Annotated in this window: 47 protein-coding genes and 1 other RNA gene (1 of these 48 running past the window's edge); 32 read left to right on the top strand and 16 right to left on the bottom strand. The window is 48.0% G+C overall.

Annotated elements, in window-relative coordinates:
* The 8 genes from D515_RS19430 to ffs form a co-directional block, all read left to right on the top strand.
* On the top strand, positions 1-806 hold the 3' portion of the coding sequence (locus D515_RS19430) for a TniB family NTP-binding protein (RefSeq protein WP_002540936.1). The gene continues 205 nt to the left of window position 1, outside the view; the window shows 806 of its 1,011 coding nt (coding positions 206-1,011); its start codon lies off the left edge, out of view; the stop codon is at positions 804-806.
* Between the two features lie 92 nt (positions 807-898).
* The gene (locus D515_RS19425; protein ID WP_002540935.1) at positions 899-1,201 is read left to right on the top strand and encodes a helix-turn-helix domain-containing protein; all 303 of its coding nucleotides are present in this window, start codon (positions 899-901) and stop codon (positions 1,199-1,201) included.
* Positions 1,202-1,317: 116 nt separating this feature from the next.
* Entirely contained in the window at positions 1,318-2,883 is a 1,566-nt protein-coding gene (locus tag D515_RS19420) for a patatin-like phospholipase family protein (protein ID WP_002540933.1), read from the top strand.
* Positions 2,884-3,428: 545 nt separating this feature from the next.
* Positions 3,429-4,661: a TniQ family protein gene (locus tag D515_RS19415; RefSeq protein ID WP_002540932.1), complete on the top strand. Its 1,233-nt coding sequence runs from the start codon at positions 3,429-3,431 to the stop codon at positions 4,659-4,661.
* 191 nt (positions 4,662-4,852) lie between these two features.
* Positions 4,853-6,727: a type I-F CRISPR-associated protein Csy2 gene (locus D515_RS19410; RefSeq protein WP_160167793.1), complete on the top strand. Its 1,875-nt coding sequence runs from the start codon at positions 4,853-4,855 to the stop codon at positions 6,725-6,727.
* A 9-nt stretch (positions 6,728-6,736) separates the two neighbouring features.
* Positions 6,737-7,774: a type I-F CRISPR-associated protein Csy3 gene (csy3, locus tag D515_RS19405; protein ID WP_002540929.1), complete on the top strand. Its 1,038-nt coding sequence runs from the start codon at positions 6,737-6,739 to the stop codon at positions 7,772-7,774.
* Positions 7,771-8,373 carry a type I-F CRISPR-associated endoribonuclease Cas6/Csy4 gene (gene cas6f, locus D515_RS19400; protein ID WP_039850343.1) on the top strand — a complete coding sequence of 201 codons (603 nt, stop codon included), beginning with the start codon at positions 7,771-7,773 and terminating at the stop codon, positions 8,371-8,373. Before csy3 ends, cas6f begins: the two co-directional genes overlap by 4 nt.
* A gap of 323 nt (positions 8,374-8,696) precedes the next feature.
* Positions 8,697-8,793: signal recognition particle sRNA small type (gene ffs / locus D515_RS25415), an RNA gene on the top strand.
* Positions 8,794-8,887: 94 nt separating this feature from the next.
* Here the strand turns inward: ffs and D515_RS26375 are convergent.
* The 3 genes from D515_RS26375 to D515_RS19390 all read right to left on the bottom strand — a co-directional run bounded on the left by D515_RS26375 (position 8,888) and on the right by D515_RS19390 (position 10,479).
* Positions 8,888-9,016, bottom strand: coding sequence for a hypothetical protein (locus tag D515_RS26375; protein WP_002540926.1), 129 nt, complete (start codon positions 9,014-9,016; stop codon positions 8,888-8,890).
* A 111-nt stretch (positions 9,017-9,127) separates the two neighbouring features.
* Entirely contained in the window at positions 9,128-9,556 is a 429-nt protein-coding gene (locus D515_RS19395; RefSeq protein WP_002540925.1) for a hypothetical protein, read from the bottom strand.
* A complete protein-coding gene (locus D515_RS19390) occupies positions 9,553-10,479 on the bottom strand; it encodes a zinc dependent phospholipase C family protein (protein WP_002540923.1) in 927 nt (308 codons plus the stop codon). Before D515_RS19390 ends, D515_RS19395 begins: the two co-directional genes overlap by 4 nt.
* 379 nt (positions 10,480-10,858) lie before the next feature.
* On the opposite strand from D515_RS19390, the gene D515_RS19385 reads away from it, so the two are divergent.
* From D515_RS19385 to D515_RS19365, 4 genes are all read left to right on the top strand, one after another.
* The gene (locus D515_RS19385) at positions 10,859-12,136 is read left to right on the top strand and encodes a nucleotide-binding domain-containing protein (protein WP_039850359.1); all 1,278 of its coding nucleotides are present in this window, start codon (positions 10,859-10,861) and stop codon (positions 12,134-12,136) included.
* Between the two features lie 8 nt (positions 12,137-12,144).
* Complete coding sequence (locus tag D515_RS19380) at positions 12,145-12,774, top strand: SLATT domain-containing protein (protein WP_051997536.1); 630 nt, start codon at positions 12,145-12,147, stop codon at positions 12,772-12,774.
* A gap of 693 nt (positions 12,775-13,467) precedes the next feature.
* A complete protein-coding gene (locus D515_RS19370; protein ID WP_002540920.1) occupies positions 13,468-15,048 on the top strand; it encodes an SEL1-like repeat protein in 1,581 nt (526 codons plus the stop codon).
* A gap of 332 nt (positions 15,049-15,380) precedes the next feature.
* The gene (locus tag D515_RS19365) at positions 15,381-16,595 is read left to right on the top strand and encodes a leucine-rich repeat domain-containing protein (RefSeq protein WP_152442402.1); all 1,215 of its coding nucleotides are present in this window, start codon (positions 15,381-15,383) and stop codon (positions 16,593-16,595) included.
* 102 nt (positions 16,596-16,697) lie between these two features.
* Here D515_RS19365 and D515_RS19360 read toward each other — a convergent pair whose 3' ends face one another.
* Positions 16,698-18,428: a hypothetical protein gene (locus tag D515_RS19360; RefSeq protein WP_002540917.1), complete on the bottom strand. Its 1,731-nt coding sequence runs from the start codon at positions 18,426-18,428 to the stop codon at positions 16,698-16,700.
* 247 nt (positions 18,429-18,675) lie between these two features.
* Complete coding sequence (gene trhO, locus D515_RS19355) at positions 18,676-19,656, bottom strand: oxygen-dependent tRNA uridine(34) hydroxylase TrhO (RefSeq protein ID WP_002540915.1); 981 nt, start codon at positions 19,654-19,656, stop codon at positions 18,676-18,678.
* A gap of 514 nt (positions 19,657-20,170) precedes the next feature.
* Here trhO and D515_RS19350 point away from each other — a divergent pair.
* From D515_RS19350 to D515_RS19340, 3 genes are all read left to right on the top strand, one after another.
* On the top strand, positions 20,171-20,770 hold the full coding sequence (locus D515_RS19350) for a hypothetical protein (protein ID WP_002540913.1): 600 nt from the start codon (positions 20,171-20,173) through the stop codon (positions 20,768-20,770).
* Between the two features lie 174 nt (positions 20,771-20,944).
* Positions 20,945-22,921 carry a RecQ family ATP-dependent DNA helicase gene (locus tag D515_RS19345; protein WP_002540912.1) on the top strand — a complete coding sequence of 659 codons (1,977 nt, stop codon included), beginning with the start codon at positions 20,945-20,947 and terminating at the stop codon, positions 22,919-22,921.
* Between the two features lie 84 nt (positions 22,922-23,005).
* Positions 23,006-23,527, top strand: a complete 522-nt coding sequence (locus tag D515_RS19340) for a DUF2058 domain-containing protein (protein ID WP_002540911.1) — start codon at positions 23,006-23,008, stop codon at positions 23,525-23,527.
* Positions 23,528-23,627: 100 nt separating this feature from the next.
* Here D515_RS19340 and D515_RS19335 read toward each other — a convergent pair whose 3' ends face one another.
* The 5 genes from D515_RS19335 to D515_RS19315 are packed head-to-tail and all read right to left on the bottom strand — an operon-like array spanning position 23,628 to position 29,244.
* Positions 23,628-24,455, bottom strand: coding sequence for an ABC transporter ATP-binding protein (locus D515_RS19335; protein WP_002540910.1), 828 nt, complete (start codon positions 24,453-24,455; stop codon positions 23,628-23,630).
* Positions 24,456-24,457: 2 nt separating this feature from the next.
* The gene (locus D515_RS19330; protein ID WP_002540908.1) at positions 24,458-25,321 is read right to left on the bottom strand and encodes an ABC transporter ATP-binding protein; all 864 of its coding nucleotides are present in this window, start codon (positions 25,319-25,321) and stop codon (positions 24,458-24,460) included.
* Positions 25,322-25,332: 11 nt separating this feature from the next.
* Complete coding sequence (locus D515_RS19325) at positions 25,333-27,159, bottom strand: extracellular solute-binding protein (protein WP_002540906.1); 1,827 nt, start codon at positions 27,157-27,159, stop codon at positions 25,333-25,335.
* A 13-nt stretch (positions 27,160-27,172) separates the two neighbouring features.
* On the bottom strand, positions 27,173-28,219 hold the full coding sequence (locus D515_RS19320) for an ABC transporter permease (RefSeq protein WP_039850352.1): 1,047 nt from the start codon (positions 28,217-28,219) through the stop codon (positions 27,173-27,175).
* Positions 28,219-29,244: an ABC transporter permease subunit gene (locus tag D515_RS19315; protein ID WP_002540904.1), complete on the bottom strand. Its 1,026-nt coding sequence runs from the start codon at positions 29,242-29,244 to the stop codon at positions 28,219-28,221. The genes D515_RS19320 and D515_RS19315 overlap by 1 nt, the downstream gene beginning before the upstream one ends.
* A gap of 371 nt (positions 29,245-29,615) precedes the next feature.
* Between D515_RS19315 and focA the strand changes: the two genes are divergently transcribed.
* Complete coding sequence (gene focA / locus D515_RS19310) at positions 29,616-30,458, top strand: formate transporter FocA (protein ID WP_002540903.1); 843 nt, start codon at positions 29,616-29,618, stop codon at positions 30,456-30,458.
* Between the two features lie 157 nt (positions 30,459-30,615).
* Here the strand turns inward: focA and D515_RS26030 are convergent, their stop codons facing one another.
* The 4 genes from D515_RS26030 to D515_RS26370 all read right to left on the bottom strand — a co-directional run bounded on the left by D515_RS26030 (position 30,616) and on the right by D515_RS26370 (position 33,625).
* A complete protein-coding gene (locus tag D515_RS26030; protein ID WP_002540901.1) occupies positions 30,616-30,756 on the bottom strand; it encodes a hypothetical protein in 141 nt (46 codons plus the stop codon).
* A 252-nt stretch (positions 30,757-31,008) separates the two neighbouring features.
* The gene (locus D515_RS19305; RefSeq protein WP_002540900.1) at positions 31,009-32,124 is read right to left on the bottom strand and encodes an FAD-binding oxidoreductase; all 1,116 of its coding nucleotides are present in this window, start codon (positions 32,122-32,124) and stop codon (positions 31,009-31,011) included.
* 132 nt (positions 32,125-32,256) lie between these two features.
* Positions 32,257-33,510, bottom strand: a complete 1,254-nt coding sequence (locus D515_RS19300) for an aromatic ring-hydroxylating oxygenase subunit alpha (protein ID WP_002540899.1) — start codon at positions 33,508-33,510, stop codon at positions 32,257-32,259.
* Positions 33,503-33,625, bottom strand: coding sequence for a hypothetical protein (locus D515_RS26370; protein WP_002540898.1), 123 nt, complete (start codon positions 33,623-33,625; stop codon positions 33,503-33,505). The genes D515_RS19300 and D515_RS26370 overlap by 8 nt, the downstream gene beginning before the upstream one ends.
* 446 nt (positions 33,626-34,071) lie before the next feature.
* Between D515_RS26370 and D515_RS19295 the strand changes: the two genes are divergently transcribed.
* The 4 genes from D515_RS19295 (at position 34,072) to D515_RS19280 (ending at position 39,100) form a co-directional block, all read left to right on the top strand.
* Positions 34,072-35,121: a lipase family protein gene (locus tag D515_RS19295; RefSeq protein ID WP_002540897.1), complete on the top strand. Its 1,050-nt coding sequence runs from the start codon at positions 34,072-34,074 to the stop codon at positions 35,119-35,121.
* A gap of 72 nt (positions 35,122-35,193) precedes the next feature.
* Positions 35,194-36,264, top strand: a complete 1,071-nt coding sequence (locus tag D515_RS19290; RefSeq protein ID WP_002540896.1) for a hypothetical protein — start codon at positions 35,194-35,196, stop codon at positions 36,262-36,264.
* 276 nt (positions 36,265-36,540) lie between these two features.
* The gene (locus D515_RS19285; protein ID WP_002540894.1) at positions 36,541-38,013 is read left to right on the top strand and encodes an EAL domain-containing protein; all 1,473 of its coding nucleotides are present in this window, start codon (positions 36,541-36,543) and stop codon (positions 38,011-38,013) included.
* 112 nt (positions 38,014-38,125) lie between these two features.
* Positions 38,126-39,100 (top strand): hypothetical protein, encoded by a 975-nt coding sequence (locus D515_RS19280; RefSeq protein WP_002540893.1) that lies wholly within the window; start codon positions 38,126-38,128, stop codon positions 39,098-39,100.
* 27 nt (positions 39,101-39,127) lie between these two features.
* Here D515_RS19280 and D515_RS19275 read toward each other — a convergent pair whose 3' ends face one another.
* A complete protein-coding gene (locus tag D515_RS19275; protein ID WP_002540892.1) occupies positions 39,128-40,333 on the bottom strand; it encodes a pyridoxal-phosphate-dependent aminotransferase family protein in 1,206 nt (401 codons plus the stop codon).
* A 105-nt stretch (positions 40,334-40,438) separates the two neighbouring features.
* On the opposite strand from D515_RS19275, the gene D515_RS26365 reads away from it, so the two are divergent.
* The 12 genes from D515_RS26365 to D515_RS19220 all read left to right on the top strand — a co-directional run bounded on the left by D515_RS26365 (position 40,439) and on the right by D515_RS19220 (position 56,046).
* Positions 40,439-40,573: a hypothetical protein gene (locus D515_RS26365; protein WP_002540891.1), complete on the top strand. Its 135-nt coding sequence runs from the start codon at positions 40,439-40,441 to the stop codon at positions 40,571-40,573.
* 107 nt (positions 40,574-40,680) lie between these two features.
* Positions 40,681-41,007 (top strand): hypothetical protein, encoded by a 327-nt coding sequence (locus D515_RS19270; RefSeq protein WP_002540890.1) that lies wholly within the window; start codon positions 40,681-40,683, stop codon positions 41,005-41,007.
* Between the two features lie 120 nt (positions 41,008-41,127).
* Entirely contained in the window at positions 41,128-41,976 is an 849-nt protein-coding gene (gene hdfR, locus D515_RS19265) for an HTH-type transcriptional regulator HdfR (protein WP_002540889.1), read from the top strand.
* Positions 41,977-42,265: 289 nt separating this feature from the next.
* Positions 42,266-43,891, top strand: coding sequence for a methyl-accepting chemotaxis protein (locus tag D515_RS19260; protein ID WP_002540888.1), 1,626 nt, complete (start codon positions 42,266-42,268; stop codon positions 43,889-43,891).
* 263 nt (positions 43,892-44,154) lie between these two features.
* Complete coding sequence (locus tag D515_RS19255; protein WP_002540887.1) at positions 44,155-45,345, top strand: putative manganese transporter; 1,191 nt, start codon at positions 44,155-44,157, stop codon at positions 45,343-45,345.
* A gap of 390 nt (positions 45,346-45,735) precedes the next feature.
* Complete coding sequence (locus D515_RS19250) at positions 45,736-47,043, top strand: dicarboxylate/amino acid:cation symporter (protein ID WP_002540886.1); 1,308 nt, start codon at positions 45,736-45,738, stop codon at positions 47,041-47,043.
* A 110-nt stretch (positions 47,044-47,153) separates the two neighbouring features.
* Complete coding sequence (locus D515_RS19245; RefSeq protein WP_002540885.1) at positions 47,154-48,707, top strand: cryptochrome/photolyase family protein; 1,554 nt, start codon at positions 47,154-47,156, stop codon at positions 48,705-48,707.
* A 207-nt stretch (positions 48,708-48,914) separates the two neighbouring features.
* Positions 48,915-50,546, top strand: a complete 1,632-nt coding sequence (locus D515_RS19240) for a BCCT family transporter (RefSeq protein WP_002540884.1) — start codon at positions 48,915-48,917, stop codon at positions 50,544-50,546.
* Positions 50,547-51,013: 467 nt separating this feature from the next.
* On the top strand, positions 51,014-52,621 hold the full coding sequence (locus D515_RS19235; protein WP_369700107.1) for a BCCT family transporter: 1,608 nt from the start codon (positions 51,014-51,016) through the stop codon (positions 52,619-52,621).
* A gap of 116 nt (positions 52,622-52,737) precedes the next feature.
* On the top strand, positions 52,738-54,621 hold the full coding sequence (locus D515_RS19230) for a DUF294 nucleotidyltransferase-like domain-containing protein (protein WP_002540882.1): 1,884 nt from the start codon (positions 52,738-52,740) through the stop codon (positions 54,619-54,621).
* 9 nt (positions 54,622-54,630) lie between these two features.
* A complete protein-coding gene (locus tag D515_RS19225) occupies positions 54,631-55,368 on the top strand; it encodes a 3'-5' exonuclease (RefSeq protein ID WP_002540881.1) in 738 nt (245 codons plus the stop codon).
* A gap of 219 nt (positions 55,369-55,587) precedes the next feature.
* Entirely contained in the window at positions 55,588-56,046 is a 459-nt protein-coding gene (locus tag D515_RS19220; protein ID WP_002540880.1) for an FKBP-type peptidyl-prolyl cis-trans isomerase, read from the top strand.
* Positions 56,047-56,095: 49 nt separating this feature from the next.
* Here D515_RS19220 and D515_RS19215 read toward each other — a convergent pair whose 3' ends face one another.
* Positions 56,096-57,511, bottom strand: coding sequence for a hypothetical protein (locus D515_RS19215; protein WP_039850341.1), 1,416 nt, complete (start codon positions 57,509-57,511; stop codon positions 56,096-56,098).
* Positions 57,512-57,671 lie beyond the last annotated feature (160 nt).

Here is a 57,671-nt window from a genome sequence, read left to right as displayed (position 1 = left end):
AACCAAAAGACAGGTTTGATTTCTCGCCTATTCTTGTCAGCCGGATTCCAAGTAAGCTAACCCTTGAAGAAACGGTTCTACAGCTCTTAAAAGACCTCGGCCAATTCGGTACAACGACCCGAGGTAGGTCGAGAATTACGACAGACTCTAGTCTCACACATTCGCTCGTTGACCTACTTCGAAAAAAGCAGGTTGAGCTCATTATCATCAATGAGTTTCAGGAGCTTATTGAGTTCAAATCTGCGGAGAAAAGACAGGCTATTGCAAATCGTTTGAAGTACATATCGGAAGAAGCTGGCGTTCCTATTGTTCTTGTCGGTATGCCCTGGGCTGAGATGATTGCAGAAGAACCCCAATGGTCCTCAAGATTGGTCACCCGCCGCTCTATCCCATACTTCAAACTCTCGAAAGACCCCGTCCACTTTGTTCAATTCTTAAAAGGCTTGGCTAAAAAAATGCCTTTTGATAGGCCGCCAAAACTTGAAGCTAAGAAAACATCAATTAGCCTCTTTGCAGCAAGCAGAGGCGAGCTGAGAGCTCTGAGGCATTTGATTAATGATGCTGTGAAAGATGCCGTGCTGGAAGACGAGCGAGAGTTTGATGTGCAAAGGCTCCACCATTCGTTCACCAAGTTGAATCCTCAAGTGCGGAACCCTTTTGAACTCCCACTCAATGAGATGAAGCTGTCTGAAATAGAACACTACTCAGGCTACAACCCCAGAGCCATGAGTAATGATGAAGCACTAACCAATCGCGTGTTCAGCGAAAACATCCCACTAAAAGAGCTTTTGAAGAAAAAGGGTTAGCGGAAGACTTTAAAAGCTAAGTATTCCTTAGTACATTTGTGTGCGTGATACTAAGAAAATCTTAGTTACTTATCCTAAGTAGCTGAAGATTTATGGAATCACCTTTCCCAACTAGACTGCGTGCTGCGCGTAAGGCCGCAGGTATGACTCAACAACAGTTAGGCATAAATCTCGGTATGGACTCAAACACAGCCAGTGCGCGCCTCAATCAGTATGAAAAAGGTAAGCACGCACCAGATTACCAAACAGCCAAGAGACTTGCTGATGAGCTTGGTGTGCCAGTGGCATATTTTTACTGTGATGACGAGTTGTTGGCTTCAGTAATTCTGGAGTTTTCTAAGTTAAGTTTAAATAAAAAGGAATGTTTTCTCTCTGAAATTAAGAACTTAATTTAATACGATTTGGATCGAAAACTTTTAATGTGAGAGCTTATTGAGCAGCGGCGAAGCTTAAAAGTTATTTACAATATTCCTATTTTTTATATACACAACGTTCTATTGGAGTTTTAGTTTTGATTGAGTCTTATGCAGTTTTTGAAGGTGGAGGGGTTAAAGGTGCTGCATTTGCAGGAGCATTGAAAGCAGCTGAAGAAAGTAGAATTAAGTTTGTGGGTTATGGCGGAGCTTCAGCCGGGGCAATTGTCGCTTTTTTGGCAGCGTTGGGGTTTAACAGTGACGAAATCAAAGAGCGAATGTCAAATCTGGACTTTATTAAGCTGCTTGATAGTCCTATTGATGGAGAAGCCAATAGAATCAAAGAAACTATAGCTTCATTAAAATCAGAATCAAAACTAATTCTTATATTAAAGGTTATTAATGCACTGCGACGCAATAGGAGTTTCATCTCTAGAATAATTAAGAATAATGGTGCTTTTAGAAAGAGAAATATTATTTCTCTTCTCGCTGTGTATGCTTATGAAAAATACCCAAAAGAGTTGTCTGTTAACGAGGCTGAGGATGAGCTTACTATATCCTTTGAAAAATTCCATGAATTAACAGGGGTGGATTTTCGCGTTGTTGCAACCGATGTGATATCTGGAGAGGCGAAAGAATTTTCTAGTACAGAAACCGCAGGGGATTGTGTTTTTGAAGCTATTGCAGCCTCTGCTGCTTATCCGATAGTTTTTGAACCGACAAATAACAAAAATACATGCCTTGTGGATGGTGGGCTCTCATGTAATTTGCCTACCTATTTATTTCACAGAGAAATTCATAAGAAAATACCAATTTATGCATTTGACTTAATTTCTGAAAATGTTCGAAGTGAATGCGATCGAAGTTTCGGTTCTCACTTAAAGGGTTTACTAAACTCTGCTTTGGATGCTACGACTAATATACTTTCCCAAATTGTCGGCGGTATTGCTGTACCTGTTATTGTCCCTTCAGATATCGGAACCCTTGACTTTGACCTTTCAAAGAGTGATATAGATCGAATGTACTACTCTGGTTATGCAAGCGCGAAAGCATTTTTCCAGAATCATCGTTTGACTCGACTCGGAAACAAAGTTTCGTCTGCTAGCGATGTAGCTACGTTGTTATATGGTAATAACTTTAACTTTATCTTAAATTTGCTAATTGACTCTTTGCCAAGTCTTGGAAAGGATGTGAAGGCTTGGCTTTATACATGCCCAAGTGCATCAGAGAATAGGTTGATTTCCTTCGCTAAAGAGTCAAACTCGAACATTGCTCCAAATGACCACGAATTTGAGTTTTCGGAAGTTGATAAAGATTGCGTTGCCTCATGGGTACAAGGTAGTGTTGTCTGGAGCTACGATTTTAACAATGGTAAAACTCGCATATGTTTCCCGATAACTACAATAGATTTACTTTCTATTGATGACGATTTAGAAAGCATTGTCGGTAGTGAACTATTGGCGTTGTTGTGCATATCAATGGACGTGCATTACACGGATTGTCCGTGGTTGGAAAGGCGTAACTATGTGGTTGCTGATGAACGAGCTTATGATATAGCTGGCGACATAGATACAATTTTGCACCATTTTTGCTACACTATAAGAAACTCTATGCTAGGACACCAAACTTCATTCCACCAGTTTAAGGGGATTAGCGATGCTTGATAAACAAGATAAAGTTACTATTGTCGTTAGTAAAACATCTAGCATTGTTAAGAGATTGGATAGCAATGACTATTTTTCTGAGCGTGAAAAAAACTCTTTCAAAACTGCAAAGAACAATGCTCGATGTCGAGGTCAGTGGACACTAACATCCATATACTATAGTGGAGAGGTGTCAAATACAGTATCTCGGTCTGATTCGCACGACTACAAACAAGCCCATAGTACGGTAGATGCTGAGTGATAAATAAACGGCTAGTGTGCGACGCTAGCCGGTTCCCTTTCAGAATTTGTTTATACACTCTCGACTGCTGTCGCAACCCCTGATCTAATTCCCCGCTGAGTACATTTGGCTTTACTGCCGAACTGTTGCAAGCTCTCTCGCTTCGATATATCTAGACTAGTGTTAGGCACAATACAGCTACGAGTATATGTCCTTTTGTTTGGCATCGTCTAAACAGTGATATCCAGATGATCTCAATTGTGATATCACTGCATCTCATGAAAAGCATCATCCTTTACTAAGTATTCCTTAGTGTGCGCCAAGAATGTCTCAATTCTCCCTAAGAGTGGAGCATCAATCAGATGAATCCCTTGAAAGCTACCTCCTTCGTCTAAGTCAGGCTAACTACTTTGAGTCTTATCAATTGCTTAGTAGAGCTGTTAAAGACTGGCTCTATGAGCATGACCAAGAGGCTTTCGGGGCTTTTCCACTCCAGTTGAAGATGGTGAACGTATACCATGCAGCTCAGAGTAGCGGGTTTCGGGTTCGTGCTCTGCGCTTACTCGATCGACTTGCCGATACAGAACTACCCCTGTTGCAGTTTGCCTTGTTGGGTTCCTCGACTCGCTTTTGCTTCTCTCATTCCGCAGTGTATAGGCAAGGAACACATATCCCTTTGTGTTTCGTTCGGAAGGCTGGCGTGCCTATATGTCCTGAGTGCTTAAAAGAATCAGAACATATTCCCCAGGTTTGGCATTTCTTCCCTTATATAGCTTGCCATAAGCACCATTTGGATTTGATGGATACATGCCCTAGTTGTGGGGCTGTGTTCGACTACTTAACGAGTGAAAACATTACAGAATGCGAGTGCGGTTTTGACCTAAAGAATGCGCCGACTCAAAAGGCTGACCCTATACGAATTCTGCTAAGTTGCTTAACCGTTGGCGATACGGTTGATTTTGATACAACAGCACTCGGGAAGTGCAATCAATCAACGCGATTTGGTGCGCTTCTGTGGTATCACTTGGAGTTTGTAGGAAACCTTGAGGGTGACGGAATCAATGTAGAAGGCCTGAGCGGTGCTATCGGGTTCTTCAAGAAATGGCCTGAATCTTTTCATACAGCGATGAATAGAAGGCTGGCGACTTGGGAAGCGTCACGTTACATAGAATACAACCACACGCCGTTTAGAAAGATCTTTGGTGATGTGTTGCTTCACTCGTCCAGGTTGCCTTCAAAAGATTTGTCTCAGAACTTCGTATTGCGTGAGTTGCTGGCTTATTTGTCTCATCTGATTCTTCGCCACCCAAAATCAAAAATGGCGAATGTTGGAGATGTTCTACTAACTCTGTCTGAAACGGCGTCGATGCTTTCAACGAGCTATGAGCAGGTTGAAAGGCTCTATCAAGAAGGTTTTTTAAAACTGACTTACCGACCTCATCAGCAAACGACTATTCCACCTCACAAGCCTGCATTTCGACTTCGCAATGTCATTGAGTTGGGAATAGCTCGAATGCAGACCGACGTTTCTAGCGATATTTATCTTCCTGCGTGGTGATGATGAAAACGCTGAGAGATCTACTGGAACATGAAGAACCCGACATTGCGCTTCGCAAAGCGTTTGCCGCTTACTCTGAATTGGTTGATGTAACTGGTGAAGAGACTCAAACGCTAATTGTACTGCTTAACCTAACGTTGAAACGGGATGAAGTTGAATCGCTAACCTCGCGAAAATCAGCAAGAGCAGTTTTGAAAGATGAAGCCCACATAGATTCTTGTCTTGAAGAAGTATGGTGGCTGCATACGCACAATCTAAAATACCCAGATACACGGGTGCAGGCGCAAAGGATTCTGTGTGGTGATTTACTCTTGATTACGGGGGCGTTGGGTTCAGCAAACTGCGAGTGCAGACTAGGGTGGTCTCATAATTCCTCTCAGGTGAACAAGGCTAAGCTGTTTTGTTCAGGATTTATCTGGGAGGAAAGTTCGACGTGTTTGGCTGAATGCGTTATTAAAAACAGTGATGCTTGGTGCAGAGCTTTTCGTGAGCTTGGCCTGACTAAAACTAAGTTTGGTGAATGGCGGCTAAAGCTAGAACAAGCCAGGAATACTGATCATTTCCCTTCGGCTGTGAGCGATTACTCCAAGCAAGTCCGTTTTCCTTGGCTGAACGACTATTTGGCTATAACCCCCGTTGTTTCCAGTGCAGTTCAGGCCAAAATCCAGCAGCTTCATACGCAAAGGCTTGGGCGCTTCCGAACGATAGGCCACAGCCATCCAGCCAGTGTCGGCGACTTGGCGTCATCGAAAGGCGGAAGCGTATCTGTTCTGAACTATCCGTTGAACATAGCCTGGCGAAACAAAGTAAGCCTGAACAAAAGCAGGATCCGCCAAGTTGAATCTAATAAATCCGTTTTCAACCAAGGGGCAGTGCTAAACAAACGCTTCATCGGTCTATTGGACAGCCTCATCCATCTTGACGAAGAGCCTTTGCTTCGCCGACGGCGTAGACGTCGCATCTCACTGGTTCGTCAGCTAAGGAGAGCTTTAGCAGAGTGGTTGCTGCCGATAATGGAATGGAGGGATAGTCTTCGAGACGGAGCTGATACTCTAGCTGCTATTAGAGAGACTGAGCGTTCGCTTCTCACTGAACCCTTGTCAGATAATTCAACGCTCTTAAAGCTTGTTAATCAGCGTTTTCATACAACATTGCAAGACGCTGGTTATCGGAAAACTGAATATGCTTACCACCCCAAATTGTTAGAACCGGTAAGGAATCAACTGCGATGGATACTGGACACGCTTGGCAATGATCAGTGCGGCCAACGAGATACCCAGTTCGAGGTTATCCATTTAGAGAACCTTCGAGTGTTTGATGCGCTTTCTTTAGCGAACCCCTATTTAGTCGGTATTCCATCCTTAACGGCTCTATGGGGTTTTATTCATGCTTTTGATAGAAAGCTGAAAACTCTGTTGGGCTGTGAGTTCACGTTCGAGAGTGTGGCATGGCATGTTCGGGAATCTTCGTCCGTATCTGGCTTGAAACTGCCAAGCCCCACATTAGAGAGAAAGCGAAGTGATCATTTGAAACGACCAGGTATCGTTGAGTCCATACATTGCGATTTGGTCATGGACTTGGCTATTCGTGTACATTCGACAGAGTCGTTTCTTCAAACCCGAGATGAACTGATTGATTTGATAAAAGCGGCTCTGCCGTCGCGCTTTGCAGGCGGTGTTATTCATCCGCCATCGCTGTACGAGTCAAAAGACTGGTGTTCACTGCGAACAACTCGATCCCTACATGAGCATGTTTCACAGTTACCCGCGACAGGTAGATGGATAGTACCTGCTAAAACTGCGCCAAAGTCTTTCGAAAACCTTTGCGAACTCACTGAACTGAACATGGACTTAAAGCCAGTGATGGTGGGATATCAGTTGCTGGAAGAACCCACCGAAAGACCAAACAGTGTTTCTCCTGTCCACGCCTACGCAGAGCCATTGATAGGGCTTTGCGATTGTAAATCCCCCATAGATATCCGCCTTAAAGGTGAGAAATATTTCAATGCGACCTGTTTTTGGAAAATGGATGTCGTTGGCGGTTCTATCCTAATGCGAAGAGCATAGGGGGTGGTGATGGAGCTTTGCACTCAGCTTTCTTATCAAGGGTCTCTTAGGCCAAGTAAGGGCGTGTTTTTCTACGAAGAAGCAGATGGCACGATGAAGCCTTTGCCGATTGACCAGGATGCGATTGTCGGTCAGAAATGCAGTTATTCTGAAGCGTATCAACCCAGCGGTTCACCCAAAAATCTGCAACCTCAAGATTTAGCCTTCGGGAATCCCGTTCGCAGAGAATCGTGTTACGTCCCCCCGACGGTAGACAAAATCGTTTGCCGTTTCTCTTTGCGCGTTGAAGCAAACTCTTTGAGCCCTTTCGTTTGTAACAGTCAAAGTGTGGGTGAAGCCCTTTGTAGTTTGGCTGCTGCTTATCAAAGAGCGGGCGGGTATGACGAGCTAGCGCGGAGGTATTGTAAAAACCTGCTGCTAGGTCAATGGCTTTGGCGAAATCAACGAAGCATGGGTCTCGCGATAACTGTAGCCACCTCTGCGGGTAACGAATACCGAATCGAGAATGCTCTTCATCTTGATTGGCATGAGCCTTGGCAGGATGACTCCCAAAAGGTATTGAACGGTTTGACCGGAGAACTGGCGTCGGCCCTGTCTGGTGAAGAGCCATTTTGGTTTGCCGATATTAAAGCGAACATTTCAGCCTCATTCATGCAAGAAATCTTCCCGAGCCAATTGTTCAGCGACTCTAAAGACGGTTCCAACCTTGGCCGTGAATACGCAAAGGTAAGAAGTGGCGATGGTCAGATTTGGCCAAGCCTGAATGCTGAGAAAATAGGAGCCGCAATTCAGCTTATAGATGATTGGTGGGCTGATGAAGCAGATAAGCGTTTGCGGGTACATGAATATGGAGGTGATAAAGAATACCTTATTGCTCACCGTATCCCTTCAAGTGGGATTGACGCATACAGTCTACTGAAGAGTGTCGATGAGAAAGCAGCACTGATAGATGGCTTGAAATGTAGCGAAGAGATCCCCTCTGATATCCACTACCTGATGGCCGTTTTGGTTAAAGGTGGTTTGTTCCAGAAGTCGAGGTCTGTGTGAAGCGTTATTACTTCGTGATTACCTATTTGCCAGAACAGGCGAGCCAAGAAATATTAGCGGGGCGATGCATCTCAACCCTGCATGACTTTTTAGTTTTTCACCACATTGGTGGTATCGGGGTGGGATTCCCGCGTTGGACAGAGCAAAGCCTCGGCAATCAAATCATGTTTTGCTCTTCCAACCTGCAGCGGTTGAGTCAGCTTCATCAAACTCAGTATTTCACAATGATGCTTGCTCAAGGGCTGTTTGCGGTCACTAATATAGAGCCAGTTCCAGCAGATACAGCAGAGGTTCGATTTTACCGAAATCAGGGTATTGCCAAGCTGTTTACGGGCGAGAAAAGAAGACGGCTTGAGAGAGCCAAGCGGCGAGCAGCTGAGCGTGGTGAAGAGTTTGACCCTGAAAGGATAGGAAGTAATCAGCCGATTGGAATGTTTCATCGAATACTGATGGATAGCCAGAGTACCCAACAACGATTTGTGTTACATGTTCAAAAGGAAAATGTCGCTGAAGTTTCTGATGCGGAGTTTAATGGCTATGGATTGGCAACCAATCAAACGTATCGTGGAACAGTGCCAGATATTCGTATTCCAGTTTAACCCTTTTTGGGGTGGGGATTTTGCAGCATTAGAAATCAGAAGCTTACAAAGTTGATATAAAAAAGGGTTTTGTTGGCGAAAGTGAGTTAATCGAATGATTTACATAGAAAACCATCCGTTTGACAACGGTGTCCTGCCGCATAGGTAGCTGAGAAATCACAAAGCGGAATTATATCTCGCTGTATGAAGTGTCCTGCCGCATAGGCAGTTGAGATAAGGTCTGGAAGTTAGCAACCCACACTAGGAACCTAAACCTGCCGCAAGGCAGAGATGAAAAAGCAACATCCCAGAAATTTTTGGCTTGTTTGAAACACTGGAAACCCCATAGGTTTCCTCGCAGCGTGACTGTGTGTAGTTGGTCAGAGCCGGAGGGCAGCAGCCAGCATGCAGATAGCGGGTGCCGAGGGTTTGCTTGTGGGGTTTCCACCCGTATTGGATATACGCCTGTTCTATGCTTGCGGGAAATTAGCTAGGTATGAAGCTGCTCGAAAGAGCTGCTTCATACCGCTTAGTATCAATCACCTTTTTCGTGATCGTGTGGCTTTAACTTTGGATGCTTCTTTTGGTTCTCCGGACGAACACGCTGCCTCTTGTCTGGTGTACCGTCTTCGTTTTTGCGCTTAGGCCCTGGTTTAATACCCATTTGAACTCCTTCTTTCCATACGTGTTAAAAGATTTCTAATAGAGAACTAAAATGCCTTGCCGGTAGTTCGATTGAAGTTGGCCAGTCGTGCGGCTTTACCACTTCATACTGCTAGTTGGAGCAAATCGCAGCCGTATCAAGATTGATGCTACAAGTATTTGAACTTGGTGATTTCCAGTAGATCTTGTCAAATTCAGCGTTGCAGCCAGCGTCTTCCATAAGTGCCACGTTACCATCACATATCAGCATGACCGCATTGTCCCCTTGGAATTCCTGTAGTAATCGATAATTAGCCACTTTTCCTTCTTTGGCTAGCACTTCAAGCTCAGGTAGCTGATTGGGATTGGTTGAGGTGGCACTTGATATAATCTCTTCTTGGCTGAGTCCTTCGGTATTCCCCCACTTAAGTTCACCGTCAACAGCTTGGGATACATCTTTCAGAATTGAAGCCATGTCATACATGACTTCATCTGAGTATTTGGCCTGTGTTGAGCAAGACGTTAAAGCCATAAGCAATGCAAGAGTGGTAATTAATCTCATTGGTTCCCCCAAGCTGTTAGCTGTCCGTTTTCACAGCGGCCTGTATCTAAATTCCAATTTTTGAAGAAGTCAGTTTCTGCACTTTCAAACACAGCTGCTGCGGTTTGCTCCCAAAACAGCTGGATAGTCTCAATCGCCTTATCAAAGACTTCGTCATAGTGTTTTGTCCCATCTGGCGTTTCGAGGCTTTCGATAAATGTTGTATCGACTTCATCGTGAAGGGGATAGGTTAAGCCTTGTTTTGACGCAACATGTCTAGCCCACGGAAACAAACGATGTGACTCCTCCGCGTTGTCTACAACTGTTTGGAAACCCTTGTGCCAAGCGTTGATGTTAGGCTGACATTCACTGGCATAGTCTGAGTAGACAGCATTGAGCGCAGTGTGCCAGATGTCGTTGATAATCGGATAAATCGAACTGTCGTCATTAACATCTACACAGCTGCCTATGTTTTCTTTTACACGGTCAGCCATGCCAATATCGCCAAGGTTCAATCGAGAAGACCAGATATAGGTATCCTGATTCATTTCACAAACACGATGGGCTTTAGTGTTTTCAGCGTAAGGGCCAACTTTCATTTCAACCACGGGATGAATGGTAATGTCAGCGGCAACGTGCGCGACGAAGCCACATAGCCACGCAAAGGCTTTTTCTTGGTGTTCGCTATTTACTGATTTCACTTGCTGAACGAGGGTGCTTATTAACTTGCCCACATTGTTGTAATGCATTTCGTCAGCCCATTTGTTTTGTGCTGAATCCATGAGATCCAGATAAGGGTAATCAGGGCTGACGCAACCGAGTTCCAAATACCTTTTGTTTTGAGCCAAAGCCTTTTTGGCTTCTCGGGGCATATTTAGAGTCATCAAAGCGTTGTTCGCAGAAGCCACGTTAACTGCGGTGATATGAGCAAAAGCGCCTGGCATAGTCATCTCCATTCATATTGAGTGATGAGTTTACTACGCTCTTAAAGGGGGATTTGCGAGTTATGCCAATAAAAAACATAAGGTTAAAGATGGTTTGTGCTTTGTGGTGATCCTATGGGAATGCATGTTTTTAGTTGACCACTTACGGTAAGAAACTGTGCTTCTACTTGTTCCAAGCAGATTCGTATTAGTGAGAACCGAATACTGGCTTACTTCAATATCTTGCAATACTCCTGTAAGTCAGCGTATTGGTGAACTCCCACCTAAAATTCTTATATTGAGATTATTTTCTTATACTTTTCATTGAATTAGGCATTGAAAGTCATACATCCTCACCCCATATATGAAAGTGGTTGAATTACTTGCATGTAGGTGTGATGTGTCGGTTTCAGAAGATTTCAAACAGTTTTTGGTAAATATCCGAGTCGACAACTCGGCTAGTATCAGTGAGCGCTATGGTCAAATCACCAAAGCGTTAAACAAGCAGTTTCGTAATACGGACTCTACAACAGCGAACACGCTTCAGGTTGGCTCATATGGACGATTCACTGGTATCAAAGGTATCTCTGACCTAGATATGCTTTACATCATGCCGAGCAGCAAATGGGAAACTTATAAGGACAAGCAAAGTCAACTTCTCAAAGACACCAAGGATGCAATCTTGGCACGTTACCCGACAACAGATGTGACGGTAAGCAGTTTGGTCGTTGTAGTGAAGTATAAGAACTTCATGGTCGAGGTGCAGCCTGTTTTCGAGCAGGAAGATGGCAGTTTCAAATACCCTTATACGCACAAAGGCGGCTCATGGCGTTTCACCAAGCCGAAGGATGAAATGAAAGCCATGAAAGAAGTCAACGATGCGAAAAACAAGAATCTGAGACCGCTTTGTAAGATGGCTCGTGCTTGGAAGAATAAGCATGGTGTAGCAATGGGGGGCCTTCTGATAGATACCCTTGCCCATAATTTCCTAAAAAGTACCACCGACTATGACAATAGAGGGCCTCTTTATTATGACGAGATGTGCCGCGATTTCTTTGAATATCTAAGCAACTTACCGAAACAAGATCGATGGAACGCTCTGGGCAGTAATCAGCATGTAAAAGTGAAGAAAAACTTTCAGCGGGCTGCCAAAAAAGCTTTTGCTCTCTGTGTTGAAGCCATCGATGATGACAACAACAACGAAAGATGGCGAAAAGTATTCGGTCGTGGTTACCCTCAAAGTGCAAAGAACCTTGCGGCAATCGCGGAAAATCGCCAGACCTGGCTCAATACAGAAGAGTTTATTGCTGACAAGTATCCCGTGGACATCCGGTATCATATGGCCATTGACTGCGACGTTTCCCAAAACGGTTATCGTGAATACTCACTCTCTGAGATGTTACGTCTATTCATTCCTTTGAGAGCTCAAAAGTCTCTGTCTTTTAGCGTCAGTGAAATTGAAGTGCCTCAGCCATATTCACTTAAATGGAAGGTGCTTAATAGAGGGCCTGAAGCTGAGCGTAGAGATTGCATCCGAGGTCAAATCTTAGATGATGCAGGTTACGGAAATCGTAGTGAATCAACCACTTTCAATGGAGAGCACTCCGTTGAATGCTACGCCATCAAAGATGGTGTCGTTGTGGCGCGATCGGAAATTACTGTTCCGATCTCCAACTGAGGCTGCCAATGGACAGAGTAATACTCAAAAAAGATATCGCCGAACTGGCTTACAACGTTACATACGGCGCGAATCGTCATTTCGCGACGTTTGACATTGTATCCAGACTTCCCGCTTGGATTGGTTTTGCGTCTCTGGCTTTCGGTATTGTCGGATTAGCCTTCAAGGTTACTACTAACCTAACGTCGGTGGTCTTTATTCTGCTCTCGATAGCCGCCTTGTTCATTACCATGTATGAGCCAAAGAAATTCGACTACGAGAGGCGAGGAGTCCAGCTCACAAAGCTGTCCGGAAATCTCCTTTCACTGTACCGTAAAGCAGAGACTGACGATCAGGACGTTCTACGGGAGGTCAACCAAAAGTTCTTAGAGTTGAAGGATGCCTACTATTCTGATGGCGGTAACATTGGACAACAGATACTCTTTAGTGATGTCTTGGCTCACTACAAAATGTTTGGTGTCAAAAAGCAGCAAAGTCAGTGGTTTGTGGACGAGCTAAATCTAACTTTGTTCCGAGACAAGATTCCGTTCTTTATCCTATTGATAAGTGGTCTGGCGTTATTGGCAGCTGTGATATATGGCTTGTATAAGCTTTTCGCATGTCATTTGATTTCATACATCACTCAGTACTTTTGCTGACATCTAGGAGGCTGGAGGGATAGTATAGCTATCCCTTTCTCGCACAAAACTGCTCTATGTTCCGTCACTATTGTCGAGTAGCCGTCTAGTAGTTAACCACTTAGGCCGTTGGGAAATGAGCCACATCCATAGATGTGATGGAATTTTCTTTCACAACCCAGTTCATGAGACTTCCGTATAGCGCGTTTGCAAACTTATGGTGCCAAACCTTGCAAACTTATGGTGTCATAAGTCTCGTAACCCTTTGATCTCATGTTTTGGCTTTGAAGCTTTATGGTGTTGGCAACAGTTCTGAAAATTTTTCTTTTTTGCATTCCCAGCACTGTTCAGCCACGCAAAAAATTCGATTTACTCATCCGGAAATTCCTTCTTAATTGCCTCAATCTCATCCAACGATTTAGAAAACATACCTTTACTAGAATCAAAGAAGCAGCAATAGTTCTTATTTGTTGGCTTCATATTTTGTTTATTTTCAGCATCGATGTGACTAAAACACTGGTCTGAATGACCATTTTTGGTGTTTAACTAAGAGAAACGATAGGCAAATGTTTTTCGACAAAGCTTAAGACACTTTCATACAGTGATTATAACTAGTCCCGAATATTGAACGGACCTTTGGTATCAAAGGTATGTACTTTCTAAAATGGATTCTGTTTACTTCATTAAGCCTAAATTACAACTCAAGGGTGGTGTATGAAGAAAGTACACTTTTGGATGATATTCCTTTTGGTAGCTGGCTGTACCTCAAGAGAGAGCCACTATACAGACTCCCCACTTTTAGAGGTATTTGAGAGGTCATGGAATGCACCAAATACTGAAAAAACCATTGCTCAGCTAAGATCGGCTTCAAATAAAGGAGATGCTGAAAGCCAATATCTACTTGGATGGTCATACGACGAAGGGCAAGGTGTAAAACAAAGTGCCAGTGAGGCAGTGAAATATTACAAAATGTCAGCAGATCAAGGTTATGCGCCTGCTCAAAATAACCTTGGTTGGATGTACCAGAATGGCTATGGGGTAAAAAAAAATTTTGACGAGGCGGCTAAATATTATCGTTTAGCGGCTTTGCAGGGCTTTGCACTACCTCAATTCAACCTTGGCTGGATGTATGAAAAGGGACAGGGCGTTGAGCAAAGCTATGATAAGGCTTTGACTTACTACCGTCTGTCAGCGAAACAAAACTTTGCTAGAGCGCAATATAGCTTGGCTAATTTGTATAAATCTGGTTCTGGTGTTGAGCAAAGCTACGAGAAAGCGGTGACGTACTATGAATTGGCCGCTGGCCAAGGTTATGTATTTGCTCAAACCCAGCTTGGCTGGATGTATGAAGAGGGGAAAGGTGTTACTCAGAGTAATACAAATGCTTTGGAGTATTATCGCTTAGCTGCGGAACAAGGATACGCTCGTGCGCAAACCAACCTTGGCTGGATGTATGAAGAGGGGAAAGGTGTCACTCAGAGTGATACAAAAGCTTTGGAGTATTATCGCTTAGCTGCGGAACAAGGATACGCTCGTGCGCAAACCAACCTTGGCTGGATGTATGAAGATGGGAAAGGTGTCACTCAGAGTGATACAAAAGCTTTGGAGTATTATCGCTTAGCTGCGGAACAAGGATACGCTCGTGCGCAAACCAACCTTGGCTGGATGTATAAAGAAGGGAAAGGTGTTACTCAGAGTAATGCCAAGGCTTTGGAGTATTATCGTTTAGCTGCGGAACAAGGGTACGCTCGTGCGCAAACCAACCTTGCTTGGCTTTACCGAAATGGATTGGGTGTAACTCAAGATTATGAGAAGGCGATAGAGTATTACAAAATGGCAGCAGACCAAGGTTACAAAAATGCTCAAGCTAACCTTGGGTGGATGTATTCAGAGGGACTAGGCGAACGTCGAAGTTATAAAACGTATCAAAAAGCAATTAAATACTATGAGCTAGCTGCGGAACAAGGAGATAGCTTCTCTCAGGTTAATCTTGGCGTTTTGTACGATATGGGATATGGCACCCCTCAAAATAAAGAGAAGGCTGTAAGATATTATCGCATGTCTGCGGAACGTGGAAATTTGCGTGCACAATCTAAGCTCGGGTGGGCGTATAAAAGAGGCAAAGGAGTAGAGCAGAGCGATCTAAAATCTTACATGTGGTTTTACATTCGTCACTACAACCAATCCCCAGATGAAGAGTTCGAGGCGAATACCCGTTTGAATTCGGTTCAAATAAAAGAGGCTAAATGGATGGCTTTGAAATGCATCAGTTCAAATTATTCTGACTGTGATTAGGATAGGCCTGAGGCAGGTTTGTTGATCCTTACTGTCTTGCAATATTGCACCAAGTTGATTGGGTGAGGTGTAGATATATGGCCTGCCATTTACAACATTCCCTCGCGTTTCCGCTGAGGGAATTTTTTCCGGGGCAATCAAATAGCCTTACTTCGCTTTTCGCTGCTCTACTTTCTACGCCACCAGCACAAATTTCCTCAGATTCTCTGTAAGTGTATTTCTTACTCTTGCAGTGCACCGACTCGGAGTAACGACTAAAAACTGTGTAACCCATTGAACTGAATTGTTTTGCTTGGCTTAGTGTGAGCTCCGCATATCCGGAAGGGAACACAATGTCATCGATTACACAATCATCGCCCCGAGTCTCGCGATGGGTTATCTGGGGGATTTTGCTGCTTGTCGCTGGGTTATTAGTCGAAAGGTATGTCTCGTTATACTTTTTCACTCAAGTACCTGCGCGCGTTGTAGCGTGTGAGGGAAAATGGATTGAAACGTCCCAGAGAACGTTGGGTGGCTATCGAAAAGATGTGGTGTATTACCCGGTTGCCGAAACCGAGAGTGGCATGAAAGCCCAAGGCAAGGTGCTAATGCCTACGCGTAATCTCTGTTCGCAAACCGTTGGCAACCGAATTGAAGTTTTGATTGACCCCAATAACCCTCAAAAAAACCGCATTTACAGCTTCATTCAGTTTTGGGCTATCTCTCTGTTCTTCGCACTGTTTTTTCTTTGGTCTCTGATTGCGATCTTATCTCGCCGTGTCGCACCCGCAGCGGGCATCCTTATGTTGGGCTTTTTTGCCTGGCAAATTGCACAAGAAATGAATTATGTGGGTGGGGCGCCGATTGAACCAAATGCAAAAGAACAGGGCGCAGCTCAGCACCAAGCCGGTATAGATGCGCAATCTGCACGAGCACTTAATCGCTGTGTATGGCAAGCAAAGCGAGAGCAAAAAGTAGAATCGCGTAGCCAAATCACCAAACTGGTATGCCAAGGTCAGAAGATCAAAGAACTCAGTGCCATTGAAGATTTGGTTTCACTGAAAGAGTTGTATCTGCAAGACAATCAGCTGGTTGACTTGCAAGGGCTGGCACCCTTTACCCAGTTGAAGGTACTCAGTGTCGGTGGAAATAAAACGCTTCAGACGACATCAGGTATTGAACTCGCACCCAGCATTGAAGAGTTTTATGCAAACCGGACGGGGTTAAAAGATCTAAAAGGCTTCGACAGTCTGCCTAATCTGCGCATTTTAGGGGCCATCATTAACGATATCCGTGACATTGCGGTACTTGGGAGATCGCATCAGCTGCAAGAGCTCTATCTTTCGTACAATGACATTGCTGATTTAACGCCTTTGGCGAATAAGCCTCTTCTTACAAAACTACAAATAAGCGCAAACCTGTTTAAAGATATTTCGCCACTGTTTGGGAATCTCAATATGGTTCAAGTGCTTGCTAATAGTGAGAAAAATGTGCCTTGCGAGCAATTTCAGATACTTAAATCAAAGTTAAGTCCAAACGCAAAAGTGCATCTACCAGAGGGGTGTTAGGTGAAGCCTCTTGAACCTATACAGAGCTAAAAAATCCCCTCGCGTTTCCGCTTAGGGGATTTTAGTTCTGGCCAATCAAACGTTAGGCATTACCTTGTTCAATTAGGGTTTAGGCCCGGTGACTCGTGCATAATCTACATTCAAGTCGGTGCTTTCAACGCAGCATGATACAGACGTATTTGTGATCTGTATTCGCAGGTAGCTTACGTTAGAAGGTACGGTAAAGTTGAAGTTGATGTTCGTTGAATTACCTTCAGTTAACGAGAAACTTCTGGAATAGATATTGCTGTTGTTACTACCGTTGGAGATTCTTACTTCACCACCGTGTGTGCCACCCGTACCGCTTCTTTGCGCCCAGAACCTGGTTTGAACGGAATATTGTTGACCCGGAACGACATTGAAGTATTGATAGACTGCGGCGCCTTGGCCTTGACCACCCGTGTTGAAATTATATGAGCCGTAACTGTGGTCCAGATTTCTTCCATTCAATCCGTTTTCGATTTCACTCCAAACGCCACGGTAATTCATCTCGGGGTTACCGAGTAACTGGGTAATTTGGTAGTCATCGTTCGTGATTGTCGATGAAGCCGATTTCGCATCGCTCTCATTGTCGCGGAACCATGCTCTGAGTGAGAAATTCTCGTTACTTTCAAACACAGTATCTTCGATGGTGTTGACCTTGACTTTCAGCCAACCGTTGCCGGGCGGCACGCTCACATTTGTAGCACTACTACTCAGGTTTGCACTGACCGAAGAACCATCTTCAAACTCGATAGTCACCGCCCCACTAAAATCACTGTTAATGACAGCGCTGCCGTTATTGAGTGTAAGGTTAATATCTGTCGCTGCAGCCGTATCTTTATCAAAATTGACGGTAAAGGTGGCTGTATTGCCCTCTTCTACCGTGCTACCGAGGACATTATCAACGTCATTTTCACGCTGACTTGGGAATACCGTTGCAGGGTAGCATGTGTAATCTTCTTGCGTATTTGTTGCCATAGCGCTGAGTCTGGCTGGTATAAGTCCGACTTTCACGACTTCGCCTGTCTCGGGGTGTAAACGCCAGAGGAATGTGCTGTTGATATTCCCTGTCACATTCTGATTCTTAGCCGCAATGAGCATTTGGCCATTTTGGTCGAGTGTGGCGCTGGTGATGAAACCAATACTGTGGAACGCTTTTAGCGTCGCAGCGCCTGTAGAAGTGTTGATAGAGAACGTACGTGTGTTGGTGACAAACAGTAATTCGCCTTTGTAAAACACGAAGTCGCCCCAAGAAGTAAAACCACTGCTGCGCAGATTTACATCGAAATCTGCTATCGGCGTTGTGGTGCCATTCGAGGGGTCGATAGAGAAGATCTCATTGTTGTTAGAGGCGAAGATTTGGCCCGATGAACTATCAAAAGCCATGCGGAAAGTGTCTTTGACATTTCCAACGACAGTATGCTGCTTCGTAGAGGGATCATAATAGGCAAGTTGAGTAGATTCTGAGGCAGCCGCGTGGAAACTTATATTTTTCAACTCCTCAGCAGTGACAAGATCTTCCAGTCCCTCTACGAAGTATCTCGTAGGGCGTGGTGCACTGACATAATAAATGCGGTTATTGATGCTGTCATAGGTCATGGCAGAGCTACTGAAAGATGCTCTCGACACTGCAAGCGCTCGGCTGCCGTTATAAGAACCTGTTAGCTTTTCATTCTCTTGGATGTCTACCAAAATACCAACGTCCCCTCTGCCAGCATTAAGGGAGTAAACATTTCCAAGGCAGGCGGCGTGTATTGGTTTGGCAAATAAAGCGGTGATTACGAGTGAGGTGAGAATAGATTTTTTCATCATAGGCATCCTTCTCTTATTGCGTTGTTTACGGCGTCAATCGTTGAGATTGACTTACCAACATCGAGATTGTACGAATACCTCTCCGAGAGGAGCTTTCTCATTCGTGATACTAAGCCATAAATCAACCTAATTAGTGGAATAAGTATGAGGGTGGCATGTTGAAAATCTGAGCAGATGCTGACTTAAACCATCAAAAAATCCCCTCGCGTTTCCGCTGAGGGGATTTTTTCGGGGCATTCAAGCAGCCTTACTTTGCTTTCCGCTGCTCTGCCTTTTTCGCCAGCTTTTCATTTCTGCGCTGGGTAATGATTTGGTCAGCTTCGCCACCAACATGAATTTCGCCGCGCGCCCTTGAGAGCTGCACTTGCTTCTCACGTTCACGGAAACGGGCTTTTTGCTCGTCGGTGTGTTTGTCGATGCACTTAGGGCAGCTGACGCCTTGCTCGAACGCTTCAGACTGCATGTCTTCTTCGGTGATAGGTAAACGGCAGGCGTTACACATGGCATAGCCGCTCTTCTCAAGCTGGTGGTTTACCGCTACACGGCCATCAAACACATAGCAATCGCCTTCCCAAAGGCTTTCTTCCTGAGGTACTTCTTCCAGGTATTTCAGGATGCCGCCTTCCAGGTGGTAAACCTCTTCAAAGCCTTGCTCTTTCATATATGCAGTCGATTTCTCACAGCGAATCCCGCCTGTACAGAACATGGCGACTTTCTTGTGTTTGGCTGGGTCCATATTTTGGGCGACGTATTCCGGAAACTCGCGGAATGTGTCGGTTTTTGGGTTCACCGCATTCTTGAAGGTGCCGATTTCGATTTCGTAATCGTTGCGGGTATCCACCACAAACACTTCGGGGTCGGAAATCAGTTCGTTCCAGTCTTCAGGTTTCACATAGGTGCCGACCACATGACGTGGGTCGATGCCTTCTACACCCAAGGTAACGATCTCTTTCTTGAGTTTTACTTTGGTGCGATTGAATGGCTGGTTTTCGTCGAATGACTCTTTATAGACGGTATCAGCAAGGCGAGGGTCTTTCTTCAGCCATGCCAACAGGGTGTCGATACCTTCGCGCGTGGAGGCGACGGTGCCGTTAATCCCTTCGTTCGCCAGCAGCAAGGTGCCGCGAATGTCATTTTTCTCCATTAACGCCTTCAATGGCTCACGGAGTTCCACATAATCTTCAAGGCGCACAAATTTGTAGAGTGCGCATACAACGTATTGATTCATTTTATCTTCCATTTAGCGAGCTGGAGCGTAAATCCAGAGCTTCCTTAGTTGAGCGGTTGAAGTATAGCGAAGCAAGATAAGGCTAAATACGGATAGAAAGTGTGGTTACAGGTTTACGCCCATTTATGCTCTCTGTGTTGCGGATAGCCACAGAAATTCCTGGTGTGGCATATAGACAAGACAAAATCGGGCGTGGCGCATTGCTATTGTGTTGAGTCTTATACCCAAACAATCTGAAGATGCACGTTGCAGCGAGTTTGACTGGTGTTGTGATCACGGCGTCCCTTTGCAGGTGTAGTCACCTCCATCAAAAAGGGACAACAAAGAGCACGACGCCAGTCAACTCGCCCGAAGGGAGGCCATCAATGCGCCCACTTCTTCGTTAAATTCCACGGAAATAGAATGACTATTCCTCGTAAAATTTGCCTCGAATTGAACACATTGATGACCTCTGAATGCGAGCATCTTCAGGTTGCTTGGGTATTACCTCATCGAATTTTCTGAAGGATAAGAAATGGGCTTTTCACTTTCCTGGGTGGCGGTTAAAACCGAAAACCAAGATGCAGTATTGGAGACGTTGGGATTCACGGCAACGACAGAAACCGACGAGTATTTTGAATCTGCCTTAGCAGGTGTGGCTTTGCGGGATGACTGGTATTTGGTGGTTGGTCAGGGGGCGAACAACCTCATCATTGCCAAAGAGTCGTTGGCAGAACTGTCGCGAATCGGCATGGCGATCGCCTGTTCGGTGGAAGAGCATGTGATGATGTCTTCCGCTGAGTGTTGGTTCGCTGGTGAGAAGCGTTGGCAGGTGGAGCATGATGCGCAGGAAAGCCTCATGAACCTGACAGCAGAAGGGCAATTACCCGCGAGATTTGAGACGTTGAAAGTGCAATATCTGGCCGAACAGGAAGAAGTTGGTGGAGAGTCGGCAGATGTCGACCATGTCTTTGAAGTCCCTCTTGCACTTGCTAGCACGCTGGTGGGTTTCAAGCATGATGAAGATTGCAGTGATGTGTTTGCTAATGGTCTGCCTGTGGTGCTTTCAGGTAGCCATGAGTCAGAAGCGACTTTCACTTTCGAAATCAAAAAGCCATGGTGGAAGTTTTGGTGATAGCTTCCTCAGTCTGGGAATGATTTTTATGCGTTTTTCTGGCAAGTGGATGATGCTGCTTGATTGGTTTTCACCCGAAACCGGAGCGTGCTCGGTCTAAACGGTGTTTGCACTCGAAGCATAGGGTTGCGCAGTGTAGACTGCTCGCAGAACTGACCCAATGACATGAGGCACATGATGCAAGCATCTTCGCAAGCTAAGAATGCGTACTTGAATACACTCCAAACGGTTTTTGGCTTTGAGAGCTTACGCGGTGGTCAGCAGAATGTGGTCGAAAGGGTATTGGCGGGGCATTCCTCAGCGGCCATCTTTCCGACAGGTTCGGGCAAATCTCTCTGCTACCAGCTTCCTGCGCTTCATCTTCCTCACCTGACTTTGGTGATTTCTCCGCTGCTTGCGCTGATGAAAGACCAGCTCGATTTTTTGCGCGGAAAGGGCATTGCTGCCGCCTCGATTGATTCTTCCCTGACTTATGACGAATCGCGCGAAGTGATGCGTTCGGTGAAAGCAGGTGAAACCAAAATCCTGATGATTTCTGTCGAGCGTCTGAAGAACGAGCGTTTCCGTCAGTTTATTTCCTCAGTGCCGATTTCTTTGCTGGTGGTGGACGAGGCGCACTGTATTTCAGAGTGGGGGCATAATTTCCGTCCTGATTACCTGAAGCTGCCGGCTTACCGCACCCAGCTTAATATTCCTCAAGTACTGCTTCTCACCGCGACTGCAACACCGCAGGTTATCGAAGACATGCGCAATAAGTTCGGCATCGCCCCTGAGAATGTCGAGGTGACGGGCTTCTATCGTCAGAACCTGGATCTCAACGTGCTTCCTTGTGCGGAAGAGCAAAAAGACGAGGCATTACTTAGCTTGATGCAGAGCGTGCCGCTTCCTCAGCCCACCATTGTTTATGTCACCTTGCAGCAAACCGCCGAGAGTGTGGCAGGCAAACTCAGAGCCGCTGGCGTTGCCGCGCAGGCTTACCATGCAGGCATGGTGAGTGATGATCGCCAGCGGATTCAAAACGCTTTTATGCGTGGGGAAATCAACTGCATTGTGGCGACCATTGCATTCGGCATGGGCGTTGATAAAGCGGATATACGTGCAGTGATTCACTACGATTTGCCAAAATCGGTGGAGAACTACAGTCAGGAAATCGGACGGGCAGGGCGTGATGGCTTGCCGTCAGTCTGCTCTGTACTGGCTAACCGCGAATCGGTCAGTGTGTTGGAAAACTTTGTGTACGGTGACACGCCGGATTTGATTGCCATTCGCGCCGTGATTGATGAGATTGGTTCGACACCTGCGGGTAGACCATGGGAAGTGATGCTGACCCGCCTTTCCAAAGAATCCAATGTGCGTCAGTTGCCGCTTAAAACCTTGCTGGTTTACCTCGAGCTTGCGGGCATCATCGAACCGCAGTTCAGTTACTTCGCCGATTACCGTTTCAAAATGCTGGTGGAGCCTGAACAGGTATTGAACCAGTTTGAAGGCGAGAGAAGACAATTTGTCGAGGCGATTTTCCAATGCTCACCAAAATCGCGCACCTGGCATAGCGTGGACTTTGATGCGCTTTGGCAAGGCTACAGCGCGGAAAGAAAGCGCGCTGTCACGGCATTGGATTACTTTGCTGACAAAGGCTGGATAGAGCTTGAAAGCAAGCAGATGATGGACGTTTACCGCGTTACTCAGCTTGAGGCGTGTCAGAGTGAGCAAGCAGCGCAACTGAGCGAGCAGATGCATCAACTCTTCCTCACCAAAGAAGCGTCGGAAATCAACCGTGTGGAAGCCATGCTGTCTCTGTTTGAAACCGAGACCTGTTTGAGCCATCGCTTGGCAGCGTATTTCGCTGACCAACACGCACCAGCGCAATGTGGCCATTGCTCGGTGTGTCGTGGCAATGTTGCATTGTTGCCAAAAGCCAGCGCTCAGGCAGAACTGGATGCTGCGGAGTTACAGCGTTTGCTCCAGCCTTTGCTTGATGCCGCCGCGAAAGACGGCACGCAAGTCTCGGCAGAGGCGGCGACAAGGTTCCTGTGTGGTATTGCAACGCCACTGACCGGACGTTTACGCGCCGGGAAAATCGAAGGGTTCGGCAAGCTCGCAGCTTATCCGTTTGCTCAGGTGAAAGCGCAAGTGTCAGCAATGGGTGTTTAACCCGTTTGGAGGTGCGCCGAATCTGGCTTAAATGGTATGATTCGGCCATTAATTCGGGAAAATAGCGCCCGCTACGGAGTCAACATGGCAAAACTATCCCTACAAGAGCAGATGCTTCAAGCTGGTCTTATCGACAAAAAGAAAATGAAGAAGGCCGGTAAGAGCTCGAAGAAATCGCGCACGCTGGCAAAAGAAGCCAAAGCCGCTGTTGAAGAAAAACGCGCCGCGCAGGTCGCGCAAGATCAGGAGTTGAACCGCCAGAAGCAGCAGGAAGCCGAGAAAAAGGCGATTGCCGCGCAGGTGAAGCAATTGGTCGAGATGAACAAGATTGACCGCAAAGACGGCGATATCGGCTACAACTTCACTGACGGCACGCTGGTGAAAAAGATTTATGTTGATAAAGCCACCCAAGACCAACTGGTGAATGGCCGCTTGGCGATTGCCCGTGATGGTGAAGGTTACGCGATCGTTCCTGGTGTGGTGGCGGACAAAATTGTTCAGCGAGATGAAAACACTATCGTGTTGAACAACACGGTGGATGAACAGGCGATGGACGAGGACGATCCATACGCAGACTTCAAGATCCCTGACGATCTGATGTGGTAAGCATAGCCTCTTGATGAACAAGAAAAAGCCCTGTCTCCGGACAGGGCTTTTTGCTTTTATACCAATCACAGTAGGTAGCAGATACTTACTACGATTGGTATTAGCTGGTGGCTTCCGCAGGCCGTTTTTTCTTACGGTTTCTCGGGTGATTCACCGGCACTGCCGACAGCAGTGTTTGGGTGTATTCATGTTGCGGGTCGGCATACAGCGCTTTTGCATTGCCGTATTCCACCATGTTGCCGAAATACATCACCGCGACGTTATCTGATACCTGACGCACCACGGAAAGGTCGTGGGAGATGAATATCATTGCCAGGTTCATTTCCTGTTGCAGCTTTAACAGCAAGTTCAGGATTTGTGCCTGTACTGATACATCCAATGCGGAGACAGATTCGTCACAAATCAGTAGCTTGGGTTTCAGTGCAATCGCCCGTGCAATACCGATACGCTGACGCTGACCGCCGGAGAACTCGTGAGGATAGCGACTGGCCGCTTCTACGGGCAAGCCAACTTTTACTAAGAGTTCCTCTACCCACTGTTTACGCTCTGCGCGGGTGCCGATGTTATGGATCTCGAAAGGCTCTTCCAGAATCATGCCCACGGTGTGGCGCTGATTAAGGGATTCCAGCGGATCCTGAAACACGATTTGAATCTCTTTACGAAGCGGACGCATCGCACGCGGGCTGAGGTCGGTGATGTCTTTGCCTTCAAAGAAAATCTTGCCACCTGTCGGCTCATAAAGCTTGAGGATGGTGCGCCCAAGGGTGCTTTTCCCGCAGCCAGATTCGCCGACCAAGCCTAGGGTTTCGCCACGCTTCACGCTGAAAGAAACGCCATCCACCGCTTTGATGGTGTAGCCCTTTTTGAAAATACCTTTGCCGGAAACGAAGTGTTTGCAAAGGTTATCGATTCTTAGCAACTCTTCCATGGTTAACCTCGAAATTCCGGAAACAGCGCAGGATCGATCTCAGGGATATCAATCAACTGCTTGGGTTCGGTAGTCAGATCCGGCATCAGGCCGAGCAAGCGCTTGGTGTACGGGTGCTGAGGGTGGTCAAACAGATCGAACACGTCGGCATTCTCGACGATTTTTCCGCCATACATTACCGCTACATCATCACAAATCTCCGCGACAACGCCCAAATCATGGGTGATGAATATCATCGCCATGCCCGTTTCTTCCTGCAGGTCATTCATCAGGTCGAGAATCGAGGCCTGAACCGTCACATCCAGCGCGGTGGTGGGCTCGTCACAGATCAGAATGTCGGGTCTGCAGGCCAATGCCATTGCAATCATCACACGTTGTCGCATGCCGCCGGAAAGGTTATGCGGGTATTCATTGAGCCGCTTTTCCGGCATTGGAATTTTGACTTTTTCCAGCATTTCAAGGGCGGCAGCCTGTTGCGCTTTCTTGCTCATCTCCGGATTGTGGAGTGCGAGTACTTCGGTCAGCTGCTTGCCAATGGAATGCACCGGATTCAGTGCGGTCATCGGGTCCTGAAATATCATGGAAATCCGGTTACCGCGCATTTGGTACATCTCTTCCGGCGGCAGGCTGACTAAGTCGATGCCACGATAGAGGATCTCGCCAGACGTGACCTGCCCATAAGGCTTGGGGAGCAAGCCCATGATGGACATGGCAGTGACGCTTTTACCACTGCCTGATTCACCGACCAAACCTAGGGTTCGGCCTGCCATGACATCGAAATTCACGCCGTGGAGGATTTTCACTACACCGTCATCAGTGGTGAATTCTGTTTCTAATCTGCGGACGCTGAGAACCGGTTCCGTCATCTTTCCTGCCTTTATCGCTTGTAGCGATCGTCAATCACTGTCACGGGTTCAAATGCTTTGCCTTCGTCCATGGCTTTGAGCGTTTCTTTTTTCACATCTGAATCAATCCAGAAGGTGCTCAAGCCATAAATGCGGCCAACGGTGAACAGGTAATCCATTCTTTTCTGCATCGGGTTTTCTGGGTACTGCATCCAGCGCCAGTAGCCTTGACGACTCCATGGCAGGATGTAGCTTGGTACGACGACAGACGCATCTTGGATAATGCGTTGGATTTCATGAGCCAGTTGCTGTTTTTTGGTCAGGTCAAACTCAGAGCGGTATTGGGTGATCAATTCATCCAGCTCTGGTGTGCTGAAATTATTGAAGTTATTGGTTTGCGGCTTATTCGCGTTTTCAGAGTGGAAGTACTCCCAATACCCAGGGATCTCTTTTGCACCCATATTGATGAAGGCTAATTGGTGCTTTTTCTCCGACATGTATTTGAAGCCGGTAGCACCATCAATCAATTTGAGTTGGAAATCGAGTCCGGCCAGTTTCGCTTGCTCTTTGAGATAAGCCATGCGTGGTATCCAGGATGGATATGGGTAGACCAACTCGAAAGACAGGCGCTCTCCTTTGTCGTTGACGCGCACACCGTCGCCACCGACGCTGTCAAAGCCAGCTTTCGTGAAATGGGAAATCGCTAACTCTGCATCGAAGGCTGGTGGCGTTGCTCCTTCCCAAGAGTATTTTCCGTTACCTGATCCTGTCGCGTGTGGCTTACGGGAATAGTCTCCGCGTATCAGCTTTGCAATCAAACCGTCCATGTCCGTAGCATGCATGATGCCGCGGCGGATATTGATATCACCTAATAGCGGCTGAGCGGTGTTGAGCCACAGTCCCCCGGCACCCTGAGGCACTTCGTTGAAGCCCCAGAAACGATGAACATAGCCTTTTTGGTAGACTTCGCCATCTGTCTTTTCATGCCATACTTCTGGCAGGGTCAGCTCAAAGACATCCAGCTTGCCTTTTTCAAAGTGCTGGCGGGCAAGATCCTGGTCTCTGATCACTGTGAAGCGTATTTTGTCGACGTTATAGCGGTTCTGATAGTATTTGTTTTCGTAACCCCACCAGTCGTCACCGACGTGTTTCAACGTCAGGCTCTTACCCTTTTTAATCTTGTCGACAAAGTATGGGCTTGCTGTCGGCTCTGCTTTGAAGTTGTATTTACGGACATAGTCGTCGTCCATGCCATCGCCGTTTTTGTCTTTCCCTCGGCTGAAAAAGTGCGCTGGCTTGGGGTTCAGGCCACCGACTGTCAGCATTAACTCTTCCTGGTTTTTCTCTTCCACAGTACTAACGGCAAGCGTGTGGTCGTCGATTTTCACCACATCGGCAATGGTGTTGGTGTAGTAGTCGTTGTAGTAGGGTGCAACAATGTCTTTGGAGCGGTAAAACGTGAGCATGAATTCGAAATCGCTTGCCGTGATGGCTTTACCGTCGTTCCACTTTGCGTCTGGATTGAGTTTGAAATAGACCGTTTTGTTGTCGCCAGCAAATGCCCATTCGGTGGCAATGTCAGGTATCCAGTTCAAGGTATCAGGGTGGCGCGTGACGAGTCCCGGCACTTCATCGAGGAAGTAAGTGCGTAAGCCTGAGTTTGAGTCTGGCCCCACGGTGCGAAGCGTGAGTGGGAAACTGGCGAGGTGAGTGCGCAATGTTCCGCCACGTTTGGCTTTGTCAGACGCAAATACCGGATCGTCCCAGTTTGTCTGCCAGTTAAGGTTGGCAGGAAGTTCGGCGGCTTGCGCGGTGAAAGCGAGTGCGCTTAAAGCGGCGAGTGTGGTCAATTTAAACATGGTCACTTCCTTGTCAGACATAACGGGTGAATTTTTTCGGGTCGAATGCAGCGCGAACCGCATCGCCAATAAAGGTCACCATGGTGAGCACCAGCACAGTGGCGGTGACTACTGAGGTGACAATCCATGGGCTGTCGAGGTTTGACTTACCTTGCTGCAGTAACTCTCCCCAGCTCGGTGTTGGTGGCGCAAGACCAAGGCCTAGATAATCTAGCGCGGTCAATGCGGTTATGTTAGCCACAATGGTAAAGGGTGCCAGAGTGATCACCATGACCATGGTGTTAGGCAGAATATGTTTCAGCAGGATACGTGTGGTAGACGCGCCGAGTGCTCTCGCGGCCATCACGTATTCCCGTGCGGATTCTTTGTAGGTCATGGTCCGCATGTACCAGGTTATCCCCATCCAGCCGAATATGACGTTGATGGCGACAAAGAGGGTGAAGGTGGGCTTGGTGATCGAGACCAGTATCATGATGACGTAGAGGAAGGGGATCATCGACCAGACCTCAATAAAGCGCTGACTGATAAGGTCGAACTTGCCACCGAAAAAGCCCATGGCACAGCCAATCACGGTACCAATCGCAAAACAGATGGTCATGGTGGTGAGGGCGTACATCATGGCGATGCGAAAGCCATAGAACAAGCGTGCCAGCACGTCACGGCCAATCACATCGGTGCCGAGGTAATGCTGTGATTCAATGCTTGGTGCGTAAGGCGGGAATTCACCCTCGATAAAATCCTGCTCATACGGGTTCCAGGGCACCAAAGGCATGATCACGAAGTTGCCTTTGTCTTCTTCCTCAAACAGCGCTTGAAGCTCGCGATAATTTGCTTCGCTTTGGTAATCCTGTCCAAACTCGGTGCCGAGGCGAACATCGCTCACCACAGGGAAGAACAGCTCGCCGTTATAGCGCACCATCAGGGCTTTGCTGTTAATGAAAAACTCTGCAAACAGGGAAAGCAGCAATAGGGTAGAGAGGACAATGAAAGACCAATAACCCGGTTTAATTTCCTTGAAGCGTTTGATCTTCTTTTTCGTTAGTGGGCTGAGAGTCATCATCATTCACCAAACCTTACTCGTGGATCCACGAGTGCCACACAGATATCTGAAACGATGTTACCCACCAGCAGCATAGCGGCGTTCAGTGCCACAATGGCCATCACCACCGGATAATCCCTTTCCATAATGGCTTCATAGCCAAGCAGGCCAATGCCGTCGATGTTGAACACCACTTCGATCAGGAAGGAACCAGTCAGGAAGAACAACAGCGAGTTACCGAAATGGCTCGCCAGAGGAATCAAACTGTTCTGCATCGCGTGTTTACGCACCGCGTCTTTAAATGGCAGACCTTTAGCAATGGCGGTACGTATGTAATCGGCGGAGAGGTTCTCCATCAGGTTGTTCTTCATGGTGATGGTCAGGGTGGCGAAATCACCGATGATGTAACAAATCAGTGGCAGTACGGCATGCCAGAGCACGTCTTTGATCATCTCACCTTTGGACTCTAAATCGTCAAAGTCATCAGAGGTAAATCCACCCATGGGGAACCAGTCGAGATGGAAGGAGAAAACACTCAATAGCAGGATGCCGACCACATAACCCGGAAGGGCATAACCCACAAAGATCAGCACGGAAGAGGCGTTATCAAAGGCAGTATTGTGCTTAACGGCTTTGTAGTAGCCGAGAGGGATAGAGACCAAATAGGCAATCAGGAAAGTCATGCCGCCGTAGAACATGGAGACGGGAAGCCGCTCGATAATCATATCCAGCACGGGCTCGTAGTAACGGGTAGATTCGCCAAAATCGAGCACCAGAAGGCGGTTCAACCATTCCCAATATGCCTCCATCACTGGCTTGTCTAGACCGTAGAAAGCGTTCAGTTCTTCGAGCTGATATTCATCCAGCGCGGAGTTGTCCTGAAAGCTCTGGGTCTGTGATGCGCCTTCCTGCATAAACTGGGATTGGGCGAGCATGCGCTCAACGGGCCCACCCGGCACAAATCGGGTGATGGCAAAGATCACTAATGTGATGCCAAGAAATGTGGGAACGACGAGCAATAACCGTCGCAGTAAATACGCTAACACAGACTGACTCTCTCCCTGTCCACTATGGTCAAAAGACCTTACTGCCTAAATATGATGGCAAATCATTAAAATTCAGGGTGATATTTTCAGACAACCCCACTTTTCCCTGCAGAATTGTCGGTTATAGAAAACCTGAAAGTGAATTGTGTTACGTCTTTGTGATGATTTCATCGCCCAAGAGACTTATTGCGAATTAACTCAAAAATTCACTTTAGGGTTCAGGCTACGCCAACAAAGGGTTTGACACTATCTTCTTGAACGTTATCTGGGCATTTTGTGCATTAAAAATGAGATATTAATTTCCCCTTGAAAAAGTAAGCAAATGGAGAGATTATCCGCGCCCTCCCTGTTCACACTAAGTGCTATTAACCATGAACTTTACTCAGTTTGACTCTCTGCCACCGCCGCAGATCGCGGAGCGTGCTGCAGAAATTGGTGTAGCGAAAGCAACCAAAGACCCGTTCAAATCGTTCCTTCTGGCGATATCCGCCGGTATTCATATCGGTATTGCATTCATTTTCTATACGACAGTGACCACTGGTGCTGGTGACATGCCTTGGGGTATGACGCGCTTTGTTGGTGGTTTGGCATTCAGTCTGGGGTTAATCCTGGTGATCATTACCGGTGGCGAGCTATTCACGAGTTCGGTACTCACTTTGGTGGCGCGAGCCAGTGGTAAGATTACCTGGGGCGCGTTGTTTAAGAACTGGCTGGTGGTTTACGGCGGCAACCTGATTGGTGCAATTCTGCTGGTGATCTGTATGTTGATCGCTCAGCAATACATGTTCGGCAACGGACAGGTGGGCATTAACGCCATGAATATCGCGCAGCACAAATTGCACCATGGCTTTTTCCAGGCAGTGGCACTCGGCATTATGTGTAATGTGCTGGTGTGCATTGCAGTATGGATGACCTACTCAGGCCGCACTCTGACTGACAAGATTCTGGTGATGATTCTGCCGGTGGCGATGTTTGTGTCGGCAGGCTTTGAGCACTGTATTGCGAACATGTTCCAGGTGCCGATGGCGATTGGTATCAAGTACTTTGCGCCAGAGTCTTTCTGGGCGATGACAGGCATGAACGTGGCAGACTTTGCGGATCTGACCTTCACCAATTTCTTCATCAACAACCTGGTGCCGGTGACCTTGGGTAACATCATAGGCGGTGGCTTGTTTGTTGGTATGTGGTATTGGATGATTTACCTGCGTGATTAATATCAATCACAGTAAGTAGGTGATCAGAAATATAAGCCCAAGATGAAAAGACAAAAAGGCCAGTGACTGATCACTGGCCTTTCTTTTGGCGTGTCATTTTTCAGGATATGTCAGCGCTAAGGGAAACAAGCAGAATTCACAGCGCTGTCCAGCACGATCAGTTAGTGCTGCTGTCATCCTTTACCTGACACTCTGGGGCTTCAGAACCTTCCGAGCAGTCAGTAGCGGTGTCGCTGGCGAGTGCCAGGCCTGAGAAAAATACTGCGAAGGTTAACATCAGTGTTTTGAACATAGTCATTTCTCTATCTCCTATTTCCATTGGAGTTATTAAATTGGGTGTTTGCTGCAGCAGTTGTGCCAAGCCACCTCGTTAATATGGCGTCTTGGTAAGTACACTTTGGTTCATAACCTACTGAGTTTTGTTAGCGTTCGGTAATGGTTGTGTTAGGCAGGCTCTGTGTCTGAAACCTTGTACGTATGGTGATAAAAACAAAGAAGCTCCGTAAAGGAGCTTCTTTGGTATCAATCAGTTGGCGGGGATATTGGGGCTTCAGGTCTCAATCGACACATCATCAAGGGGCTTGCTACAACAGCTGAGAATGTAGCCTTCTTCAATTTCTTCGTCGCTGATCCCGCCGTTGTGCTCCATATTGACATTCCCTGACAGTAACCTCACTTTGCACGAACCGCAGATCCCCATGCCGCAAGCTTTAGGAATTTGTACGCCCAGCTTGGTACTGGCAGCATGTACGGTTTCGTTTTCGGTCACCGTGACGGACATGCCTTCATCAATAAATTCCACGCAGAATCCAGCTTGTGGCTGTTCATCCGCAATTTGCGCCAGTTCTGCAGACTCTTCTGCATCTTCTATGGCTTCCGGTGGTGTTTCACCAAAACTTTCTTCGTGGTAACGCGACATGTCATAGCCGATGTCTTTAAGCATGGCGCGCACGGCTCTCATGTAAGGCTCGGGGCCACAACAGTAGACTTCGCGCTGAAGGACATCCGGTGCGATGAGTTCGAGTATTTGCTGAGTCAGAAAGCCGCGATAGCCGTGCCAGCTTTCGCCGATGTCGTAGCGTTCACAGATAATGCTGAGCTCGAAATTGTCGATGCGTGACGCGATCAGTTCGAGCTCTTTCTTGAAGATGATGTCTTTTGGGGTTTGAGCGCTATGGACAAATTTCATGTCAACCAAACTGTTGGTGTCGTACCACCACCTTGCCATCGACATGACAGGTGTAATGCCAACGCCGCCAGAGAGGAATAGCGCTTTGTCGGTAGAGAAATCGATGCAGTTGAAATTGCCAACCGGGCCATGAACGGCAATCTCATCTTCTACCCGAAGGTTGTCGTGAAGCCAGTTCGAGACCAACCCATTTTTGACCCGTTTCACCGTAATTGAAAAGCTGTACGGAACGGAAGGGGAGGACGACATGGTATAGCTGCGCATGATTTGCTCGCCACCAATCTCCAGCTCCAAGGTCACAAACTGGCCTGGCTTGAAGAAAAACATGATGGGTGTCTGGCTCATAAAGCAGAAGGTTTTTACATCATGTGTTTCCTGAATCACCTTAACGCAGCGCACGACATGGCGGCCATTTGCCCAGGTCTGTGTATTGACCGGGTTCAGGCTGTCTTCGGGTAAGGGTTCCAGTTCGTTCATAGTGATTTTCCCTAAGATTTTTCGCGGTTTCCTGCTGCGATTGTGGGGTGGATTCAGGGTTTTAGATTACACAGGCACGACATACACTTACCTGAATGCACCACCCCGACTCACCCCATTTCTTCACTGGTTCTAACCCAGATTTTCTTTCATGCGCTCGCAGTACCAATTGACGAAGTTGATTACCCCGAATTCATAGGTTTTGGAATAGGGACCCGGTTGATAGCCCATAGAATTTACGCCCAGCTGGTTGTTTTCAGACAAAGTTCTGTCCTGCGCGTTTGTCGCATCCCAGACATGGCGAAGGTTTTCAGGGTCATAATCGACGCCTTCGACAGCATCTTTGTGCACCAACCAGCGGGTGATTACTTTGGTTTCCTGTGGGCTGATTGGCAGGATCTGAAATGCGATGTGATGATCGCCCATGCCGTGGTTCCAGGAATTTGGCAGGTGCAGAATGCGTAAGGCACCAAGATCCGGAGAGGTAATACGGCCGAGGAGCTTTTTGCTGGCGGCCTGACCATCCATTGTCATGGAGTGGGTACCTTCTTTTAACGGGGTACGGACAATGCGGTTACGGTTGTCGTAACGCATTTGGTACTGATAAGGGATATCCATACCAGACCAGAAATTTTGCTGCTTCTCGACTAACGCTTTGAACTCTGGTGTGGCGCGGGGATCATTGTTGTCGTCCCATTCTAACAACGAATTCAGGAGCTCCGGGTGGGAGCCATCACAGTGATAGCATTCGCGGTTGTTTTCCACTACCAGTTTCCAATTGGCTTTCTCAATGATTTCGCTTTGTACCGCAACTTTTGAATTGTAGAGATCGTGCGGTTCCAGGTAGTACTCCATGTCTTTCACGAAGTCTTCAATGGGTGGTGCTGTTTCGGCAAGGCAAACAAAGATATAGCCGCCAGCAACCTGGCAATGTACAGACGCCAATCCATGGGTAGATCGATCAAAGCTCTCATCCATGTCCTGGCCGTTGTAGACCAGTGAACCGTCCAAATCGTAAGCCCATTGGTGATACGGACAGACGAGTTTTGGTGTTTTGCCTTTAGCGGCCAGACAGATCTTCGAGCCGCGGTGACGACAGGTATTATGGAAAGCACGGATTTCGTCTTTGTTATCGCGCAGGATGATGACAGGGCTAAGACCAATATCGACCGTGATGTAGCTGCCGCGTTTTGGCAGCTCACAACTCATGCCAGCGAAAATCCATTCTTTGTGAAAGATCTCTTCCATATCTATCTGGAACAGGGCTTCGCTGTTGTAAAACGGCTGCTCCAACGTGTGGTCGGGGATACGTCTTTCCAGCATGGTTTTCACGGCGTTGCGGTCAATAAGCGCATTATCAATGCGTTGTGCGGGCACTTTAGTCATCTTCTTTCCCTAGTGAAGTACCAATCATACCGAGGCTCTCTTGAACGTCAGTCCAAGCAATTAGCATCCAACCCGCCCACACTGCAGACAGCAGTTTGCTTGGGTATACCTGCATAATGACCCTGTTTCTATGTGGAAAATTATTTAATTACGACTTCGGGGTTGCTTGTATACGACTAAGAAGGATGCAGGCGCGGCATAGAGTCTGGTTTCATATCGTGATTCGAGGTTCAACACGGCGTAAATCCGATCTGTTGACTCAGAGGATCTATATCAGACGACCAAAGTGATAAAAATATTAATAAACAGGTTTATGCAATTGATTTAATTTAAATAAGAAAGAGTTTTTTACCATTTAATAAAAAAGAAATAGAGGAAGTGAAGTGTTATGCAATCCGGCTTATTTGTCGCATTTATACAAAGGATGTCGCTCCTTATTACACTTTAAAATAACTTTTTCTGTTGTTTATTAAATAACGAGAGCGAGATCTATGTTAACGAATTGTTATATTTCTTGTTCTGCCCTACGCTGAGCGAGACCAATACAAAAGGGTGGTTAAAATGAAAAAAACGATAGCAATGCTCTCACTAGCAACAGCAGCTCTCTCATTTCAAGCAACAGCCGCCATTGGCCAGCATCCTGTGGTGCTGGTTCATGGTTTACAACCCTCTCAACTCTCTGCAAGGCCAGGCCCTACCGAGGTCAGGGCTGATGGAGAGCAATACTGGGCACAGTATTGGAATACCCATGCGGATGTAAGAATCGATTGGCCTTCCCATGAGCGCGTCGCAGGGAAAATTGCCAGCGATTATGCCTGGCCAAAATTAAAACAACTTGCGCAAAATAATACTTGTGTCAACGGATGTATTTTTGTGACTCATTCTACCGGTGATTTGGTCACGCGCTATATTTTAGATAATCAGGAAAATTGGCTTTTAAACGAAGATTTACAGCCATTAAATATTATTTCCACGTTTGATTTTGCGGGTGCAGGCGGCGGTTCTGAGCTTGCTGATATGGCCGTTAATATTGCTGAGGGTGGTGGTGTTTTAAACACAACCTTGCAATTTGCAATATCACTTTGGCTGGGTGAAATGCCAAATAGCAGTAATACTGGCGTGCTCAATGACTTGAAAGTGGCGAACGCCCGACAAATCGCCCCATTCCCGGATGGCCGCGTACCACGCATCCGATTTACCGGGGATTCGAGCGAGTATCTTGGCGTCACGTCGCCTTTCCTGCCAGGCCATGATGATGGCGTTGTGGCTTCCCACTCCACCTGCGGTTCCAGCACAGTAGGCAGTTTCTCCAGCTGCTCCCGCTCTGTCGCCTATGATGGCAAGTTGGCAAGTCAATCCCGCGGTGTATCGAGCTTTATGCCTCAGCACTACCCAATGCTGATGGGGAGCGGCTATACACATGGCGGCGTGATTGGCGATGTTCACCAAGGAAAAGTGACTGCAGCGAACAGCCGCGTGTCTTTAGGAGATGGCACACAGGTTTCAGTGAGTACCTCTGATTCCTGGTCTTGGTGGAGCTGGGCGTATTTTCGTTACGTGAATGGCTCTGAAAACCATACCATGTCTGAGCTGGTGGCTAACCTGCGATAAGCGTGACCGGAGGGGCATAGCTCCTCCGGTTTTCAGCCCCTGGGTTGGGGAAGTGAGAATAAGGATGCATGAATGAAAAAAGCGGGGACTGTGCTGATAACATTGGCACTTGCAGGACTGGGCTTTTGGTTGCTTGGCGATAACGAAGAAGGTACGCCCAAGCAGGATACTGCCGCGGCGTTGCCGGAAAATGAAAATCCGTCTGTGCCTGAGCCAATCACGCAGCCTTTGCCATTAGCCAAGCAAGAAAACCCTGCTGTTGAGCCGGAGGAGCCGTTACCCGTAGTCGAGGTGCCTGAAGCCATGACAGCGCAATTTTCTTTGGTCGCGCAGACCTTTGAGCAAGAACTGCATTACCCTCCGTATTCACAGCCAATCTTATCAGCCGATAGCCCTTATCTTACGCCAAACCGTTTTTCCGAAGTTGAAATGCCCGTGTTGGATGGCAAAGAATCCGCCGTCTTGTCGCTCGATAAATACCGGTTTTTTTATCCGGAACCTGTTCACTTCAAAGTGAAAAGTGCCCTGCCGGTTCTCGGCATGCGGTATACCTTGTTGGATATCGCCAGTCGTGCGGAGGTAGCGAGTGGCCGTAGCGAGGACGCTTTGGGTGAAATGCAGCCTGACGAAAGCGCGTCTTCCCAGCTAAGACTGAAAGTGACGGTTCGCTTCGAGGGCGGCAGCGATGTACTGACGGCGGATATCAGTTATGCCAATCCTGTGGCGTATGTGACAGGCGCACAGCCCACTTTTACCGAGCAGGCTGACTGGATGATACCTGTCACCATTGATGCGAAACAGGGCGGCATTTATCGTCTTCGTGCCAATTTATACCGGGAAGATGGCACTCCTGTTGCTGTTCTTACCGAAAAGAAAAAGCTCGGTAAAGGCGAGGGCGAAATCATTCTGAAAGCGCACCAATCCGTGTTTGGCGGTCAAAGCGGCTCCTTTACCCTGAAAGATTTACAATTGGAGCGCATGTCAGGCCGTCCCGGTGAAGAAACCCAATATGGTGTGAGTCAGGTTGGGCAAATTGAACTTGGCGAGTTGAGTACGGATTCACTGAGCGACGCGCCCTACCAACCCTCAGATCAGGAACGCCAACAGCTTCGTTTTCTAAAGCATTTGGCGGGTGAAGCCTGATTGAACAGCGCCTTCCTCATTTAATCCAGACGCGGTTTTCTGCCGCACATCAAAATTTTGAGTTTTCACTCTAAAATCTCTATGACAGTCTCAGAATCCTTGTGATATACATCGCACTCCTGTTCGTGGTGTCCACATTTCTCGACGGATTGATGGCTGACTAATTGCTATCAATCAACAATTATTCGGCTATAAAGCGTATGATGTTCGGAAAAGTAGGCAGGTTATCTCCAAGATCCCACGGCCTCACATCTTTACTGAACAAGGTTTTCGAGCATGAAACGCAATGGGCGAGATTTGGTGTACTACCTGACGCTGGTATGTGTGCCGATGTTTTTTGCTGTGTTGCTGGGGCTGTATCTGTCCAAGTTGTCCATTGATAAACATGTCGATGACTTTGGAGGGATATACCTAAAAACCCTTGAACGAAAGATTGAGTCGCTGACCAACCAGGCGCAGGTGATCATGAGTCATACCTCTAATTGCCGCTCTATCAAAAGCAGACTGAAACTCTGGCCAAGCGTGCATGATTTTGTGACTGTGAAAAATGGCCAGGTCATGTGTCAGTCTGACACAGTCTTTGACTGGGTCGACCCGTCTTTGATCACCGCAAATCTGACGCCAGGTATTCACAGCTATCCTAAGGCAGGAACAGTGGGTCATGAACAGGTATTGGTGATTGTTTCCCAAGATAAAAAGGATCTCGATACCCGTGGTATGGCTGTTGTCTCTTTAGACGAATTTATCAACTACATGGATATCTCAGACTCGCTGCAGTATGAAAAGCTGGCCGTTTGGATTGGTGACAAGTGTTTGTTTAACCGAAGCCACTATGACCTTGAAAGCATGCATTACTTCAAATCGCAGCGTTTTCACATTGAGCTCGGCGTTGAACCCACGGAAAGCTATGTGCGTTACTCCATGCTGATGTTCACGTTGGCGAGTATTCCTCTTGGGCTGCTTATTTCCCTGTTCTCCCACCTGATTATCATGCGTCTGAAGCCCCGTTTTTCTCTCATCGAAGAAATTAAAACCGGTATGAAACGTGGAGAGTTCTATTTGATGTATCAACCGGTTTACGACGCAATGGGGGAGCTTTATGGCTTCGAAGCGTTGGCGCGTTGGCAGCATTCAAAGATGGGCGCAGTGGGGCCGGATATCTTCATTCCAGTCATCGAGCAGAATGGCTTGGGTGTTGAGTTTACCCACTATGTCTTTTCCCGCGCAGCCCAGGACATGGCATTGCTGCCTTCAGGAAAAACCTACCATTTAGGCATCAATGTCCCGCCGGAGTTTATGACCTGTCCGAGCTTTGAATCGGAGTTGGCCTATGTGCTGGGGTTGTTCGATGCGTTGCCCGTTTCCATTACGCTTGAGATCACTGAACGTCAGTTGTTGGACGACTCAGCGCTTACCCAGATTGACGCGGCGCGTCGCCTTGGCGTATCAGTGGCAATCGATGATTTCGGGGTAGGGCATACTTCATTGTCCATGCTGCAGCGACTTAACCTCGACTATCTGAAAATTGACAAGTGTTTTGTCGATACTGTGGGGGTAGATTCGGTGAATGCGCCCGTGTTGGAGTCCATCATTGAACTTGCCCATCGTCTGAACATCGCGATTGTCGCAGAGGGGGTAGAAAACGGAGAACAGGTTGATTTTCTTATTCACCGTGGCTGTCAGTATCAGCAAGGATATTTCTACTCAAAGCCTTTGATGGTCGGCGATCTATTGAACCGGTTTAGTTAAGGTCAACAGAACCAAGTGGCGTTGCTCTCAATCCGGCAAATTTGATGTGCGACGACCGTGAGATCCACTACGCTTAAAAAAGCTTCGTAAACATGAACATAAGGATCCTGGTTTGGTCGCAACACTTCGTCTTATCGAGAATCCGGCACTGGTCAGTTGTCACTCCGAACTGACGGACACGGACATTTTGTGGTGCGACCTACTTCAAGACGAACGCTTTTCGCAAGAAATCCGCAAACTTAGCCAATACGTGGTCGATTACCGCGCCAACCTGAAAAACCATCTCGACCACAAGCTGGCAGAACCCCATCTGTTTCTGCTGTGTAGCCGCGAAAAAGTGCGTTTCAATATCTTCAAACGCCCTCGTTACAATTTCCTGACCAAAAAAACCACATTCCACTTTCTGGTTGGCAAAGAACAGCGCAAAGTCTCGGCGGCTGTGAAACTGGGGGATCACTTTTTCGAAAACACTCCGCACCCTAAAGTCCTGCTCGAACCTAAATTTGTCACCTTACTGACAAATAAAAACGAAGACATCACCCTCTCTGTTCATGATTTCCTGTTCGGGACAGGTATTGATGTTGAGGTGGAAAGCAAAGTTGTGGCGACCGGCAGCTCACCTTCACCTTATTGGGAGGGGGCGCAATCTCTGGTATCTGCGCTGAGTCATGAAGCGTCAAAACATATGTCTTCTGATACTGACCTGCTGGTGTATCTGGGGGGATTTGATTGCAATGTATTAGCTATCAAGGGTGATCGTGAAGTCGAACCAGAAAGCCTCGGCATGCCGAACGGTGAAGGCGCTAAAACGCTAGCCTTGATGCTGGCCCGCGCTTACAGCATTTACTTTCTTGGTGAGAGTGAAAACAAACCGGCGCTGCGAAGTGCCTACGGTAACTTGCTGCGCTATATGAGAAACCGCAATTTGGTTCGGATAACGTTAACCCACTTCTATGAATTTGATAGCGAGTACTTACATCTTGGCTCGGATTCCAGAGAATATGCGCTGAACCACGAGTTTGTTATTACCCTTGAAGACGGCGTTATGCATATTGATGGCGAGCCGTTTCAACCCAGTTTCACGTAACCCCCGAGCCTGCCGATTTATTTTCTGTCAGCCAAACTGTGGCTGGTACTCCTGCAACGTTTTTTCCAACATCGCCACACCCAAGGGTAAGTTCGCTTCACCGCCCAGTCTTTGGATGGTCGACCCTAACGCATGGATAGTGCGGAAGATATTGTGCACGCGGCATTGCTCGCCCATCTGTCCGATTCGAACGATATTCAAACCAAATGAACCTGAAATCTCCACTTTAAAATCTCGGGAAATCGCCGCCAGAATCTCTTTCTGGTTTAACCCTTGCGGCACATTGATGCCTACGACGGAATTCAGTCGGGAGGCTTTGTCGGCATAGAGGGAAAGCCCGAGACCTTGAATGCCAGCCTGAAGGGCAAGGGAGCATTTCAGGTGACGGTCAAAACGCTTTTCCAGGGTTTCATCGCAAATAAGTCGCAGCGCTTCATGGATGGCCATAATGCCGGAAACGGGGGCGGTGTAATGGTAAGAGCTTTGGTACCAGAATTTGTCTGCCAGTTTGGCATCCAGACACCAGTGGCGCAGCGTGTCTTCGCGGGTGGTGATTTTGTCCCACGCCAGCTCAGAGAAAGCGACCAGAGAAACACCGGGAATACAGCTCAACCCTTTCTGGCCACCAGTGATCACGGCATCCACGCCCCATTCATCCATGTTGAGTGGCATGGTACTGAGGGTACAGACGGCATCGACAATCACCAGACATCCCGCAGATTTGGCGGCACTGCATATTTCCGGCAGCGCACTGTTGCAAACCGTATTGGAGGTCTCCCCCTGCACGATAGTGAGCACTTTGGGTTGCACTTCGGCAATGGCTTTGGCGATCTCCTCTGGGCTTGCAGCTTGTCCTTCAGCAATGGTGTAGCGGGTGACTTCTCCGCCCACACGTTCAGACATTTCCGCCAAGCGGCCACTGAAAAAGCCATTGCTCACAGACAGCACTCGGTCGCCCGGTGCAACCAGATTTGCTACCGCCATTTCCATCGCCGCAGACCCTGGGCCTGCCACACCGAGAATGTGTGAAGATTCGGTCTGGAATACATAGCGTGACATGGATTTGACCTGCTCGATGATACGTGACATGGTTTCACCGAGGTGGTTAATCACAATCCCGTTGGCGGCGGCGACTTTGGCAGGAATTGGCACAGGGCCAGCGCCCATCATCAACAAAGGTTCTTCAGGAAGGATGGTATCCAGTGATTCGACGATGGGGGCAGATATGCGCACGTATAACTCCTGTATTGATTCTGTGCTTGAGCGACTTCCAGTCGGAGGCGCTGCTTGCTTTTTAAGCAGAAAGGCATGGTCGCACAGTGACACAGGGATTTCCATTTGGATAACGGGATATTCCGTCGCATTTCTGCACTACTTGGCGGCGTGCGTCGCATCGACAAAAAGCAGTCAGACGTTGATACCAAGTTTGGAATGGTATGTGGTAAGCAATGCGACACCTATTTGTCTCTATAGTGGTACGTGTAACTGATTGCGTAAGGCTTACACTGAGTAACTTGAACCACCCGAAACAACCGTTTAGATAGGGCAGGGTGGACACCGTTTTATGGTTCGGAGGCTCGATGTTTGAGACCTGGCTCGATATAGCAGTGGGCACACTGTGGGGATTCTGGCTCGCCATGTACCTGGACAGATATTACCGTCGACAGGTTGCAGCGGTGAACCTGTGCGTGTTTGTGTTTTGGGGAAAAAGCTTTAAAGCGAATCGTTATCTCGCAACCTGCATCAATGTGTTGCTGGTGGTGATATTTCTGTTGTCTGCATCCGCTTTGATTGGACATTTGGTGGATAATTGGGGAGCGTTTATTGGTGCATGGTGTTTAGGGCTGGCGGTGTATGCGCTTTGCTTTTCCCTTCCCAAGCCCGCAAAGTCGAATATTCCCTCCTGATTTTGTCGTACGCGTTCAATTGATCCGCAATCGCGCCGAATTGTGCGCTTTACCCTTGACCCGATAGGGCTTTTCCGTGATAACGCAAGCTGACGAAACTATTTTGATTTATTGCTGATTATGGATACTGATCTACTACGCACGTTCCTGGAAGTGAACAAAACCCGACATTTTGGTAAAGCGGCAACCAACCTGTATTTAACACAGTCGGCAGTTAGCTTCCGTATCCGCCAATTGGAAATCAAACTCGGTACGCCGGTGTTTACCCGCAAGCGCGGTGATTTGCGTTTAACTGCTGCGGGAGAGCGTTTTGTCCCCTATGCAGAAAGCATTTTGCAGACCTGGGGCCGCGCACGTCAGGATGTGGCGCTAACTGACAGCTACCAGCAGCAACTCACGGTCGGGGCGACGTCGCTGATCTGGGAAATGGACAGCTGCAGTGACTGGCTGGAACAAGTTGAAGCCAAGCAACCGGATTGGGCACTTCGCACGGAATCTTTGAGCCGTCAGCAAATTTCGAATGCGTTGCTTGAGAAGCAGGTTGACGTGGTGCTGACCAGCGAACCACCGAAACTGGCAGATCTGCAGCAGCACCGTATTACAGCGTTTGAACTTCTGCTGGTATGTAGTGAACCGGATCAGGATCTGGAATCGGTGAGTGAACTGCCGATGGTGTATCTGGATTGGGGAACCCGTTTTGGCCTTGAACATGGCCGTATTGCGTCGTTACAACGTACCCCTGTCCTGCACAGCCATGCATGCCAGCCTGCGTTGAAATTCCTGCTTAACCGTGGAGGCGTTGGATTCTTGCCCTCTACCGTCGCACAGCCTTGGATTGAAGCCGGTGCTTTGCATGTGGTGAAAGACAGCCCGGCGATGGCGAACGAGCTGTATCTGGTTTGGCTTTCAACCAGTGACAAGCATGAAGATATCGAAGCCTTGGTCTCCAGCTTAGAAAACGACGCTTAACTATATTATGTCCAAGTGACTGGGGGCGATACATAGCCTCCGGTCTGCCTTTGTCTCACTCGTATAGTAATCCAGACTTTTCTCTTCTGAGCGTCCGTCCCTATCTCATCTCTACCAACGTCTCAAACCATTTCCCACACGCAGTTTTTTGACACTCCCGACGGGAATTTGGCGTTCAAACTGATTGCCAAAATAAATGTTTCTAAAAGAAAATTCACGGTTGGCAAATGTTGATCTAAGTCTCATAATGCGCGCAATTTCAGCAATACGACTCAGGTTTAAGCGATAAATGTCACTCAAAAATATCTCTATCCGATATCAAATTCTGATCCCTATTTTTCTTTTGGTGATAAGCACTTTCGCAGTGATGATCTTTGCCAAGAGTGAAGTTGAATCTGCGGTTTATTCGGTCAGTAATACGGCACGACAGGCAGCGAATGACAAAGATCGCGCGTCTAAACTGGCAGACATTGCCTGGGCAATGCGTGTGGAAGCGATTTACGGTATCTACGATTCGCAACGTACCAAGCAAATGGCCGACAACGTTGCCAAGCTGGGTAACGAAGCGCTGACCATTTCCCGTGAAATGGCAAAAACGCCGGTGCTGCGTGATATGGCACTTGATATCGAGAGCAGTGTGAGCGACTACGTTCGCTATACCAACGCCCAAGCGCAACCGACGATTGAAGCTTACTTCAAGCAACAAATCGCCATGCCGCGCTATAACGCTATGGTGAACGAATACCGTGAAATGGGCGCGGAAATGATGAAAGACATCAGCGCACTGTCAGCTTTTATCAATCCTTTGGTTGAGCAAGACCTGAAAAAATCTGACGACGATGCAGATCAGATGATGGTGACAACCGGCTTGGTGATGGGCGGTGCATTGACGATTGCGATGCTGTTTGGCTGGTGGCTTTCAGGTGTGATCGTGAAACCATTGGAAGCGCTTCAGGATGTCATGCGTCGTCTGGCGACAGGTGATCTGAACGTACAGGCGGATGAATCCGGTGAAAATGAACTGGCGCGTTTGGGCCGTGACACCAACCAGACCATAAGCCAACTGCGTCATACCGTGACCACACTGTTCAGTATCAGCGATGAAGTGGCGGCGGCTTCCACTGAACTTGCAGCGGTGATGAACCAGTCTGCAGTGAACGCACAGCAAGAGCAGGCAGAAATCGAACAGGTTGCTTCTGCAGTGACCGAGCTTTCAAGTACTGCAGATAACGTGTCTGACAACGCAGTGAATGCTGACCATGCGGCTCGTCAAACTGATGAACTGGCAGCACAAGGTCTGGCAGTATTCGAGCAAAGTACACAGGCCGCGGTGCAAATGGCGGAGTCGATTGAAAACACTGCAAGTGTGGTTAGCACCCTGCGAGAGCAATCTGAACGCATCAGTCATGTGGTGGAAGTGATCCGCGGTATTTCAGAGCAAACTAATTTACTGGCACTGAATGCGGCAATTGAAGCGGCGCGTGCAGGCCATTCTGGTCGCGGTTTTGCAGTGGTCGCGGACGAAGTGCGTATGCTGGCAGCGCGTACTGAAGAGTCGACCAAAGAGATCCAGCAAATCATCGAAGGCTTGCAGCTTCAGGCTTCTCAGGCGGGTGACAGCATGGGAATGTGCATGGACGTGCTTGCGCGTACTCAGGAACTGAGCCAGCAGGCGAATGATGCCCTGAACGGCATCACACAGTCTGTCGCACAAATCACTGACATGAATACGCTGGTGGCGACCGCCGCTGAACAGCAATCGGCAGTGACGCAGGACATCAACCGTAACATCACCAATATGTCTGGCATCATTACCCAGAATGTTACCGGTATCAGCCAAAGCGCGTCGGCAAGTCAGGAGCTTTCTCAGCTGGCTGAAAGCCAGAAGCAGGAGCTTGCTTTCTTCCGCGTTTAATTGCCAGATGTAAGCTTCAACCAAAACCGCCTTTCGGGGCGGTTTTCTTTTATCTCTCACCCGTACTTTATGCTTATACCAATCGTAGTAAATATCTGATTGTAGAATAACGACTTATCGAAATTTTTCGCCTTGTTCTTGAGCATTTTCCTGCGCTATTTCTGATCACCTATCTACTGTGATTGGCATTATCAAACTTCCTGTTGCAATTCGTCATCTACGATCTATTATTGATAATAATTCTCATTATCAAAAGTAAAACGATGACAGGATTACTTTCCCGACTCTTCGCACCGGTTTCAAAGCGGCATTTCTGGGCGATGAAAAAACGTCGCCTTTTAGTACCAGTGTTGTTACTTGCGCTGATTTTCGCTGAACCAACACGTGCGGTGACACTCGCTGTGCTGTCTGATGCTTTCTGGCAAGTGGCTGCTTATGTGGCTGCGACACTAGCGCTTTTTCACTATTTGACGAACAAGTTCGAGCGTCATGGCGCTTGGGTATCGCGTTTAGCAAAAAAGAAAAATCTGCAGGTGGTGCTTTCAGCGGTATTGGGCGCTTTACCGGGATGTGGTGGCGCTATTGTTGTTATCACCCAGTTTGTACGTGGCAACCTTAGCTTTGGCAGTGTGGTTGCAGTGCTTACAGCGACGATGGGTGATGCTGCGTTCTTGTTGTTAGCCACCAAGCCTTCGGATGGCATCTTTATGATTGGGTTAGGCTTTGCCGTCGGTGTGGTTTCCGGACAGATTGTCGATGCGCTGCATCGTGATGACTTTATGCGACCCAAACACTCTCCGGCAAAACCTAACCCATGTTCCAAACAAGCCGACAGCCAGACGGTTATCGGTGTGCAGGGGCGCTTTTGGCAATGGGTGTTGCTTCCATCTCTGGTGATGGCACTGCTTGGCTCAATGCAGTTTGATACCGATGCGTTGCTTCATCTTCCTGTTGGCATGTCCGAGCTGGTTGGTGCGGTTCTCGCGATAACGACGGTGACCTTCTGGGCACTGGCGCGAGAAGCGGAAAATTATGAGTCTTTGGTGGGAGAAGATCCCAAAGACAGTGGATCGCACCTTTTCGAGCGGGTCGCTCAGGACACTAACTTTGTGATGGTCTGGGTGATTGCGGCCTTTCTGGTGTTTGAGCTTTGCGTACTCTGGCTGGGGATGGATCTCAGTGAACTCTTTACTGGCTGGGGCGCTTTGGTGCCATTAATGGGGGTGCTTGTGGGCATATTGCCCGGCTGCGGGCCTCAGATTCTAGTTACCAGTTTGTACATCAGTGGCGCTGTGCCAATGTCCGCCCAAATTGGCAATGCGATTTCCAATGATGGTGATGCGCTTTTCCCTGCGATTGCGCTGGCACCAAAGGCCGCCATTGTTGCCACCCTTTATTCAACCTTACCTGCATTGATCGCTGCTTACAGTTTCTTCTGGCTGGTAGAAAGCTGAGCCTTCAGATTGGGTATACGCCTGACTATTGTTAATAGCACTGATGGCTTTTTGAACGGGTCAGGTCTTTTCTGCTGGTCAAAAAGGCATCTAATAGTTTTTTATTTTGTTAATCAGATGTTTATCAGATTGGAAATTTCGCCTCGGATGTGTGATGTGTCGCATAAAAGTGACTCGATGTTGTAAAAAGGGAATGTATTTAGTTGGGATTCCGCTGCTAATCTCATCGCGCTTGATTGTGAAGAGCAAGTTAACCAATCAGATTAAAATTCGGTTCATTGAGTTCTGTTGAAACGATGCTTTGCCCGAGGGCAGTTCGTATTCTTATGGTCAATATAAATCACCAGTTTAATCTCCTTGGCGTTGAGTTTTGAAAAGGAGTTTTCAATCATGAATGCGGAAGCTAACAAGATGTCTTTGACCACCCGTGTCCTGCTGGGCATGGTGATGGGTATTGTGACTGGTTTTGCTATTCGGTTTTTGTTCGGCGAAGAAGGTTTCGTCAACGAGTATATCGTCAACGGCTTGTTTGACGTTGGTGGCCAAATTTTTGTAGCCAGCTTGAAGATGCTGGTGGTTCCTTTGGTATTCGTTTCACTGGTGTGTGGCACCAGCGCACTGAAAGATATCGCAACGCTGGGCCGTTTGGGTGGCAAAACCCTGATGTTCTATCTGGGCACCACGGCGCTGGCGATCACCCTGGCAATGAGCCTTGCACTGCTGTTTGGCCCAGGTAAAGGTGCAGACCTTTCTGCGGCATCGTCTTTCCAAGCTTCCGAAGCGCCATCGCTGGGCGATGTTATTGTGGGCATGTTCCCTACGAACCCAATCAGCTCAATGGCGGAAGGCAACACGCTGCAAATCATCATTTTTGCGCTGCTGTTCGGTATTGCTATCAGTGCGTCTGGTAAGCCAGGTGAGCGCGTGGCGGCCTTCTTCCGTGATCTGAACGAAGTGATTCTTAAGCTGGTTGCTCTGCTGATGAATCTGGCTCCGTTTGGTGTGTTCTGTCTGATGGCGAAGTTGTTTACCTCGCTGGGTCTGTCAGCGATTGTCAGTCTAGCGGAATACTTCTTCGTGTTGGCGGGTGGCCTGGTGCTGCATGCGCTGGTGACTTACACCACCTTGCTTAAGGTATTCAGCGGCCTGAGCCCGGTAACATTCCTCAAGAAAATGGAAGATGCCATCATGTTTGCGTTCTCGACGGCGTCGTCGAATGCGACTATTCCCGTGTCGATGGAAACCACCACTCGCCGCATGGGTGCTGACAACAAGATTGCATCTTTCACCATCCCGCTGGGTGCGACCATTAACATGGACGGCACAGCGATGATGCAAGGTGTAGCAACGGTGTTTATCGCGCAGGCGTTCAATGTTGACCTGACCATGATGGACTACATGACGGTTATCCTGACAGCAACGCTGGCGTCCATCGGTACCGCGGGTGTACCGGGTGTGGGTCTGGTGATGCTGGCGATGGTATTGAATCAGGTGGGTCTGCCGCTGGAAGGTATTGCACTGATCATGGGTGTTGACCGTCTGCTGGACATGATTCGTACCGCGGTGAACATCACCGGTGACTGTGCGGTAACCTGTATTGTTGCGAAAAGCGAAGACGCGTTGGATGAGAAACGCTTCAACGACATGAAAGCGGCGGAAGAAGACGAGAAAATCGTGTTCCGACCTCACGCGCAGTAACTCACAGCCTCCGATAAAAAACGCCAGCTTGTCTGGCGTTTTTTTGATCTCTCAGCACCTTGAACCGTAATGCATACTGTTGATTGAAAAAAGAAACGGTAGCGATTCCAATGATCCAGTTCCGCACACTCAGACTGATTCTCGGTGACCAGCTAAATGCCAGCCATTCGTGGTACAGCGAACACGACGACGGTGTGTTGTACCTGATCGCAGAGCTGCGTCAGGAAACGGACTACGCCCCTCATCATGTTCAGAAGGTCTGTGCGTTTTTCGCTGCCATGAAAGGTTTTGCGGCTGCCTTGGAGAAAGCAGGTCACCATGTGAGGCACATGACGCTGGATGAAACACAATCCTTCGATTCGCTGAACGCACTGCTAAACGCATTGATTGATAAACACAGTATTACGCGTTTTGAATATCAACTTCCGGATGAATACCGTTTGCGCGAACAGCTTCGTCTGTTTAGCGATTCTTTAGGTATTGAGACCAGTGCGACGAGCAGTGAGCATTTTCTGGTACCTGATGATGCCTTGAGCCAACATTTCACTGCTGGAAAACATCACCTGATGGAGTCTTTTTACCGCAAGATGCGTAAGCAGTTTGACGTGATGATGGAAGGCGACAAACCGGAAGGGGGAAAGTGGAATTACGACAAAGACAATCGCGCCAAGCTGACCAAAGCTGAACTTGAATGCATCCCTGAGCCGTTGGTGTTTGCCAATGATGTGTCAGCTATTCTCGAACGTTTGGATCGTCATGGTGTGGAAACCATAGGTGTTGCTACCCCACAGCTACTCTGGCCCGTCACTCGAAGACAATCGCGGGAACTGCTCGATTACTTCTGTCAGTACCTGTTGCCAAAATTCGGCAGTTTTCAGGATGCGATGACCTCCGAGAGCCCGCATCGCTGGAGCCTTTATCATTCCCGCCTTTCCTTTGCACTCAACAGCAAAATGCTTCACCCAATGCAGGTGATTCAAGCCGCGATAAAGGCGTATCGCCAGCCTGACTCCGGCATTAGCATCAATCAGGTGGAGGGCTTTGTCAGACAGATTCTGGGCTGGCGTGAGTTTGTCCGCGGGCTTTACTGGGCAAACATGCAGGACTATTCAACCATGAACGCATTGGGTGGCACACGGTCTTTGCCTGATTTCTTTTGGACGGGCGAGACCAAAATGCAATGCCTGAAACAGGCTATTCAGCAGTCGCTCGGTTACGGCTATGCACATCACATCCAACGCTTGATGGTTACCGGTAACTTCACCCTGCTGACGGGCATTGCACCGGAAGAAGTTGATGCCTGGTATTTGGGGATCTACGTCGATGCCATTGAGTGGGTAGAGTTACCGAACGTTCGGGGAATGGCGCTGTTTGCAGATGGCGGTCTGTTCGCCACCAAGCCCTACAGTGCCAGCGGTAACTACATCAATAAGATGAGCGATTACTGCGCGGGTTGCCACTACAAAGTGAAAGAAAAAGTGGGAGAGGGTGCTTGTCCTCTGAACAGTCTTTATTGGCATTTTATGGAACGTCATCGCGCTAAAATTGCGGTGAATCCGCGCGCCGGCATGGTTTATCGCGGCTGGGATGGAAAATCCGACGAAGAGCGTAGTGCGGTATTAGAGCAAGCTGAGCACTATTTGGGCAATCTTAATAATCTCTAACTGTTTAATTTATCGTGACATTTGTCATTTTGGCATTATCGCTATGAATGAGTGCGGCCTTTTTGATTCTGTTGGTAATTAATATCGAAAAATCATGCTAATTCGACAAGTTTTATTTGTTTTACCTCACTGACGTAAACAGTAATAGTTTGCGTTTATTTAGGCAAATTGGCCTGAATGTTGTGAATGTAACATGGAGTTGTCGTTGTGAGTGATAAAAGCCACGATGAATTAATGTCACCGGATGGTGCGGTGACGCCTATCGATACTGACTACCAAGTAGGTCAGGATAATATCGCCCTGCAAATCGGTCCTTTGGGTCTGGATATCCATAACCGCGTGTTTTTGGTTTCAGGCGGTATGATTGCACTGTTCGTGTTAGTCACTTTGTTGTTCCGCAACTCTGTTGGCCCTCTGTTCAACGAGATGCGAAACACCCTTACTGCTCAGATGGACTGGTTCTTCATCGGCGCTGGTAACCTTTTCGTTATTCTCTGTCTGATCCTTATCTTCAGCCCATTGGGACGCGTACGTCTCGGCGGCACAGAAGCTACCCCTGATTACACCTATGTCGGTTGGTTTTCCATGCTGTTTGCTGCAGGTATGGGTATCGGCCTGATGTTCTACGGCGTGTCTGAACCACTTTCACACTATGCATCTTCTTTTGGTGGTGTGGTTGAGTCAAATGGCGTTCGTACTGACTGGGCACCATTGGGTGGTGCTGCGGGCGATATGGTTGCTGCAAAAGATCTGGGTATGGCTGCGACGATTTACCACTGGGGTTTGCACCCATGGGCAATCTACGCATTGCTGGCTCTGTCTCTGGCACTGTTCTCGTTTAACAAAGGCCTACCACTGACTATCCGTTCTGTGTTCTACCCAATCTTTGGTGAGCGCATCTGGGGTTGGCCGGGTCATATCATTGATATCACGGCGGTCGTTGCCACTCTGTTTGGTCTGGCAACATCACTGGGCTTTGGTGCGTCGCAGGCGGCTGCGGGTCTGGACTTCCTGTTCAACATTCCAAGCGGCATTACCACTCAGGTTATCCTCATCATCGGTATCACAGGCCTTGCGCTAACGTCTGTGGTTGCGGGTCTGGACTCTGGCGTGAAGCGCTTGTCTGAGTTCAACATGGCAATGGCGACCTTATTGATGGTGTTTGTGATTGCTGTGGGTCCAACCCTGTCAATCTTCACCAACTTAGGTACCAATATGGTGGCGTATTTTGAGAACCTGCCTGCGCTTTCAAACCCATTTGGTCGTGAGGACGCTAACTACTCACAAGGTTGGACCGCGTTCTACTGGGCATGGTGGATGTCCTGGTCGCCATTCGTAGGTATGTTTATCGCGCGTGTTTCGCGTGGCCGTACGGTGCGTGAATTCATCATTTGTGTACTGCTGATCCCAACGTCTGTCTGTGTGTTGTGGATGACAGCATTCGGTACCACGGCGATTGAGCAGCTTCAGGATGGTTACCGCGCAGTGGTTGATGCAGATCTGCCGCTACAGCTGTTCAACATGCTGGATGGCCTGCCTCTGTCGAGCATTACCTCTCTGTTGGGTATCATTCTGGTGGTGGTTTTCTTCGTCACCTCTTCAGATTCCGGTTCGCTGGTTATCGATACCATTTCTGCAGGCGGTAAGGTGGATGCACCAGTACCACAGCGTATCTTCTGGTGTTCGTTTGTGGGTCTGGTAGCGATTTCTCTGTTGCTGGGTGGTGGCCTTGGGGCGCTGCAGGCAATGGTGGTATCGACAGGTCTGCCATTCTGTATCGTTCTGTTGCTTTGTGCATTCTCCCTGGTGAAGGGATTGATGTCTGAGCCACGCAAATAAGCGAAAGAAATAAATCCGGGTTCGCGCCCGGATTTTTCTTTTTATGTAAAAAACCAAATACAAAACGTAACTGACACATTGGCCGAAACTGGATCCAGCACGGCGCATTTGCGTAATTCAACCACCCTATGCAGGGATAGAAATAGAGGGTTAGTACGCGAATCCAATGTTTAGAGCTCAATGGTTATTTGCGTTGGCTGTCTGCCTGATTAACACGATATTGTGGCTAATTATTGTGCAATTACAGCGATTAATTCGACTCATTTCTCACTATTGAAGCATTGAACACTAAGGATATGTTAGAGTGTTTAGGTCATTAGACCTTAAGTTAGTGAGCGTTCAATATGCCTGATGATAGAAAACCTCGTTTTCTATTATTTCACCCTGCATATTCAACGCCATTAGCTGCTTAACTCGCAAAACGGATTAAGGAGTTTACTGTGAGCGATAAAAGTCATGAAGAGTTGATGAAACCGGATGGTGACGTCAACCCCATAGACACAGATTATCAGGTTGGGCAGGACAACATTGCCATGAAGATCGGGCCATTTGGTCTTGATATTCACAACCGCGTTTTCCTCATTTCCGGCCTCGCCGTTGTTCTTTTCGTCTTCATTACACTCGCCTTCCAGAAAGACGTTGCCCCAATTTTTGGTGAGATACGAGGCTGGCTGACGACTAATCTGGACTGGTTCTTCCTTTCCGCGGGTGACATCTTCGTGATCACCTGTTTGGTACTGGTAGTCAGCCCATTGGGTAAAGTCCGTCTCGGCGGTACTGAAGCCACGCCAGACTATACCTACGCAGGCTGGTTCTCCATGTTGTTTGCTGCAGGTATGGGTATCGGGCTGATGTTCTGGGGGGTTGCAGAGCCTTTATCCCACTACGGTGCAGCGCTAGGCGGTACTTCTGTTGAAAATGGTGTGCGGACCGACTGGGCGCCATTGGGTGCAGCCGCTGGGGATCCGAAAGCAGCGGCAGATTTGGCTATGGCCGCAACCATTTATCACTGGGGCCTCCATCCTTGGGCGATTTATGCGGTGCTCGCTTTAGGTCTGGCACTGTTTTCGTTTAACAAGGGCTTGCCGCTCACCATGCGTTCTGTGTTTTACCCACTTTTCGGTGAGCGTGTATGGGGCTGGGTCGGCCATGTCATTGATATTCTGGCGGTCGTGGCCACCTTGTTTGGTTTGGCGACTTCGTTGGGACTTGGCGCATCACAAGCTGCTTCGGGCCTGAATTATCTGTTTGGTATCCCACTTGGTGAAACCACAGAAGTGATTCTGGTTATCCTGATCACGGCACTGGCGCTTGTGTCAGTCATGGCGGGTCTGGATGCCGGTGTGAAGCGTCTGTCTGAAATCAACATGATTCTGGCGATGGCGCTGTTGCTGTTTGTGATCCTGATGGGGCCAACCATTGCGATTCTGACTGGCTTCTTTGGCAATCTGGCCTCTTATGTTGAACACTTGCCTGCGCTTTCCAGCCCGTTCGGACGTGAAGATTCTAACTTTGCCGCTGGCTGGACCGCATTCTACTGGGCTTGGTGGATTTCTTGGTCGCCATTTGTCGGTATGTTTATCGCACGTGTTTCGCGTGGACGTACGGTACGTGAATTCATCACTTGTGTACTGCTGATCCCTTCACTGGCTTGTGTATTGTGGATGACTGCGTTTGGTGGCACAGCCATCAGCCAGGTGGTCAATGATGGTTATACGGCAGTGACAGAGGCAGATCTGCCATTGAAACTGTTCGCGATGCTGGATGCACTACCATTGGCTTCAATCACGTCATTTATCGGTATTATTCTGGTGGTGGTTTTCTTTGTAACCTCATCAGATTCAGGATCACTGGTTATCGATACGATTTCTGCTGGTGGTAAGGTGGATGCACCTGTGCCACAGCGTGTGTTCTGGTGTACGTTTGAAGGATTGGTTGCGATTGCCTTGGTCTTGGGTGGCGGATTGGTAGCCCTTCAGGCGATGGCGGTATCGACCGGATTCCCGTTCACCATCGTGTTGCTGGTTGCCTGTGTCTCGGTGATAAAGGGACTGATGTCCGAACCGCGAGGCTAGGTTGACCAACCTTGTAAGCGCAGCGGGGCAGACATGACGTCTGCCCTGTTTCGTCTGGTTTGAAGTCCGAGTCTGATTTCCGGTCGGAAGTAAACTCGTTGAGAGATTGATAAGTAATGGAAGCGGAACAAATAGAAATCGCAGCGTTTCTCAAACAACATGCGCCCTTCAATGAATTGCCGGAAGAAGAAGTGGATGAAGTGGCCAAGCAGGTCGAAATTTCCTACTTCCGCGCAGGGACGCAAATCTTTGAATACGGTCAGCCAATCCACGAACTGTGTTTAGTTCGCAGTGGCGTGGTCGAAATCTATCGCCGCAAAGGAGAGCTTTATAACCGGCTCTCTGAAGGAGGGACGTTCGGCCAATGGGGATTGATGATGAATCGCCGTGTTCGCTTCCCTGCCAAAGCGATTGAAGACAGTCTGGTTTACTTTATTCCTGATACCGTTTTTGACGATCTCAGCGAACGCTTTGAATCTTTCTCAGACTTTATGGAGGTGGAAGACGGATTGCGCTTGCGTCAGGCGGTGGAGAACCACCGTGACAGCAATGATCTCACCACCTCTAAAGTCACCAACCTGATTTTGCGCGATCCCGTTACCGTGGATTGTGAATCTTCCGTTCGCCATGCTGCACAAATCATGACTGACGAGGGCGTATCTTCGCTGTTAGTTATGACAGTAGAAGCCGATGAAGAAGGTGTGGAGCAGGAGCGTATTGCGGGCATCATTACCGACAGGGACTTGCGCTCCCGCGTGGTGGCTCCTGGCTTACCTTATGAGACGCAGATTACTGAGATTCTGACTCCACAAATTATCACGCTCGATCACAATGCCTATGTATTCGAAGCCATGCTGACCATGCTTCGTAACAACCTGCATCACTTGCCCATCCTTAAAAATCAAAAGCCTGTGGGGGTGGTTGCGCTGTCTGATATCGTGCGTTACGAATCCCAGAGCAGTTTGGTGATTGTGAGCAGTATCTTCCGTCAGCAAACCGTTGAGGATCTGGCGGCTTTGTCGAAAGACGTACCAGCCTGTTTCTCCCGTATGGTTTCAGAAGATGCCAACTCACATATGATTGGTTCTGCGATGGCGGTGATAGGCAGAAGCTTCAAGCAGCGACTTCTTGAGCTGTATGAAGAAGAGTATGGCCCGCCACCTATTGGTTATTGTTTCCTGGCACTGGGGTCAATGGCGCGTGACGAACAACTGATTGTGACCGATCAGGACAACGCACTGATTCTGGATGACAAGTACGATCCTGGAGAGCATGAAGAATACTTTGTGAACCTTGCAAAGTTTGTGAGTGATGGCCTTGCGCAATGTGGTTACAGCTATTGTACCGGTAACATTATGGCGACTAACCCTGAGTGGCGTAAGACCCGTGCGGAATGGGAAGAGACGTTCGCGGACTGGATTGACCATCCGAACCCCCAGTCGTTATTGAACAGCAATATCTTCTTCGATCTTGATGGCGTTTACGGCGCAACGAACTGGGCTGAAACACTCAAAGCATTCGTGTCGCGACGTGCGAAGCGTAATAACCGCTTCCTGGCCTGTATGGCGCGCAATGCACTGAACCGCACTCCACCTCTTGGTTTCTTCAAGAGCTTTGTGATGGAGCAGGACGGTCGACACAAAAACTCAATGAACCTGAAACGCCGTGGCACCGCGCCACTGGCAGATCTGATCCGTGTTCATGCACTGGCGGTGGGCTCCCGTTCCCAGAACTCATTTGAGCGTTTGGACGACATTATCGAAGCGGGCATTTTGCCAAAAGGCCGTGGCGAGGATATCCGTGATGCGATGGAGTTCATCTCCATGGTACGCATACGCCATCAGGCTATTGATGTGGAGCAGGAGATTGAGCCTGATAACAACATCGAGCCTGAAAACCTGTCTGAATTCGAGCGCCGTAACCTCAAAGACGCTTTCCAGATCATGAGTAACGCGCAGAAGTTCCTCAAGTACCGTTACCAGCCAAACCGCAGTAATTAGGGGCATGTAGTGTTAATTCTTGAACCTAAAAACGGTGCAAAAGACGTTAAGGCTGGTCCTGACTGGTCAACGCTCAATGAACGATTGAAGCAAAAAGCCAAGGTGCCTCTGCTGAAGCGTTTTTACGAAGCGGGTGTCGTAAATGGTGACACCCCAGTGTCTGAGGTTGAATTCGTTGCGCTGGATCTGGAAACCACGGGGTTGGATCCCAGCAAAAACGACATTGTCAGCATTGGCTTGGTACCATTCACGCTTAACCGTATCCATTGCCGCGAAGCCAAGCATTGGATTGTGAAGCCGAGAAAACCGCTGGAAGACGATTCTGTGGTTTTCCACGGTATTACCCACTCTGATGTGAGTGATGCGCCGGATTTACGCCGGATTTTGGAAGAGGTGTTGGCGTCTTTGGAAGGGAAGATTGTGGTGGTGCATTACCGTCGCATCGAGCGTGATTTTATCGAGGCGGCAGTCAAAAGCCGTTTGGGTGAAACCTTGTTGTTTCCGGTGGTGGATACTCTGGAGATTGAATCTTGGTATTACCGTAAACCTTTCCAGAAGTTTTGGTCCTGCCTAATGAAAAAGCCGCTAACATCTATTCGGTTGGCAGACAGCCGTCGTCGTTACAACTTGCCTTTTTATCAAGGACATAACGCGCTGACGGATGCGATTGCGACTGCCGAGTTACTTCAGGCGCAAATCGCACACCGTTTCGGTCGTGACCATCCCATCAAGGCGCTGTGGCGTTAAATCTCAACGACTGAAATCAATGATATCGGCCTAAGTTCACGTTTTTAGTAATCAAAACGCTGTAACCGGGTCGATTTTTTTAGTGCTTTGCTCACTGTGTTACAGTCAAAGGGATGAGCTGGTATCTGTCTTTGACGTTTCGTCCTTGACAACTCTTTGCGCCGATTGCCCGACGTAAAGGTACGATACGTAAATTCGCTGCCGACAAAGGATGGCAAGATGATTGAAGAAAACAAAGTCGTAAAAATCGACTACACGGTAAAAGACGAAGAAGGACAGCTGATTGATACGTCGGAAGGCAAAGATCCTTTAGCGTATCTGCACGGTGCAGGAAATATCATTCCGGGTTTGGAAAAAGCACTGGAAGGCCGCTCTGAAGGTGAAGAGTTTGCCGTTCAAATTCAACCAGACGATGCATACGGCCAGCGTAACGAAGCGTTGATTCAAGTGGTTGAGCGAGGTGTATTCCAGGGCGTGGACCAATTGGATGTGGGTATGGTGTTCAATGCCCAAGGCCCACAAGGCAATATCCAAGTGACAATTATCGCGATTGAAGGCGATGAAGTGACGATCGACGGCAACCACCCATTGGCGGGTGTCGTACTCCAATTTGAAGGCGTTATCCGCGAAGTGCGTGAAGCAACTGCCGAAGAAATCGAACACGGCCATGTTCACTAATCACTGAAAAGTGAAGAGAAAAAGCGAGCTGTTTAGCTCGCTTTTTTTGTTAGTGTCTATCTAACAGGGTTTCTAGGATGAAAGCATCATCAAAGTGACGCTCTCCAATAAAGGCAATGGCATGCTGTCCGTGTTGTCTCATTGCACCGGGTGAGCGCACGCCAAAAGGCCATAGGAACCAACGTTCGCCGCGAAGACTTTGTTCCAGAATGCCGAATTCATCAAAAGGGCTTTGCCTCATTCCAGTGCTATCCGAAAGCATCAGTGTCTCTTTGATTTCTCTCGCCTTAAGCGTGATGTCGGGGTGAGTGTTATCAGTAACATGAATCGCGCTGATCATGTGCTCTCCGCCAGTTAAACTGATTTCAAAACGACCGTTGTCTGTATTTGGGAACAGGTAGTTCTGGATTGGCTTTTCGTCATCTTGCTCTTTAAACCATAGTGTTGGGCTCAATGCATACACCATGTGATAGCAACCGCATTGGTGAATGGAATCCAGAATCAGTGGAGCACCGTCTTCGCCCAGCGTGATGCGAATATTTACCGCATCAAACTCTCCCGCATACGGGTCGAAGTGGCCTTTTGCGGTTCTGGCTGGGAACCACAATGCGTAATTGAGTTGAGGCAACACTTTCCCATGAAAACGGGTGTAAGTGACGGAGCGGTAAATAACGGGCGTTTGGGTATTGATCAACACCCTGTCTTGGCTCTCCATCGCCAGTGCGCCGGGGATGTCATCGGGTGATAAGGTTTCGACGACAAACAGAGGAGAGAACCTATCGAGTAAGGCTTCAGATTCATCGCTTGTGAGCAAAGGCCATTGCAGTGAGGAATAGCGACTTGCTTCTTCGAGTATGGCTTTCACGTTTTGCTGCGTCAGATGTGCCGGTGGTTCGCCATAACGGAAAGGGTGTTTCAGCGTTCTGCCAAAATCTGCCTTGATGCGCTCCTGTTCATCTTCGATTTGGCCTTCGGCGACAAGTGTGGCAACAGGGTAAACGCCTATCACTCGCTTCCAATGCTCGTAAGCTGTCGGTACGGAAGGGGGATGGCTCTCCAATTCTCTCCAAAAGCGGGAATTTTCGATGCTTTCCTCGAGTAATTGCTGCTGGCATTGTTTCAATTCAATCTGATGGCGGGTATCGACGGGTGCTAAAGCCAATGCGACATCGAGTTGCTCTTTCCCTTTATGACCCACATGGGTGAGCCATTGAGCTTGCGCAGAAGCGCTAGATAGCTCTCCAACAAAGGACGTGCTGAAACGGTCAAAAGCCAGATGAGGAAAGCGTAAATCCTGATGGTAAGGCAGTTTGAAATCACGCTCATGTTCTACTTTCTTGTAATAAGCAGAGAGGCGGTTTTCGCACGTCGCCCCATTTTGAGTGAACAGGGTAGTTTGGTGTGGTGTAGTACACCCAACTAGCAAGGTAGCAAATAGTAAGAAAAAGAACCGGGATCTCAGCATTGTGCCCTATCTATAAGTTACTGTTCGGTATGAACTATACCCAAACAACCTGAAGATGCTCGCAATCAGAGGTCATCAATGCGTTCAATTCGAGGCAAATTTCACGAGGAATAGTCGTTCTATTTCCGTGGAATTTAACAAAGAAGTGGGCGCATTGAGG

It is taken from the genome of Grimontia indica (genome assembly GCF_000333895.2).
Lineage (GTDB): Bacteria > Pseudomonadota > Gammaproteobacteria > Enterobacterales > Vibrionaceae > Enterovibrio > Enterovibrio indicus.
The sequence above is the reverse complement of the archived record's forward strand: the minus strand, read 5'-3'. Positions and strand labels throughout refer to the sequence as shown.

Bases quoted from the DNA above. Each gene is read 5' to 3' on its own strand.
- D515_RS19425 (WP_002540935.1), top strand. From the start codon at position 899: ATGGAATCACCTTTCCCAACTAGACTGCGTGCTGCGCGTAAGGCCGCA.
- D515_RS19415 (WP_002540932.1), top strand. From the start codon at position 3,429: ATGTCTCAATTCTCCCTAAGAGTGGAGCATCAATCAGATGAATCCCTT.
- csy3 (WP_002540929.1), top strand. From the start codon at position 6,737: ATGGAGCTTTGCACTCAGCTTTCTTATCAAGGGTCTCTTAGGCCAAGT.
- D515_RS26375 (WP_002540926.1), bottom strand. From the start codon at position 9,016: ATGGGTATTAAACCAGGGCCTAAGCGCAAAAACGAAGACGGTACACCA.
- D515_RS19395 (WP_002540925.1), bottom strand. From the start codon at position 9,556: ATGAGATTAATTACCACTCTTGCATTGCTTATGGCTTTAACGTCTTGC.
- D515_RS19390 (WP_002540923.1), bottom strand. From the start codon at position 10,479: ATGCCAGGCGCTTTTGCTCATATCACCGCAGTTAACGTGGCTTCTGCG.
- D515_RS19380 (WP_051997536.1), top strand. From the start codon at position 12,145: ATGGACAGAGTAATACTCAAAAAAGATATCGCCGAACTGGCTTACAAC.
- D515_RS19370 (WP_002540920.1), top strand. From the start codon at position 13,468: ATGAAGAAAGTACACTTTTGGATGATATTCCTTTTGGTAGCTGGCTGT.
- D515_RS19365 (WP_152442402.1), top strand. From the start codon at position 15,381: ATGTCATCGATTACACAATCATCGCCCCGAGTCTCGCGATGGGTTATC.
- D515_RS19360 (WP_002540917.1), bottom strand. From the start codon at position 18,428: ATGATGAAAAAATCTATTCTCACCTCACTCGTAATCACCGCTTTATTT.
- trhO (WP_002540915.1), bottom strand. From the start codon at position 19,656: ATGAATCAATACGTTGTATGCGCACTCTACAAATTTGTGCGCCTTGAA.
- D515_RS19350 (WP_002540913.1), top strand. From the start codon at position 20,171: ATGGGCTTTTCACTTTCCTGGGTGGCGGTTAAAACCGAAAACCAAGAT.
- D515_RS19345 (WP_002540912.1), top strand. From the start codon at position 20,945: ATGATGCAAGCATCTTCGCAAGCTAAGAATGCGTACTTGAATACACTC.
- D515_RS19340 (WP_002540911.1), top strand. From the start codon at position 23,006: ATGGCAAAACTATCCCTACAAGAGCAGATGCTTCAAGCTGGTCTTATC.
- D515_RS19335 (WP_002540910.1), bottom strand. From the start codon at position 24,455: ATGGAAGAGTTGCTAAGAATCGATAACCTTTGCAAACACTTCGTTTCC.
- D515_RS19330 (WP_002540908.1), bottom strand. From the start codon at position 25,321: ATGACGGAACCGGTTCTCAGCGTCCGCAGATTAGAAACAGAATTCACC.
- D515_RS19325 (WP_002540906.1), bottom strand. From the start codon at position 27,159: ATGTTTAAATTGACCACACTCGCCGCTTTAAGCGCACTCGCTTTCACC.
- D515_RS19320 (WP_039850352.1), bottom strand. From the start codon at position 28,219: ATGATGACTCTCAGCCCACTAACGAAAAAGAAGATCAAACGCTTCAAG.
- focA (WP_002540903.1), top strand. From the start codon at position 29,616: ATGAACTTTACTCAGTTTGACTCTCTGCCACCGCCGCAGATCGCGGAG.
- D515_RS26030 (WP_002540901.1), bottom strand. From the start codon at position 30,756: ATGACTATGTTCAAAACACTGATGTTAACCTTCGCAGTATTTTTCTCA.
- D515_RS19305 (WP_002540900.1), bottom strand. From the start codon at position 32,124: ATGAACGAACTGGAACCCTTACCCGAAGACAGCCTGAACCCGGTCAAT.
- D515_RS19300 (WP_002540899.1), bottom strand. From the start codon at position 33,510: ATGACTAAAGTGCCCGCACAACGCATTGATAATGCGCTTATTGACCGC.
- D515_RS26370 (WP_002540898.1), bottom strand. From the start codon at position 33,625: ATGCAGGTATACCCAAGCAAACTGCTGTCTGCAGTGTGGGCGGGTTGG.
- D515_RS19295 (WP_002540897.1), top strand. From the start codon at position 34,072: ATGAAAAAAACGATAGCAATGCTCTCACTAGCAACAGCAGCTCTCTCA.
- D515_RS19290 (WP_002540896.1), top strand. From the start codon at position 35,194: ATGAAAAAAGCGGGGACTGTGCTGATAACATTGGCACTTGCAGGACTG.
- D515_RS19285 (WP_002540894.1), top strand. From the start codon at position 36,541: ATGAAACGCAATGGGCGAGATTTGGTGTACTACCTGACGCTGGTATGT.
- D515_RS19270 (WP_002540890.1), top strand. From the start codon at position 40,681: ATGTTTGAGACCTGGCTCGATATAGCAGTGGGCACACTGTGGGGATTC.
- hdfR (WP_002540889.1), top strand. From the start codon at position 41,128: ATGGATACTGATCTACTACGCACGTTCCTGGAAGTGAACAAAACCCGA.
- D515_RS19260 (WP_002540888.1), top strand. From the start codon at position 42,266: ATGTCACTCAAAAATATCTCTATCCGATATCAAATTCTGATCCCTATT.
- D515_RS19255 (WP_002540887.1), top strand. From the start codon at position 44,155: ATGACAGGATTACTTTCCCGACTCTTCGCACCGGTTTCAAAGCGGCAT.
- D515_RS19250 (WP_002540886.1), top strand. From the start codon at position 45,736: ATGAATGCGGAAGCTAACAAGATGTCTTTGACCACCCGTGTCCTGCTG.
- D515_RS19245 (WP_002540885.1), top strand. From the start codon at position 47,154: ATGATCCAGTTCCGCACACTCAGACTGATTCTCGGTGACCAGCTAAAT.
- D515_RS19235 (WP_369700107.1), top strand. From the start codon at position 51,014: ATGAAACCGGATGGTGACGTCAACCCCATAGACACAGATTATCAGGTT.
- D515_RS19230 (WP_002540882.1), top strand. From the start codon at position 52,738: ATGGAAGCGGAACAAATAGAAATCGCAGCGTTTCTCAAACAACATGCG.
- D515_RS19220 (WP_002540880.1), top strand. From the start codon at position 55,588: ATGATTGAAGAAAACAAAGTCGTAAAAATCGACTACACGGTAAAAGAC.
- D515_RS19215 (WP_039850341.1), bottom strand. From the start codon at position 57,511: ATGCTGAGATCCCGGTTCTTTTTCTTACTATTTGCTACCTTGCTAGTT.